We start from the raw sequence: 53,871 nt of genomic DNA, 5'->3' as shown, positions 1-53,871 counted from the left end.
CCGGTGACGACCGCGGCCAGGCAGAGCGCGTTGACGGCGATGGTGCGCACGTACCAGCCGGTGCGCCGCTCGAGCAGGCCCTGGCCCTTGATGTCGCGCAACAGCGGCGTGAACTCGCTTCCCCCTTCGGGTGGGGAGGGCCGTGCGACGGTTCCTGTGGCGTGTTCCGGCAGGGTTCCGACAGCCAGGGCCATGGCAGTTCTCCGGTCTGTGAAGGGTGAGGGCGATACGGCGGGCGACGCGTCGGCCCGGCCTCAAAAAACCTATGGACCAGGGGCCTTGGCGGGCCATGGCGCCACCACCCGGCTGCGGAAGGGGGCCAGCCCTCCTCGACAGGGGTGCTAGCCACACCCTTAAGGGTCGAGTGATCCGGATCACGACTCGATCGGGTCCGTTCGGCCTTCGCGGGGGTGTACCCTCGCCGACTCCAGGGCGAGTAGTCAAAATTGAGGAATACGAGGAAGCTGCCATCTCCGAACACATGCGTCCCGCACCCACCCCCGCAGAGACCTCCGAACTCGCCCGCTGCTGTGCGGTGTTCACACCCGGCGACCCGGCGCGCACCTCGGCCGTCGCCTTCTGGTGTGCCGACGGCAGCGAGCCGCCCCTCGTGGCAGCGGGCACGCGTATCGAGCTGCCTCTGGCACTGCCCGGCGACGACGGCGTCGAGGTGGTGACGGTCACCGCCGTGGCGCTGCCCGTGCGGGCCGCCCTGCCGGTGCTCACGCGCGCGCGGGCGGCCGCTCGGGCCGACGCGACAGCCGCCTTCTGGGGCGCGGCCTCGCTGCTGGCCCTCCAACTGGCCGCGCGGGGGCTGCTGTTGCCCGGCCTGAGCGTCGACGAGTACGACGCGTGGCGCGCCGGGCCGCTGCGGCCCGAGGACGTGGAGCGGATCCGGGAGCTGGCCGCCGCGATGCCGCCCGAGGCACACGCGGTCCCGCTGGACGGTCACGAACCTCCCCGGCTGCACGCACCCGAGCGGCTGCTGCGCGTCTTTCTCGACGCGGTGGCCGACACCCTGCCGCGCTCCCCCGGCGCCGAACTCGCCGCTTCGGGACCGGCGTTCGCGGCCCGGGAGCCGCGGCAGGCGCCCGGGCTGCGCGCGTGGGCGGCCGACGTCGCGTCCGGGCACGACGCCGGGGTGCGGATCTCCCTGCGCGTGGAGATCCCCGGGCTCGCACAGGTCACGGACGGCGAGACCCGTCTCCCGTTCCGCGCCGTGCTGCAGATGCACAGCGTCAGCGACCCCGCGCTGGTCGCGGACGCGGCCGAGGTCTGGGCGGGCACGGGGCCGTCCGGCACGGCGTTCGGGGCGCCGGCCAGGATGGACGCGCTCCTGGCGCTGCGCCGCGCGGCACGCGCGTGGTCACCCCTCACCCCGCTGCTCTCGGCCTCCGTCCCGGACGCGGTGGAGCTGGCCGACGACGAGGTCACCGACCTGCTCGGACCGGGCATGCGCGCGTTGTCCGCAGCAGGCGTCGAGGTGCACTGGCCGCGGGAGATGGCCCGCAAGCTGACGGCCCGGGCGGTGATCGGCCCGCCCGAGGGCGACGGCCCCGACGCCTTCTCCTCGGACGCTCCGTCATTCCTGTCCGCCGACGCGCTGCTGGCCTTCGACTGGTCGTTCGCCCTGGGCGACCAGGAGTTGAGCCGCGCGGAACTGGACCGGCTCGCCGAGGCGAACCGCCCCGTGGTGCGGCTGCGCGACCAATGGGTGCTCGTCGACCCGGAGCAGGCCCGCCACGCCCGCACCCATCAGGACCGCAAGGTCACGCCGGTCGACGCGCTGAGCGCCGTTCTCACGGGCTCCACCGAGATCGACGGCCGCCAGGTCGAGGTGCGGCCCACCGGCTGGCTGACGGGCCTCAGGGACCGTCTCGCGGACCCCGAGGGGATGGACCCGGTCGGGCAGCCCGCCGCGCTCGCCGCCGAGCTGCGCGACTACCAGCTGCGCGGTCTGAACTGGCTGGCCCGCATGACGTCGCTCGGCCTGGGCGCCTGCCTCGCCGACGACATGGGCCTCGGCAAGACGATCACGCTGATCGCCCTGCACCTGCACCGGCAGACCGCCTCCGAGACATCCGGCCCCACCCTCGTGGTGTGTCCCACGTCCCTCATGGGCAACTGGCAGCGCGAGATCGAGAGGTTCGCACCAGGCACTGCCGTACGCCGCTTCCACGGCGGACGCCGCTCCCTGGATGGCCTGGCCGACGGGGAGTTCGTCCTCACGACGTACGGGACCATGCGCCTGGATGCCGCCCAACTGGCCGGTACCGCCTGGGGGATGGTGGTCACCGACGAGGCCCAGCATGTGAAGAACCCGTACTCGGCGACAGCCAAGGAACTGCGCACCATCGGCGCCCGCGCGCGCGTGGCGCTCACCGGCACCCCGGTCGAGAACAACCTCTCCGAGCTGTGGGCGATCCTCGACTGGACCACCCCCGGCCTGCTCGGTCGGCTCGGCACCTTCCGCACGCGCTATGCGCAGGCCGTCGAGTCGGGCAAGGACCCGGCCGCGGCGGAACGCCTGGCGAAGCTCGTGCGCCCTTTCCTGTTGCGGCGCCGCAAGTCGGATCCCGGCATCGCCCCCGAACTCCCGCCCAAGACCGAGACCGACCGGGCCGTGTCGCTGACCAAGGAGCAGACGGGGCTCTACGAGGCGGTGGTGCGCGAGACGCTCGCGGAGATCTCCGGGGCGGACGGTTTCGAACGGCGCGGCCTGATCGTGAAGCTGCTGACGGCCCTCAAGCAGATCTGCAACCACCCGGCGCAGTACCTGAAGGAGGACGCCCCCCGGATCGTCGGCCGCTCGGGCAAGCTCGAGCTGCTCGACGAACTGCTGGACACCATTCTGGCCGAGGGCGCGAGCGTCCTGGTCTTCACCCAGTACGTGCAGATGGCGCGCCTCGTGGAGCGCCATCTCGCGGACCGGGGTGTCGGCAGGCAGTTCTTGCACGGAGGTACTCCGGTCGCCCAGCGCGAGACGATGGTGGAGCGCTTCCAGAACGGTGACGTCCCCGTGTTCCTGCTCTCCTTGAAGGCGGCGGGCACCGGTCTCAACCTCACGCGCGCGGAGCACGTGGTGCACTACGACCGCTGGTGGAACCCGGCCGTGGAGGCACAGGCCACCGACCGCGCGTACCGCATCGGGCAGACCCGGCCGGTGCAGGTGCACCGGCTCATCGCCGAAGGCACCATCGAGGACCGCATCGCCGACATGCTGCTGCGCAAGCGGGAGTTGGCGGACGCGGTGCTCGGCTCGGGCGAGGCGGCACTGACCGAACTGAGCGATGCCGATCTGGCCGATCTGGTCGAGCTGCGAGGGGGCGCCCGATGAGTGACCTGTATGACGAGTACGACGACGCGCCCATGGGCGAGGACTCCGAAGAGCGCACGTTCGCGGCGCTGCCGCCCGCGGCAGGCCGGGGCTTCGCGCAGACGTGGTGGGGGCAGGCCTGGCTGAAGGCCCTGGAGGACACTGCTCTCGAACTGCGGCAGCTCAAGGCGGGCCGCGCGCTGGCCCGCGCGGGAGCGGTCGGCGCCATCTCGGTCCGCCCGGGGCGCATCACCGCGCTGGTGCAGGACCGCCGCGGCGTCCGGCACCGGGCGGACGTGGTGCTGCAGCGGCTCGACGAGGACGACTGGGACCGCTTCCTCGGGATGGCCGTCGAGCGGGCGGGACACATCGCGGCCCTTCTGGACCGCGACATGCCGCCGCACCTGGTGGAGGACGCCGCGGCCGCAGGCGTGGAACTCCTGCCGGGAATCGGCGACTTGGAGCCGCACTGCGACTGCGAGGCCTGGGACCACTGCGCGCACACGACCGCCCTGAGCTATCAGCTGGCCCGGCTGCTCGACCAGGATCCGTTCGTACTGCTCCTGCTGCGCGGCCGCGGTGAGCGGGCGCTGCTCGACGAGCTTCAGGTGCGCAGTGCCGCACGCGCCGAGCCGGTGGCCGCGCCGCCCGAGGAGGCCGAGGGCGTGGACGCCACGGAGGCGTACGCGTCCGCCCTGGTGCTGCCGCCCCTGCCGCAACCACCCGCGCTTCCCGACGGGCCCGGCCTGCCGCCGTCGCTCGACACGGAGACGCCACCACCGGCGGACACGGACGTCGCGGCGCTGGAGTTCCTGGCCGCGCAGGCCGCGGTGGAGGCACACCGGCTGCTCGCGGACGCCCTGGCCGCCGGACACGAACTGCGTCCCGCCCGGCCGGAGCCCACCCCGTCGCAGGACGCCGTACGCCTGGCCGCGGCTTCTCCCGAGCCACACATCGCCGCCCGGCTCGCCCAGGGGTCGGGGCGGGACCGAGAGGGCCTGGCACTGGCCGCGCGCGCCTGGGAGCAGGGTGGTGCGCCCGCCCTCGCCGTCCTGGAGGAGGAGTGGACGCCGGACGCGGAAGCAGCGGCACGCGCGCGTGCCGCGCTCGAAGCGGCCTGGGAGCCCGACGAACAGCCCGCTCTCAAGTCCTCCCGTGACCGCTGGACGGTCGTGGGCCGGGACGCCCAGCTGCGCCTCGGCCGCGACGGCCGCTGGTGGCCCTACCGCAAGGAGAGGGGCCGCTGGTCCCCCGCGGGACCGGCCGCGTCCGATCCGGCGGCAGCCCTGGCCACGGCCCTGGGAACCGACGAGGAGTAGCGCCCGCGAGCCCGCCGCGCGACCGGCATGGAGTAGTCCGACGGGACGAACGGCGCGCGGCGGGTGATCGTAGGTGAACCTCCCTTCATCAAGGGAGGCACCCTTCAATCGGGGGGCGACCAGAAGGCGCAGGCTCATGGCGACTTTGTGCAGACCCGCTGTCTCCGTACCGGAACATGTCATCACCATGGAGGAGACACTCGCTCTGGCCCGCTCCCACCACGCCGATCACCCCCAACTCCCGCTGGCACTGCGCCTCATCGAGAACACGGGGGTACGCACACGGCACATCGTGCAGCCCATCGAGGAGACGCTGAAGCACCCGGGCTTCGAGGACCGCAACAGCCTCTACGAGGCGGAGGCCAAGGCCCGGGTGCCGGCCGTGGTCCGCCGCGCGCTGGACGACGCGGGCCTGCGCGCCAAGGACATCGGCGTGATCATCTACGTCTCGTGCACCGGCTTCATGATGCCGTCGCTGACCGCGTGGCTGATCAACGAGATGGACTTCTCCAGCGACACCCGCCAGATACCCATAGCCCAGCTGGGCTGTGCGGCGGGCGGCGCGGCGGTGAACCGGGCGCACGACTTCTGTACCGCCTACCCGGAGGCGAACGCGCTGATCGTGGCCTGCGAGTTCTGCTCGCTGTGCTACCAGCCCACCGACCTGGGCATCGGCTCGCTCCTGTCGAACGGGCTGTTCGGGGACGGCGTGGCCGCCGCCGTGGTGCGCGGCCGCGGTGGCACGGGCATCACGCTCGAGCGCAACGGCTCGTATCTCATCCCCAAGACCGAGGACTGGATCGCGTACGACGTGCGCGCCACGGGCTTCCACTTCATGCTCGACAAGCGCGTGCCGACCACGATGGAGCCGCTCGCCCCGGCGCTCAAGCAGCTGGCGGGACTGCACGGCTGGAACGCCTCGGAGCTGGACTTCTACATCATTCACGCCGGTGGTCCGCGCATCCTTGACGACCTCAGCAAGTTCCTTCAAGTACCGCCGGACGCCTTCCGGTTCAGCAGGGCCACGCTCACGGAGTACGGCAACATCGCGAGCGCCGTGGTGCTCGACGCGCTGCGCCGGATGTTCGACGAGGGCGGCGCGCACCACACGGCACGCGGCCTGCTCGCCGGTTTCGGTCCCGGGATCACCGCGGAGATGTCGCTGGGCCGCTGGAGCCGCCAGGACGACCCCTCACAGCTCGCGGAGACCCCCGTATGACCGAGGACACCACCACACGCCCGCCGGTCCGCCAGTGGCCCGCTCTGGACCTCCACGGCGTCGACTTCGACCCGGTCCTGGCCCGGCTGATGGACGAGGGCCCGGTGACACGCATCCAGCTGCCCAACGGCGAGGGCTGGGCGTGGCTGGTGACGCGGTACGAGGACGTGCGCACGGTGACCAACGACTCGCGGTTCAGCCGCGAGGCCGTGGTCGGCCGTCAAGTCACGCGTCTGGCACCGCACTTCATCCCCCAGGCGGGCGCCGTCGGCTTCGCGGACCCTCCTGACCACACCCGGCTGCGCCGCTCGGTGGCGGCGGCGTTCACGGCGCGCGGTGTCGAGCGGCTGCGCACGCGCGCGCAGGAGATGCTCGACGAGCTGGTGGCGGGCGTCCTGCGCGACGGCCCGCCCGCGGACCTCACCGAGCGGCTCCTTGTGCCCTTCCCGATCGCCGTGATCTGCGAGCTGATGGGCGTACCCGCGGCCGACCGGCACCTGATGCACACCTGGACGCAGCTGATCCTGTCGTCCGCGCACGGCGCCGAGGTCAGCGAGCGCGCCAAGAACGAGATGTCCGCCTACTTCGGGCGCATGATCCGCGCACGCGACGACGGGACGGGCGAGGACGTGACGTCCTTGCTGGGCACGGCGGTCGGCGCGGGCGAGCTCACCGAGGACGAGGCGGTCGGTCTCGCGGTGCTCGTCCAGATCGGCGGCGAGGCCGTGACCAACAACAGCGGCAACATGACGTACATCCTGCTCACCCGCCCCGACCTCATGGCACGGCTGCGCGCGGAGCCGGCGTTGCGCCCGCAGGCCATCGACGAACTGCTGCGCTACATCCCGCACCGCAGTGCCGTCGGCCTGTCGCGCATCGCCCTGGAGGACGTCGACATCGCGGGCGTGCGCATCAGCGAGGGGGATCCCGTCTACGTGTCGTACCTCGCCGCCAATCGCGACCCCGACGTGTTCCCCGACCCCGACCTCATCGACTTCGACCGGGCGCCGAATCCGCACGTCTCCTTCGGCTTCGGACCGCACTATTGCGTCGGCGGCATGCTCGCGCGCCTGGAGTCCGAACTGCTGGTGGGTGCTCTCCTCGACCGCTTCCCCGGCCTGCGACTCGCCGTGCCCGCCGAACAAGTCCCCTTCCGCAAGGGAGCGTTGATCCGCGGGCCGGAGGCGATGCCGGTGACCTGGTCGGCGGACGGATGACGGCGCTGACACCGGCGGAGGGACTCCTGGTGCCGCCCGGCCACGGCCGCACCGTGCAGACCGCCGCGCAGGAGGTCACCTTCAAGGTCACCGGCGATCACTCACGGATCGCTTCGAGCTTCGAGGTCGTGGTCCCTCCCGGCTTCGACGTCGGCGCTCATGTGCACACAAGGAGCGAGGAGTTGTTCTACGTCCTTGAGGGCGAGCTCGACGTGCTCGCCTTCGAGCCGCGCGTACGTACGGCGGACAACTGGCAGCGCTGGCAGTCCCCTTCGGGGAACACGGTCGTACGGGCAACCCCGGGCACCGTGATCGTCGTGCCGCCGGGCTGCCCGCACGCGTTCGCCAACCCCACGGACGTCCCGGCGAAGATGTTCTTCCAGGCCTCTCCCCCGCCGGACCACGAGCGGTACTTCGAGGAGCTGCTGGAGATCCTCTCCGCGGACGGGCCGCCGGACCACGCGGCGATCGCGCGACTCCGCGCCCGGTACGACATCGAGCAGCTCACCCCGCTGCGCCACGGCGCGACGTGAGCACGGCGCAGGCAGAGAGCAGGCCCTGGAGGACGAACCGGCCCGGGGCTTCGCCCAGGAAGGCGCGCCTCCGTGTTTCTCGCGGGACGCTCGCTGGAGCCGTCGAGCGGGTCGCTGCCGCGATCAGGGACACCGGCGGGAGCCGCGGGGCCTTCCAGATCGGCGCGCTCGACGAGACGGCCGTACGCGGGTTCGTGGACGCGGAGAGCGTCCCTCAGGACTTCGCCGGCCGTGCCGAGCCGGTCGAGATGCTGACCGAGTCGACGCTGCTCGGCCGTACGGCGACGCTGTCCGACGTGGGCGAGGGCGCCGCGTTCGTGGCCGGCGACCGGGCCCGCACGATGACGTCCGCGACCGTGAACGTCTCCTGCGGGGCCCTGGTCGACTACTGAGCTCCTACGAAGGCGGCTGCTGAGTCCACGCGGCCGCGCCCTAGCGGATCGGCATCCCGGACAGGGTGCGGGCGATCACCAGGCGCTGGATCTCGCTCGTGCCCTCGAAGATCGTGTAGATCGCGGCGTCACGGTGCATGCGCTCGACGGGGTACTCGCGTGTGAAGCCGTTGCCGCCGAGGATCTGGATCGCCTGGGCGGTGACCTTCTTGGCGGTCTCGCTCGCGAACAGCTTCGACATGGAGCCCTCGGCGTTCTCGAACTTCTTGCCCGTGGTCCCCATCCAGGAGGCACGCCACACCAAAAGACGCGCGGCGTCGATCTGGGTGCGCATGTCGGCCAGTTGGAAGGCCACACCCTGGTTGTCGATGATCGGGCGGCCGAACTGCTCGCGGGTCTTGGCGTACTCCAGCGCCTCTTCGTACGCGGCACGCGCGGTGCCCACGGCCATGGCGCCGACGGCCGGACGCGAGGCCTCGAAGGTGGCCATCGCGGCGTTCTTCACGCGCTCGCCGCCCTTTGCGGCCTTCTCACGCGCGCGGGCGATGCGCTCGTCGAGCTTGTCCTTGCCGCCGAGCAGGCAGGAGCCGGGGACGCGGACGTTCTCCAGGACGACCTCGGCGGTGTGCGAGGCGCGGATGCCGTGCTTCTTGAACTTCTGCCCTTGGGACAGGCCCGGCGTGTTCGGCGGAACGATGAAGGAGGCGTGCCCCTTGGAGCCGAGCTCGGGGTCGATGGAAGCGACCACTACGTGGACGTTGGCGATGCCGCCGTTCGTCGCCCACGTCTTGGTGCCGTTGAGGACCCACTCGTCCTTGGCCTCGTCGTAGACGGCGCGGGTACGCATGGAGGCGACGTCGGACCCCGCGTCCGGCTCCGAGGAACAGAAGGCAGCCACCTTCACGTCGTTCACGTCGCCGTACATCTGCGGGATCCAGGTGCCGATCTGCTCCTCGGTGCCGTTGGCGAGGACGCCGACGGCGGCAAGACCCGTGCCCACGATCGACAGCGCGATGCCCGCGTCGCCCCAGAACAGCTCCTCCATCGCCATCGGGATGCCGAGCCCGGTCGGGTCGAAGAATTGCTGCGCGTAGAAGTCGAGGGAGTAGATTCCGAGCTTGGCCGCTTCCTGGATGACGGGCCAGGGGGTCTCCTCGCGCTCGTCCCACTCGGCGGCCGCGGGGCGGATCACATCGGCGGCGAAGCCGTGCAGCCAGTCACGGACTTCCTTCTGCTCGTCGTTGAGATCCATCGTGAACTCGGCCATGACCCCTCCAGGGCTGCGTGCACTGCATATGTTACTTGCGGTAACGAGAGTCTGTTACTGGCCAGTAGCCCGTGTCAACCTCCGAGTACGCGTTCGATACCGCGGAGACGCCGAGTGTTACCTTTCGCGTGCGTCAAGCAATCGCACGGGCGGGGAGAAACCTCATGGTGACCACACAGCGGACCGATCAGCGCGCGGAGCAGCAGTCCGCCGCCGAGCGTCGACGGCGCGAGCTGCTCGAGGCCGCGGACCGTGTGGTGCTCCGCGACGGCCCCGGTGCGTCGATGAACGCGATCGCGGCCGAGGCCGGGATCACCAAGCCGATCCTGTACCGGCACTTCGGCGACAAGGGCGGCCTGTACGCGGCCCTCGCCACGCGCCACACGGACGCCCTGCTCGCCTCGCTGCGGGCGGCGCTGGACGCCCCCGCGGAGCGCCGTGAGCGCGTGGAGTCGACGCTGGACACCTACCTGGCGGCGATCGAGGCCAGGCCTCAGGTCTACCGCTTCCTGATGCATCCGGCGGAGGGCTCCCCCGGCGACACCGGATTCGACGTGGGCCGGCACTCCGCCCCGCTGCTGCGGCGGATGGGCGAGGACCTCGCCGAGGTGATCGAGGAGCGGGTGGACCTCGGACCCGGCAGCCAGCAGCTCGCCCGCGTCTGGGGCCACGGCATCGTCGGCATGATGCACGCCGCAGGTGACTGGTGGCTCGGCGAACGGCCGTGCACCCGGGCCGAGTTGGTGCAGAGCCTCGCCGATCTGCTCTGGGGCCGGCTCGCCGCCGCGGGCGACAAGGTCGGCGGCCCCGGGTTCTGAGACCGGCGCGCTCACGGGGCGTACCGCGCCCTACAGTGCCGCCGTCCGCGCCCAGGAGGCCCGCGCCGCCTGGCGCAGCACCCGGCGCCGCCGCCAGCCGGTGACCCGGTCCGTGTACGTGCGGCCCTCCAGGTGGTCGCACTCGTGCTGCAGGCAGCGGGCGAACCACCCTGTGCCATGAATCACCACCGGGTCGCCCGCCACGTCGAAGCCCTCCACGCGCGCGTGGTCGAAGCGCGGCGTGCCCGCTTCCAGGCCGGGCAGCGACAGACAGCCCTCGGGGCCGCGGATCACGACGCCGTCGGCCTCCACCAGGCGCGGGTTGACGACGTGGCCGACGTGCCGCACATCGTCGTCGTCCTCGCAGTCGTAGACGAAGACCCGCAGGGACTCCCCGACCTGGTTCGCCGCGAGGCCCACGCCCTGGGCCGCGTACATGGTGGCGAACATGTCCTCCACCAGGCGCGCGAGCACGGGACCGAAGTCCGTGACGTCCGCGCACGGTTGGTGCAGCACGGGATCACCGAGCAGGGTCAGGGGTCGTACGCGCCCGGAGGCGCCCGGGATCGAGCCGTGTCGCATGGCCGTAAGGGTACGGTCCGATGAGCACCCCGATCCGCTGGTGGTGCCGCAGTTCGGGCTTGTCGGAGTCTCTCGATAGGCTGAGGCCGGAAAGCGATGCCCGGGCAGGCGCGGCGCCGTACGCAAGGAGGACCCAGGAAGATGGCAGGCAACTCGGAGTCGATGACTCCGCGGGCCAAGCTGGCCGTGACGGCGGGCAAGGCCGCGGCCGCGGTGTCGCGGGCGGCGGGCCGCGGCAGCGGATCGGTGATCGGCGGCAAGGTCGCGCTCAAGCTCGACCCCGAGCTGCTCGGACGGCTCGCCACGCACCTGGACGTGGTGCTCGTCTCGGCCACGAACGGCAAGACGACGACCACGCGACTGATCGCCGAGGCGCTGCGCGCCGCGGGCCCGGTCGTCTCGAACGCGCTGGGCGCGAACATGCCGGCGGGCATCACCTCGGCCCTGGCCGGCGGCTCGGAGTCGAAGTTCGGCGTCATCGAGGTCGACGAGAAGTACCTGGCCGGTGTCGCGCGCGACGTGGACCCGAAGGCGATCGCGCTGCTCAACCTCTCGCGCGACCAGCTCGACCGCGCGGCCGAGACCCGCATGCTCGCCGAGAAGTGGCGCGAGGGCCTGGCCGGTTCCAAGGCCGTCGTGATCGCCAACGCGGACGACCCGCTGGTCGTGTGGGCCGCCTCCTCCTCGCCGAACGTGGTGTGGGTCGCCGCGGGGCAGGAGTGGAAGGACGACGCCTGGTCGTGCCCCGCGTGCGGTGGCGTGATGCAGCGCCCCGGCGACGACTGGTTCTGCGGGGAGTGCGGATTCCGCCGGCCCACCGCGAGCTGGGCGCTGCAGGGTGACTACGTGCTGGATCCGCACGGCTCCGCCTGGCCGATCCACCTCCAGCTGCCGGGCCGTGCGAACAAGGCGAACGCGACGACGTCCGCCGCCGTCGCCGCCGTCTTCGGCGTGCCGCCGCAGGTCGCCCTGGAGCGCATGTACCAGGTGCAGGCCGTGGCCGGGCGCTACGACGTGGTGCAGTTCCAGAACAGGGACCTGCGCCTGCTGCTCGCGAAGAACCCCGCGGGCTGGCTCGAAACGTTCACTCTCATCGACCCGCCGCCGACCCCGGTGATCCTTTCGGTGAACGCGCGGGGCGCGGACGGCACCGACACCTCCTGGCTGTGGGACGTCGACTACACCCGGCTCGCCGGGCACCCGATCTGCGTCATCGGCGACCGCAAGCTCGACCTCGCGGTCCGCCTGGAGGTCGCGGGTCTGCAGTTCCGCGTCTGCGAGACGCTCGACGAGGCGGTGCAGATGTCGCCGCCCGGCCGGATCGAGCTGATCGCCAACTACACCGCGTTCCAGGACGTCCGCCGCCGCGTCGGCAACTGACCCGATCCCGACGAGAAACGCATAAGGATCATGAGCATGAGCGACAACAGCCTGCGTCTCGTGTGGGTCTACCCCGACCTGCTGAGCACCTACGGAGACCAGGGCAACGCCCTCGTGGTGGAGCGCCGCGCGCGCCAGCGCCGCCTCCAGGTCGAGCGTTACGACGTACGCAGCGACCAGCCGGTGCCCACCTCCGGCGACATCTATCTGATCGGCGGTGGCGAGGACCGGCCGCAGCGCCTCGCGGCCGAGCGGCTGCGCCGCGACGGCGGCCTGCAGCGCGCGGTCGGCAACGGCGCGATCGTGTTCTCCGTGTGCGCCGGGTACCAGATCCTCGGCCACGAGTTCATCAACGACCTCGGCGAGCGCGAGCCCGGCCTCGGCCTGCTCGACGTGGTCTCCACGCGTGGCGAGGGCGAGCGGTGCGTCGGTGACGTACTGGGCGACATCGACCCGCAGTTGGGGCTCCCGCCGCTGACCGGGTTCGAGAACCACCAGGGCATCACGCACCTCGGCCCGTCCGCGCGGCCCTTCGCCCGCACCCGCATCGGCAAGGGCAACGGCACGGGGGACGGCACCGAAGGTGCCTTCAACGACACCGTGTTCGGCACGTACATGCACGGGCCCGTCCTGGCGCGCAACCCGCTGATCGCCGATCTGCTGCTGAAGCTGGCGCTCGACGTGAACGCGCTGCCTCCGGTGGACGACCAGTGGTACGAGGCCCTGCGCAACGAGCGGATCGCTGCCGCGACCGCGCAGCCGGCCTAGCACCGACGCTGGTTCCACGCTGCTCGACCAGAGGTCCTTTTGCGGTGGTTCGGCGCCCCCTTCGGGGCGCCCCCGCGCCCATATGAGCGGGCATGTCCACCTGGCGGACGGCCCTTACGGACGGCCCCCGGGGCGCCGATAAGGTACGGGAAATCCAGCCGGACGATGCAGTCCGGCCATCGGCCCACGTTTGCAAAGGTATCTCGGGCTTATGCGTATTGGTGTCCTCACCTCAGGCGGTGACTGTCCCGGTCTGAACGCCGTGATCCGTTCGGTCGTGCACCGTGCCGTCGTCGACCACGGCGACGAGGTCATCGGCTTCCACGACGGGTGGAAGGGCCTGCTCGAGTGCGACTACCGCAAGCTGGACCTGGACGCGGTCGGCGGCATCCTCGCCCGTGGCGGCACCATCCTCGGCTCCTCCCGGGTGCAGCCCGCACATCTGCGGGACGGCGTCGAGCGGGCCAGGGGACACGTCGCGGACCTCGGCCTTGACGCGATCATCCCGATCGGCGGCGAGGGCACGCTCAAGGCGGCCCGCCTGCTGTCCGACAACGGGCTCCCGATCGTCGGCGTACCGAAGACGATCGACAACGACATCGCCGTGACCGACGTGACGTTCGGCTTCGACACCGCCGTCGGCGTCGCCACCGAGGCCCTCGACCGGCTGAAGACGACCGCCGAGTCGCACCAGCGCGTGCTGATCGTCGAGGTCATGGGGCGGCACACCGGCTGGATCGCGCTGCACTCCGGCATGGCCGCGGGCGCGCACGCGGTGGTCGTGCCGGAGCGGCCGTTCGACATCGACGAGCTGGCCAAGAAGGTCGGCGAACGGTTCGAGGCGGGCAAGAAGTTCGCGATCGTCGTCGCCGCCGAGGGCGCCAAGCCCCGCCCGGGGTCGATGGAGTTCGACGAGGGCGGCAAGGACGTCTACGGCCACGAGCGCTTCGCCGGGATCGCGCGCCAGCTCTCCCTGGAGCTGGAGCAGCGCCTGGGCAAGGAGGCGCGTCCCGTGATCCTCGGCCATGTGCAGCGCGGCGGCACCCCCACCGCGTACGACCGCGTACTGGCGACGCGGTTCGGCTGGCACGCCGTGGAAGCCGTGCATCGGGGCGAGTTCGGCAAGATGACCGCCCTGCGCGGCACCGACATCGTGATGGTGTCGCTCGCCGAGGCCGTCGAGACGCTGAAGACGGTGCCCGACGAGCGGTACGCGGAAGCGGAGTGCGTGCTCTGACTCCACTCCGATCGCCCGCTCGCCACTGCGCTTTAGTTGGTCTTTAAAGAGAGCTGCCCCCGGCCGAAGTCCCGGCCGGGGGCAGTTCTAGTCTGGTGGCGCACAATCCGTACGAAACGAGCAACAGGAGCCGGCGGATGGATCACAGCGGGCACGGCATGGACATGGACCTGCCGCCGTTCACGCTGGGGCGCGGCCTGGAATGGTCGGCCGACCCCTTCTTCCTCGTCGGCTGCCTCCTGGCACTGGCCCTCTACGGGTGGGGTGTCGTCCGGCTCGTGCGGCGCGGCGACTCCTGGCCGGTGGGGCGGACCGTCTCGTTCGTCGTGGGCGTGCTCACCATCGGCCTGGTGATGTGCACCAGGCTGAACGACTACGGCATGGTCATGTTCAGCGTGCACATGGTGCAGCACATGGTCATCAGCATGCTGTCGCCGATCCTGCTGCTCATGGGTGCGCCGATCACGCTGGCCCTGCGGGCGCTGCCGGTGTCCGCGCAGCGCGGCAAGAAGGGGCCGCGCGAGCTGCTCCTGATGCTGCTGCACAGCCGCTACATGCGGATCATCACGCACCCGGCGTTCACGATCCCGCTGTTCATCGCGAGCCTGTACGCGCTCTACTTCACGCCGCTGTTCGACTTCCTGATGGGGTCGAAGGTCGGCCACATCGGGATGATGGTGCACTTCCTCGCGGTGGGCGTGGTGTTCTTCTGGCCGATCATGGGCGTGGACCCGGGGCCGCACCGCCCCGGCTACGTGATGCGGATGCTGGAGCTGTTCGCGGGGATGCCGTTCCACGCGTTCTTCGGCATCGCGCTGATGATGGCGAGCACGACGATGGTCGGTACGTTCGACAACCCGCCGGCCTCGCTCGGGCTCGACCCGATGTCCGACCAGGTCGCGGCGGGCGGCATCGCGTGGGCGTTCAGCGAGGTGCCGTCGGTGCTCGTGCTGCTCGCCCTGCTCTTCCAGTGGAAGAAGTCGGAGGACCGGCAGGCGCGCCGCAAGGACCGCGCCGCGGACCGGGACGGCGACAAGGAGCTGGAGGCGTACAACGCCTACCTGGCTTCCTTGAACGCGCGCGGACGGTAGCGCCACCGCCCCTGTCTGGGTGACTATGGCCTTCCTGCGAGGAGGAGGGTGTGCGATGCCCGGATCCACGAAGACCATGGGCGTGTTCACCGTGGGCGGCCTGGTGGCCGTGACCGCCTACACGGTGGCGCTCGGCAGCAACGGCTGGCTGTGGTTCGGCTGGGTCGTGCTCGGCCTGATCACGGTCGCGATGGTGGCCTCGCGCAGCACCTGACCCGTCCCCCCGCAGCGCAATGCCGAGCGCAAAGCCCTCAGAAGCGGAAGACGTATCCCATCGCCGCGTCCATGGTGCAGGCGTTGGGATACGTCTTGTGCCAGGCGATCATCCGGCCCCGGTGGGTGCCGGTCGCGCTGACGGTGACCGGGTTGAACTCCTTGGTGCACACGCGCGGTCGGCCCGTGACCTCGTCGAGGTCGCCGTGCGCCGCGTCGAGTGCCGCGCAGGCCTCGGCCGCGTACGGATGGTGCCCCCACGGCTCGGGCGCGCAGCGCAGGAGCAGGCCGCGGATCCAGGTGTTCTCGTCGCCGGAGACCGTGAGGAACAGGCCGCGTTCCGGGGTCGGCGCGGTCGCGGCGTGGGCCGGTGCGGCCGCGGCGAGGGACAGGAGTGCGGCGGCGACGACGTAGGACGAACGCATACGGAAAGCCTCCGGGGGCTGGACGTCGGGGTGGCAACAGGGCACCTTTCGTGGCCGCCGGTGCCAAGGGGACGCGCCGCGCGGGCGGTGGACAAGGCCCGATCGGGCTCTCGCGCGCGGGCCGCCGATTGACTACTGTGCGCAACGATCGCATTCGTGCTGTTGATGCGGTTCACGGGCTCCACGCGCTTCAGGGGGGAAGGCGAACGGCATGTTCTACCGACTGCTCAAGTACGTGATCCTCGGGCCGCTGCTGCGTCTGATGTTCCGGCCACGGATCGAGGGTCTGGAGCACATCCCGGAATCCGGTGCGGCGATCGTCGCGGGCAACCACTTGTCGTTCTCCGACCACTTCCTGATGCCGGCGATCATCAAGCGGCGGATCACGTTCCTGGCGAAGGCCGAGTACTTCACGGGGCCCGGCATCCGGGGGCGGCTGACCGCGACGTTCTTCCGCAGTGCGGGGCAGATCCCGGTGGACCGCTCGGGCAAGGAGGCGGGGCAGGCCGCGATCCGTGAGGGGCTCGGGGTGCTGCGCCGCGGTGAGCTGCTCGGCATCTATCCGGAGGGCACGCGTTCGCACGACGGGCGGCTCTACAAGGGCAAGGTCGGGGTCGCCGCGATGGCGCTGAAGGCGCAGGTGCCGGTGGTCCCGTGCGCGATGATCGGCACGTTCGAGGCGCAGCCGCCCGGCCAGAAGATCCCGAACATGCGGCGGGTGACGATCCGGTTCGGCCCGCCGATGGAGTTCTCGCGGTACGCGGGGATGGACGGCGAGAAGGCGATCCTGCGGGCGGTCACCGACGAGATCATGTACGCGATCCTCGAGCTGTCCGGTCAGGAGTACGTGGACAAGTACGCGGCGCTCGTGAAGGCAGAGGCCGAGGAGGCAAAGGCGCGGAAGTTCCCGCGGATGCCGCTGAGCTGAGCCGCTCTGCGCTGGGCAGAATCCGCTGGTCGGCGCGGAGCCGACCGGCTTACGGTCCCCGCATGAAGACAGCTCTGGTGATCGGTGCGGCAGGACAGATCGGACGACCCGCGGTGCGGGCCCTCGCGGACGACGGCTGGTCGGTGACGGCCGCCTCGCGCGGCGGTGGCCGGGACGGGACCTGGCCGGACGAGGTGCGGTCGGTGCGGCTCGACCGGGACGACGACGCGGCGCTCGCGGAGCTGGTCGGCGACGGTGTCGACGTGGTCGTGGACCTGGTGGCGTTCGAGCGGCGCCACGGGCAGCAGCTGGCGGACCTGGCCGATCGCATCGGCGCGGCGGTCGTCCTCAGCAGCGGTGCCGTCTACGAGGACGGGCAGGGGCGCGGGTTCGCCACGCAGGGCGAACCCGACGGGATGCCGCTCTATCCCGTCCCGATCCCGGAGACGCAGCGGTTGGTGGCGCCGGGCGACACGGGGTACGGGGCACGGAAGGTTCAGCTGGAGCAGGACCTGCTGGGGCTCGGCGAGCGGCTGCCGACGACCGTGATCAGGGCGGCGGCGGTGTACGGGCCGCACTGCCGCACCCCCCGTGAGCTGTACTTCGTGAAGCGGAACCTGGACGGGCGGCGTACGCGCGTACTGGCGTACAACGGGGAGACCCGCTTCCATCCGGTGAGCACCCGCAATCTCGCGGAGCTGGTGCGGCTCGCCGCGGCACGGCCCGGCTCGCGGATCTTGAACGGGGCGGACCCGAGTGCGCCCACCGTTGCCGACATCGGCGCGATGATCGACGACCTGATGGGCGTCGAGACCGAGACGGTGCGCGTCGACGGTCCCCCGCCGGCGCCGAACGTCGGCGACACCCCGTGGTCGATGCCGAACCCGGTCGTCCTGGACATGACCGCGGCGGAGCGGGATCTCGGGTACAAGCCGGTGACCACGTACGCCGAGGCGCTCCCGGAGACCGTGGCGTGGCTCACGCGGCGGCTGCGTGAGCAGGACTGGGTGGACGACTTCCCGAAGATGGTGCAGTCGTACACCCTCGGCCTGTTCGACTACGCGGGCGAGGACGCCTGGCTGGCGAGCCGGCGCTGAACAGCAGAGGTCCGGCCCTCGCATCGGCGGCGGGGGCCGGACCGGCTGTCCGTGCTCAGGCAGTTGCTACGGCTTGGGGGTGGCGTGCGGGGTGCACGTCACGTCCTTGCTGTCGGTCTTGCCGGTGAGCAGGTAGGTGTCGACACGGTCGTTGATGCAGGGGTTGGTCAGACCGGTGACACCGTGGGAGCCCGCGTCCTTCTCGGTGATCAGGCGGGAGCCCTTGAAGCGCTTGTGCAGCTCGACGGCGCCCTCGTACGGGGTGGCGGCGTCCCGGGTCGACTGGACGATGAGGACCGACGGCAGGCCCTTGCCGGTCTTCACGTCGATCGGGTTCTGCTGCTTGGTCTTCCACGTGGCGCACGGCAGGTTCATCCACGCGTTGGCCCACGTCATGAACGGGTACTGCTTGTTGAGCTCGGTGTTGTCGCGGTCCCACTTCTTCCAGCTGGTGGGCCACTTGGCGTCGGCGCACTCGACCGCGGTGTACACCGCGTTGCCGTTCTCCGAGGACGCGTTGCCCGCGGTGTCCGACATGTCGGGGGCGGCGGCGTCGACGAGCGCCTGCGTGTCACCGGCGACGTACTTGCTGAACACCTGGGCGACCGGCACCCACGAGGAGTCGTAGTACGGCGCGCTCTGGAAGAAGGAGATCAGCTCGGCGGGACCGACGAGGCCGCCGATGGGGTTCTTCTTCGCGGTGGCCCGGAGCTTGAGCCACTGCTCCTGCACCTTGGCGCGCGTGTCGCCGAGGTGGAAGGTCGCGTCGTTCTTGGCGACCCAGTCCTCCCAGTCGTTCCAGCGGCCCTCGAAGGCGATGTCCTGGTTCAGGTTGGCCTGGTACCAGATGTTGTCCTTCGCCGGGTTGACGACACTGTCCACGATCATGCGGCGGACGTGGCCCGGGAAGAGCGTGCCGTAGACGGCGCCCAGGTAGGTGCCGTAGGAGACGCCCAGGTAGTTGAGCTTCTTCTCGCCGAGGGCGGCGCGGATGACGTCGAGGTCGCGCGCGGTGTTCGGCGTCGTCATCTGCGGCAGCATCTCGCCGCTGCGCTCGTAGCAGCCGTCCGCGTACTCCTTGGCGAGCTTGCGCTGGGCGAGCTTGTCCGCCTCGGTGTCGGGGACCGGGTCGGCCTTGGGCGCCTTGACGTACTCCTGCGGGTCGATGCAGGAGATCGGCGCGGAGTGGCCGACGCCGCGCGGGTCGAAGCCGACGAAGTCGTACGCCTTCGAAGTCTTCGTCCACAGCGGGTTCTTGTTGGTCACACGCGTCGGGAAACGCATGCCGGAGCCGCCGGGACCGCCCGGGTTGTAAACGAGCGCGCCCTGGCGCTCGTCGGCCGTACCGGTGCTGCCGATGCGGTCGACGGCGAGCTTGATCTGCTTGCCGTACGGCTTCGCGTAGTCGAGGGGCACGGTGACCCAGCCGCACTGGATGGGCTTGGCGAAGCCCCAGTCGGCGGGGCAGTCCTTCCAGTCGATGCCCTGCTTCGCCGCCTTGGCCGCGGCGATGGCGGCACCCTTCGCCTCACGGTCCTGGGTGCTGCTGCCGTGGTGGCGGGCGTCGGCGTTGGCGGACGGGGCGGCGACCGCTCCCGCTATCAGCGCCGCCGCGGCGAACGCGCCCGCGGAGCCGATCACCACCTTCCGGCTGCCACGACTCGTCTGTCGAGTCCGTCTCAAGTGGGGCCTCCCGCACGTCGATTCGAGCATTACGTCGATCGTGTAGTCGATCGGTACGCGGATCCTGTCGCGTGGGGGGTCCCTGACAACAGAGATGACAGACGTTCTTTACCAATCCGATAAACGGGATACTTCGTACCGGTGAGCGGTCAGGCCATTCGGCCCAGTGCCGCATCGAGGACACGGCGCAGTCGCAGGGCGTCGGGGGCGACGGCGGTGACCAGGACGGCGGGGCCCGCGAGAGGGGTGAGCGCGGCCGTCCCGTCCGCGTCGAGCACGGTGGCGGACGGCCGATCCGTCTCGAACTCCGGGCGTACTACCACGAGTTGGCCCAGAGCGCGGTGTCCGGCCAGGATCGCGGGACCGTCCCAGCCACCCGGCGCGCCCGGGCCGCAGGCGAGCTCCTGGTCGAGGAGCGGCCGGCCGGCGCGGTACACGGTCAGCCGGCTGGTGAGGCGGCCCGGCTCCTCGCCGACCCGGCCGAGGACCTGTTCCTCGCGCAGCACCAGGCGGGCGCCCGGGGCGAGGTCGGCCCGGGTGGTGACGCGCAGGTCGCTGCCGCCCGCCGAGATCAACTGCTCGGGAAGCCAGTCCAATTGCGCCCCGTCGGCGACGGTGAGGCGCACGTCGTAGCGGGCCTCGCCCTTGGCCTGTCCGGGCAGGGCGAGCGTGGCCGCGACGGAGCCCAGGTGCAGTTGGGCGCCCCGTTCGGCGTGGGCCTCGACGGTGAAGTGGTCACCGCCGAGGGGGCCGCTCATGGCGCCGACGAGCAGGACGCGCGCTTCGGCGGGGGTGGCGCCGCGGGTGCGGCGCAGGGCGAACGAACCCTCGCTCTCCAGGACGGGCAGGGCGGTCCCGCCGCGGCCGTCGTCGCGCGCGACGACCCTGGCGGTGGAACGAACGCCCGCTCGCGCTTCCCCGGCGGGCAGCGTCACGGTCACGCCGTCCATGCGGCGAGCTGGGCACGCACCCAGGTCGCGACCTCGGTGACGCCGGCCTCGGAGCGCAGCGACTGCAGGACGACGGGGAGTTCGGCCCGGGACTCCTTGGCGTCGGCGGCCATCCGGGCGAGGTCGGAGCCGACGTACGGCGCGAGGTCGGTCTTGTTGATCACGAGCAGGTCGGCGGTGGTGACGCCGGGGCCGCCCTTGCGCGGGATGTCGTCGCCGCCCGCCACGTCGATGACGAAGACCTGGGCGTCGACGAGGCCCTTGGAGAAGGTGGCGGTGAGGTTGTCGCCGCCGGACTCGACGAGGATCAGGTCGAGCGGGCCGACCTCGTCCTCCAGGTCCTCGACCGCCTCCAGGTTGGCGGAGATGTCGTCGCGGATCGCGGTGTGCGGGCAGGCGCCGGTCTCCACGGCGGTGATCCGCTCGGGCGGCAGGACGGCTTCGCGCAGCAGGAACTCGGCGTCCTCGCGGGTGTAGATGTCGTTGGTGACGACGGCGAGGGAGAGCTGGTCGCGCAGCGCGCGGCACAGTGCGGCGACGGTCGCGGTCTTCCCGGACCCGACGGGCCCGCCGAGCCCGATGCGCAGGGCGCGGCGCGTGCCGTCGGGCCGGTGGGCGTCGGCGGAGACGGCGGCGGGTCCGTCGTGGGAGTGGTCGAGGTGCATCTGCATGGTGATCACGGCTCCAAAATGAGATCGGCCCGAGGTTTGTCCTGGTTCTGCGTTCTGCGTTCTGCGTTCTGCTTTCGGCCCGTCCGGCGTGAGAGGACGAGACCGTTCAGGCTTCAGGCCGATGGGGGTCCGGGGGCACAGCCCCGGCTTCGGGGCGGGAAGGGGCGGCGGGGCGGGTCTCCGCTACGACGCGAACAGCCGCACGGGCCAGGCGGCGTGGACCTCCGCGCTGATTTCCAGCAGCGGCGCGGACCGGGCGGGCAGGGCGTCGACCCCGAGGTCGACGGCAGCTCGCGCGGCGTCGACCGCGTCCCGCACGACGAGATCGACCTCGGGCGCGAGGCGCGCCAGCACGCCGGTCGCGTCGAACGGGTCGAGGCTCAGCAGCCGCACGACCGCGGTCGCGGGCCCACTGACGCCTTCGTACGCGGAGCAGTACGCGGCGTCCTCGGGCCCGAGCCCGGCGGCGCGGGCGGCGAGGCCGAGCACCACCGGCTGATGCGCGCCCTTGGGGAACTCCCGCGCCAGTGCGTCGAGTTCGGGGTGCGGCCAGGTGGTGCGGGCGGCCCGCATCAGCTGTCTGCCGAGCTTGCGCGCGGCCACGCGCAGTGCGGCCGACGGCGTACGGGCATCGGCCGCCGCGTCCAGGGCGACGGGGTCGACACCGAGCGCCGCGGCGGCGGCCAGGGCGGCGGACACGAGGCCGCTGGTGTGCAGACGGCCGCGACAGAACTCCTCCAGGTCCGCGGCCGCGGTGATGCGGCCCGCCTTGACCGCGGCCTCCGCCCCGCCGGAGTGGGCGTGCCCTCCGGCGGGGAAGCGGCCGTCGGCCAGGACGAGCAGGGCTGCGCGCGTCATGACGTACTCACTCCGCGGCTCAGAACAGGAAGTACCGCTGGGCGAGCGGCAGTTCGGCGGCGGGTGCGGGTTCGACGAGTTCGCCGTCGATGGTCACGGCGAACGAATCCGGGGCGACCTCGACGCGTGGCAGCACGTCGTTGTTGACCATGTCGGACTTGCCGCGGCCTCGGGTCGAGCGGATCGGAACGAACGTTCGTCCAAGGCCGAGGCGCTCCGGGAGCCCGTCCTCGATGGCCCATTCGCTGGTGAAGTTGAAGGAGTTGGCCGCGGGCGCCTTGCCGTACGCGCCGAACATGGGGCGTGGCATCACGGGCTGCGGGGTCGGGATGGAGGCGTTCGCGTCGCCCATCTGCGCGTACGCGATCTGCCCGCCCTTGATGACGACCTGCGGCTTCACTCCGAAGAACTTCGGGTCCCACAGGACCAGGTCGGCGAGCTTGCCGGTCTCGACGGAGCCGACCTCGTGCTCGATGCCCTGGGCGATCGCCGGGTTGATCGTGTACTTGGCGACGTAGCGGCGGGCGCGCTGGTTGTCGGCGCGCAGGTCGCCGGACAGGAACCCGCGGCGGCGCTTCATCACGTGCGCGGTCTGCCACGTGCGCATGATGACCTCGCCGATGCGGCCCATGGCCTGCGAGTCCGACGACATGATCGAGATGGCGCCCATGTCGTGCAGGATGTCCTCGGCGGCGATGGTGGTGGGCCGGATGCGGGACTCGGCGAAGGCGAGGTCCTCGGGGACCGCGGCATTGAGGTGGTGGCAGACCATCAGCATGTCGAGGTGTTCCTCGACGGTGTTGACGGTGTGCGGCCGGGTCGGGTTGGTGGAGCTCGGCAGCATGTTGGGCAGCTGCACGGCGGTGATCATGTCGGGTGCGTGTCCGCCGCCCGCGCCCTCGACGTGGAAGGCGTGCAGGGTGCGGCCGCCGACGGCGTCGAAGGTGTCCTGGACGAAGCCGGCTTCGTTCAACGTGTCGGAGTGGACGGCCAGTTGGGCCCCCGACTCCTCGCACACGTCGAGGCAGGCGGAGATCACGGCCGGGGTCGCGCCCCAGTCCTCGTGGATCTTGAATCCGCAGACGCCCGCGCGCAGTTGGTCACGCATGGACTCCTTCGACATGGTGTTGCCCTTGCCGAGGAATCCGAGGTTGACGGGGCTGTTCTCCATCGCCGCGAACATCCGGGCGAGGTGCCAGGAGCCGGGGGTGATGGTGGTCGCCTTGGTGCCCTCCGCGGGTCCGGTGCCGCCGCCGACGAGGGTGGTGACGCCGGAGGCGAGGGCCTCGTCGACGATGGTCGGCGAGATGAAGTGGATGTGGGTGTCGATGCCGCCCGCGGTGAGGAACTTGCCGTTGCCCGCGAGGATCTCGGTCTCGGGGCCGATGACGAGGTCGGGGTGGACGCCGTCCATGGTGTCCGGGTTCCCGGACTTGCCGATGGCGGTGATCCGGCCGTCGCGGATGCCGATGTCGGCCTTGACGATGCCCCAGTGGTCGATGATCACGGCGCCGGTGATGACGGTGTCGGGGGTGCCTTCCGCGCGGGTGGCACGTGACTGGCCCATGGATTCGCGGATGACCTTGCCGCCGCCGAAGACGGACTCGTCGCCGGAGAGGCCGGGGCCGCCCGAGCGGTCCTCCTCGATCTCGACGAACAGATCGGTGTCGGCGAGGCGGATGCGGTCGCCGGTGGTGGGGCCGAACAGATCGGCGTAGGCGGCGCGGGACAGCTCAGGCATCGAGGGCACCTCCGGTCTCGCCGCGCAGGCCGGTGACGACACGGTCGCCCGCGAGGGGGACGAGTTCGACGTCGACGGGGATGCCGGGTTCAAAACGAACGGCCGTTCCGGCGGCGATGTTCAGCCGTCGGCCGCGGGCCGCGGCACGGTCGAGGTCGAGACCGGGGTTGGCCTCGGCGAAGTGGTAGTGGGAGCCGATCTGGATGGGACGGTCCGCGGCGTTCAGGACCGTCATGCGTATGACGTCGCGGCCGGCGTTGAACTCGACCGGCTCGTCGGCGAAGAGGATCTCTCCGGGAATCATGGCCCTCTCCCCCGTCAGACGATCGGCTCGTGGACGGTGACGAGCTTGGTGCCGTCCGGGAAGGTCGCCTCGACCTGGACGTCGTGGATCATCTCGGGGATGCCCTCCATGACGTCGTCACGGGTGAGCAACTTGCGCCCGGAGGACATGAGTTCGGCGACGGTGCGGCCGTCGCGCGCGCCTTCGAGGACGTGCGAGGTGATCAGGGCGATCGCCTCGGGGTGATTGAGCCTCAGACCCCGGGCACGCCGCTTCTCGGCCACGTCGGCGGCCACATGGATGAGCAGTCTCTCCTGCTCGTGCGGGGTCAGTTGCACGCGTCCCACCTCACAGTCCTTCGCTCCGGACCGTGCGGGGCCCGGCTGCCGCGGCCACCGCGACGGGTATAGATGTAACACACAAGAAATGCGCATGATCGTGCGCACCCCGGATACAAAAACCCCTGGTGACGTGCGCCGCAGGCTAGTTGGGCGGAGTTTCAACGAGGTTAACCGTGACTTGACCGCGCCATTGCCGTCAGCTGACCTCGCCCATACTCATCAGGCCACGCAGGCCGATCTGCAGCGTCTCGATCGGCATCTCCCCGAAGAGCGCCTGCTGCGCGGCGAACCCCTGGGCCGCGGCGATCATCGTGCGCGCGACGGCGTCCGGATCCGCGTCGGCGCGCATCATCCCCGCCTCCTGATACCCCTCGACGATCTTGACCCAGGCCGCCCTGACCTTCACGAAGCCCTCGCGGAGCACGGTGGCGAGCTCGGCGTTGCGCAGGGTCTCGGTCCACACCTGCACCATCAGGCGCGGGAAGTAGGACACGTCACCGACCTGGAGCCCGGGCCGCTCGCGCAGCACCTCGGCGAGCACCGTCCCGACGAGTTCGTACGGCGGCGGGGGCGGCGACTGCTGCCCGGCCGCCTCGAACGAGGACCGGATGTCGTCGAGGACCTCCGTGACGATGGCGTGGATCAGCTCGTCCTTGCCGCGGAAGTAGCGGTAGACCGCGCCGGCCGAGAGGTCCACCTCCTTCAGAACGTCCTGCATGGAGGTGGCGTGGAAACCGTTGCGGGCGAAGCAGAGCGCGGCGCCGTCCAGGATCTGGCGGCGGCGGGCGTCGAGGTGCTCTTGGGATACGCGGGCCATGCTTGCCAACGTAAAACGAACATTCATTCTTGACAAGAAGGCGCGCCACCACGATGGTGGGGTCTTCGCGTAAAACGAACGATCCTTCGCCATTGATCACGCCGCTGGAGATTCCCATGGACTCGCCCTCCCCCCGACCGGCGCACTTTCGCACCATGGTCGCCGTCATCCTGATCGTGCCGTTGCTCGCGACCCTTGCCCTGTGGGCGTTCGCATGGCCCGCGGCGCGGACGGCGCCGCGTGATCTGCCGGTCGGTGTCGCGGGTCCCGCCGCGGCCGCGGCTCCCGTCGCGCGTCAACTGGGCGCGAAGGAGGGAGCGTTCGACGTGCACCGGTACGCCGACGAGGCGGCGGCGCGTGCCGCGATCGAGGGACGGGTCGTATACGGGGCGGTGGTGGCGTCGCCGGGCGGGCCGAAGCTGTTGACGGCGTCGGCGGCGAGTCCGGTCGTGGCGCAATTGTTGCAGCAGGCCGTGACGGCGCAGGCGCCGGCGGGGGCGAAGGTGACGACGGTCGACGTGGTGCCGGCGCCGGCCGCGGATCCCCGTGGTTCCGTGCTGAGTTCGAGCATGCTGCCCCTGGCCATCGCGGGGGTCGCCGGCGGCGCGCTCGTGACGCTGCTGCGGCTGCGCGGCGTGCGGGCCGTGCTCGCCCTGCTGGCGGCGACGGCCGCGGTCGGCGCCGTGGCGGCCGCGCTGGCGCACAGCTGGCTCGGGGTGCTGACGGGCAACTGGTGGGCGGAGGCCGGGGTGTTGGGCCTGTCGTCGCTCGCGGTCGGGGCGACGGTGGCCGGGCTCGCGGCGCTGATCGGACCGGCGGGCATCGGGGTCGGGGCGTTGTTGATGGTGCTGCTCGGCAATCCGTTCTCCGGGGTGACGTCGGCGCCGCAGCTGCTGCCCGAACCGGTCGGATTCCTGGGCCAGTTGCTGCCTCCGGGCGCCGGGGGCTCGCTGCTGCGCTCGGTCTCCTACTTCGACGGGGCCCGGGCCTCGGGGCCCGCGCTGACGCTCGCCGTGTGGGCCGCGCTCGGGCTCACGGCCGTCCTGCTCGGGGCCCTGCGCGGGCGGCGGGCGGCGACGCCCGCGGTCCAGGAGGTCACTCCGGAGCGGGCACCGATACCCGCGGGCTGACCGGCCGCGCACACGGACCGACCGTGCACCCCCGCTGTAGCGGACGGGGGTGCACGGTCATTTTGCGCGTGGCGTGCGGGAGTTGAGCCAGGGGCTAGCGGACCTCGGGGCCGCGGTGTTCGGCGGCGATGCCGAACCGCTGGCGTTCGCCCGGAGCGGACGGCAGGGAGCCGACGCGGGAGACGGAGCTGATCACCGGCTCGTCCGCGGAGTCGCCGGCCGGGTCGCCGAGCGCCTGGAGTCGCTCCAGGTCAGCGGCGGAGACCAGGGCGACGAGCGGCTTGCCGTGGCGGGTGACGACGACGCGCTCCCCGCCGTACACCACACGGTTGATCAAGTCGGCGAGCTCAGCCCTGGCTTGCGTCACCGGAATCTCGTAGGCCATGCTCGCCATCGTACGTCATGTACGTCCTGTACATTTTTGGCAGAGGCGGCCTCCCGCAGCCGGAGCCGTCGGTCGCACGAGCACAGGAGGCGCGAGCACCATGACCCGTCCCTTCGGCCCGCCCTCGGGCCGCTACGTCCTGCCGGAGTTCACGGAGCGCACGGCTTCGGGGCAGCGCACGCTCGACCCGTACGCGAAGCTGCTCGAAGAACGAATCGTCTTTCTCGGCACCCCGATCGACGACACGTCCGCGAACGACGTGATGGCGCAGTTCATGTACCTCGAGCACGCCGCACCGGACCGGGACATCTCGCTGTACATCAACTCCCCCGGGGGCTCCTTCAGCGCGATGACGGCGATCTACGACACGCTGCAGTACGTCAGTTGCGACGTGTCGACGACCTGCCTGGGGCAGACCGCGTCGGTCGCCGCGGTGCTGCTCGCCGCGGGGGCGCCGGGGAAGCGGATGATGCTGCCGGGGTCGCGGGTGGTGCTGGATCAGCCTGCGCTGCCCGAGCCCGCGCAGGGGCAGCCCACCGATCTGGAGATCCGGGCCGGGGAGATGGTGCGCATGCGGGGGCAGTTGGAGGAGTTGCTCGCGCGGCACACCGGCAGGTCCCGAAGCCAGGTGGGCCGGGACATCGAGCGGGACACGGTGCTCGATGCGGCGCAGGCGCTGGAGTACGGCCTGGTGGACCACGTCGTGGCGAGCCGCAAGTCCTCGCTCGCCGGCCCGGGCGCGAGGTGAGGCGGCGGTGCTTCCCCCCGAACTTCCGCCGTTGCCCGCGCTGACCCGCGCCGAGGGCGAGTTGGTGGACAGCTATCTGGCGGTGGTCGATCTGCTCGCGCGGATCAATCCGGCGCGGGGCGATCTCACCTGTCGCGGGCTGCGGGCGGCGCAGGCCCTGGTGGCCCGGGCGACGGAGCTGCGGGATGCCCTGGCGCTGATGCACCGGCGCGGTGAGAGCGAGGTGCACGCGGAGACCCTGGCGCGGGCGTTGCGGGTCCTGGACGGCGAACGGCGAACACAGAGGGTCACTTTGCCGCCAGAATCGGTCAGTTGATGTCACGGGTCGCGCGGACCGTCTACAGCGGGGCCGAAACGGCCCAGATGGCGTACCCCCGTATGGCCTAGACGTTCGTACGCCAAGAAGTCCGTCAGAGTTGCGCATCGACAGTACGCGAAGGCCGGAATGAGGGGTTCCGGTGCTGGTGCGGGCATGGTCGGGCGTCGCGGGCCCGGCCCCGAAACGGCACTGTCCACCTGAACGGGTCAAGCGTGAGGAGCCTCACTTACCGCCGGTTCAACTCGGATTTCACGACACCTGTGCGTGAAGATCCCTTCCGACGACAAGCCCCCGCCGCCGCGGCGGGGCGGTCCGTGCGGACGCCGAGTCCTGCCGCCGTACGGATGCCAGGTCGACAGAAGTGGATCGGCAGGAGTGGAGGACCCAGGTACGACGGGTCGCCGGAACGAACGTCCGTTCCGAGCAGCCCTTGGGGTGAAGCCGCAGCAGCGGCCGGGCATCTTCGCCAGCCCGAACCCGACAGGTCATCCTTCGCAGGCGGCTGACGAAGGGTTGCGCATGACTGCGCTCAATCGTGTCCCCTCGCTGCTGACCCGGGCCGGTACGGCATCGGCCCTGACGCTCGCCGTCGCCGGAGCCTCCGTGATGGTTCCCGGCGGCGCGTCCGAGGCATCGGCAGCGGCGGTGTCGACGAAGGCACTGCAGGTCGCGGCGTCCAAGAAGGGAGCGCCCTACAAGTGGGGCGCCGCGGGGCCGAAACGTTTCGACTGCTCGGGCCTGACGCTGTACTCGTTCAAGCGGGCGGGCAAGAAGCTGCCCCGTACCGCCGCGCAGCAGTACAACAAGACCCGCCATGTCTCCGCGTCCCACCGCAAGAAGGGGGACCTGGTGTTCTTCCACTCGGGCCGGAGCGTCTACCACGTCGGGATCTACGCCGGGAAGGGGCGCATCTGGCACTCCCCCAAGACCGGGGACGTGGTGAGGCTGCAGAAGATCTGGACGAAGAGCGTCTGGTACGGCCGGGTGCGCTGACCCCGCCGCACGGCCCCACGGGGGAGGGCCGGCGCCGGCCCTCCCCCGTGGGGCCTCTCAGGCGAGCAGCGGTTCCAGCAGGAGGACCAGGGCCAGGACCACCAGTGCGCTGCCGGTGACGGCCTCCACGGCGCGGGCGGTACGCGGCCTGCGCAGCCAGCGGCCGAGCCGGTCCACGAGCAGCGCGACGGCCGGGAACCAGAGCAGTGCCAGGACGACGACGATGGCCGAAAGAACGGCCGTTCGCGGAAGGGCCGGGCTGCCCGCGGGCACGAACTGCGGCAGCACGCTCAGGAAGGTGATCGGCGCCTTCGGGTTGAGGGTGTTGGTCAGGAAGCCCTGCCGGAGCGCTCCGCCCGTCGGGCCCCGGCCGCCCTCCCCCGCCCCCTCCGCGTCCGTTGCGGACACCGCTGTGTGCCCCAGGGGGCGCAGAGCCGACTGCAGCGTCCTCGCTCCGAGGTACAACACATAGGCGCCGCCCGCGAGTTGGAGGGCGCGGAACAGGGCGGGTACGGCCGTGAGGACGGCGGCGACGCCGGCGACGGCGAGCGCGGTGTGGACGAGGAGGCCGCCGGCCACGCCGAGGGCGCAGGCGACTCCGGCGCGGCGCGAGACGAGCGAGTTGCGCACGACGACGGTGAAGTCGGCCCCGGGCAGGGCGACCATTCCCGCCGCGACGCCGGTGAAGGCGACCAGTTGAGCATCCATGACCGTCAGCCTGCCCGAGCCGGGCCTTCAGCAGGTATGTGCAATATCCTGGGTCTGCCTAAAGCATTGCTTAACCCCAGCGCATCGCCTCGGAGGCCGCCGATGTACGACCCGACGCGGCTGGCCGCGCTGGTGGCGGTCTCCGAGGCCGGTTCGATCACGCGGGCGGCGCAGCGGCTCGGTTACACGGTGCCCGCGCTGTCGCAGCAGCTCGCGAAGCTGGAGCGCGAGGCGGGCACGGCGCTGCTGGTGCGGCATCACCGGGGCGCGCGGCTGACCGGTGCGGGCGAGGTGCTGGTGGAAACGGCGCGGCGGGTGCTCGACGAGCTGGAGCGCGCCCGGCACGAGCTGGCGCGGCTCGCGGGCCTGTCGGGCGGGCGGCTCAGGCTCGGTACGTTCACGACGGCGGGCATGCATCTGCTGCCGCCGGCGCTGACCGCGTCCCGCCGGGCGCATCCGGATGTGGAGCTGTCGGTGACGGACTACGAGCCGCCGCTGGGGGTCGCCGCGGTGGCCGCGGGCGACGTCGATCTGGCGCTCACCCACACGTATGCCCCGGCCGAGCCGGTGGCGGCGCCGTCGTCGGTGGTCCTGGAGCCCGTGCTCGTAGAGGAGTTGGTGCTTGTCACGGCGCCGGGGCAGGCGCTGACGGCGGGGGCCGGCGGGTCGTCGCGGTTGCCGTTGTCCGAGCTGGCGGGGCAGCCGCTGATCAGCATGGCGCCGACGCATCCGCCGCGGCAGGGTGTGGAGTCGGCGCTCGCGCGGGCCGGGGCGACGCCGTCGGTGCTGGTGGACGCGCCGAGTTACGCGCTGGTGTGTGCGCTGGTCAGTGCGGGGCTCGGGGTCGCGGTGGTGCCGGAGATGGTGGCGCGTATGTCGGCGGCGCCGCTGGGGTGGCGGCTGCTCGAGCCGGGGGATCTGCGGCGGACCATCTCGCTGGTGCACCGGGCGGACGAGTCGAATCCGGCGGTGGACAGCTTCCGGGCGCTGCTGCGCGGGGCGTTCGGCCGGTCCGGGAGCTGAGGCGCGTCCCCGCGACGTACGGGCAACTTGGTCAACAGGCGGGTGCGGGGCGGCCGTTGGCGCCGTTCAGCGTCGTGATCCAGGGCAGGGCGATCCATACGGTCTTGCCGCCCTCGGGGGTGGGTGAGACCGAGAGTCTGCCGCCGCACTCCGCGGTGAGGCAGCGGATGATGACCAGGCCGCGCCCGTTGTCCTGCTGGACGGCGGCGGGCAGTCGCTTGGGGTAGCGGGGGTGGCTGTCGGTGACGCCGATGCGCAGGTGCTCGTCGCGGTCGAGCTCCACGTCGACGGTGAAGGTGGGTGACTGGCCGAGGGTGTGCTGCACCGCGTTCGTCGCGAGTTCGGAGACGATGAGGCGGACCGCTTCGGCCGCGTCGGTGTCTGTCGGCATGCCCCACTCCGCCAGCACGGTGCTGACGTACCTGCGGGCGGCCGAGACCGAGGCGGGATCGCTCGGCAGCGTGACGGATGCTTCCTGGTGGTCTGCCATGGCGACGTCGTCCCTTTCCCGCCGGGGTCGCGCGTCCGACTCTGGCGGATCGCTTGCGCGCGGCCCCCCGACTGCTGCTTCGCGCCAGAGTGCCACTTCGATGTCCTTCCGTGGTGGCGATCCCCCAAGATATGCATATATCTGTCGCTCGAAGCGGTGAACTCTGCGACGACAGACCGTATTTGGGCGAGCGCACGCCGGTTCCTCTACCGTCTGCTCAGAAGCCACCGCACAGGGGCCGGGAAGGGGCCTGGCTCGAAATTCGATGCGCCCGAGGAGTGAGGATGAAGTACGGTCCCGCGGTCCGCCGTCGCAAGCTCGGTGCCGAATTGCGTGCGCTGCGCGTGCAGGCGGGGCTGACGAGCGGTGAGGCGGCCCGTCTGGTCGGCTGGCACCAGTCGAAGGTGAGCCGCATCGAGACGGGGCGCAGCGGCGTGAAGCCGTCGGACGTCCTGCTGCTGCTCGACGCGTTCGACACGAAGGATCCCCAACTGCGGGAACTGGTCGTCGCCTTGGCCGGGGCGGAGGACGCGGCCGCGGATCACTGGTGGCACGCGTACCGGGGGCTGTTGCCGCCGTCGTACCGGGACTTCATCAGTCTGGAGTCGCAGGCGTCGCGGATCCGCACGCTGGAGACGAGTGTGGTGCCGGGGCTGCTGCAGACGCCCGAGTACGCGCGTGCGGTGACGCGTGCGGTGCTGCCGGGGGCGCCGGAGCGGCACATCGAGGCGCTGGTGGAGGTCCGTCTGGCGCGGCAGGACGTGCTACGGGCGCAGGCGCCGCTGGAGTTGAGCGCGGTGCTCGACGAAGGGGTGTTGCGGCGCGAGGTGGGCGGTCCTGGTGTGCTGCGCAGGCAGGTGGCGCACCTGGCCGGGATGGCGCGGATGCCGCATGTCCGGATCCAGGTGCTGCCGTTTGTGGCGGGTGGCCATATCGGGCTCACTGGGCCTTTCGTTGTGTTCTCATTTCCGAACACTTCTGATCTGGATGTGGTTGTTCTCGACCATTTGACGAGTAGCCTCTACCTCGAGCGGAAAGAAGACCTCAAGGCCTACACGGAAGCATTCGACGGTCTTCTGCTCCGCGCTCTACCGCCCGAGGAATCGTTGGAACTGATCGCACAGATCGCCGGGTGACCGGACGGCGAGGACGCCGACACCTCGTCACGGGCCGGCACCGCGTAAGGGGGCACCATGACTGCACTGCCTCGGTACGTACCCTCCGTTCCCTCCAGCTCGTCGCTGAGCGGCGCGCGGTGGCGGCGCAGCAGCCGCAGCACCGGCGCCAACAACTGCGTCGAGACGGCCGAGTTGACCGCGGGGCCGGCAGCAGGACTGCTGGCCGTCCGTGACTCGAAGGACACGGCGGGACCCGCTCTGTTGTTCACCCGCAGCACCTGGAAGGGGTTCGTCAACTCCCTGCGGTGAACGCGCCGTCGGGAGCCGTGCGGCTGATCACCCCTACCGCCTCGCCGAGTTGGGCATCGGTGAGGTCGGCGCGGGCGGTCAGCCGCAGCCGTGAGATGCCGTCGGGCACCGACGGCGGACGGAAGCAGCCCACCGAGAGTCCCGCGGCACGGCAGTTGGCGGCCCAGCGCACCGCCGTCTCGGGCGAGGGGGCGCGCACGGACACCACCGCCGCGTCCGGCCGTACGGCCAACAGGCCTTCTTTGGTGAGGAGTTGATGCAGGGTCGCGGCCACCTCGCGGGCCCGGTCCGCGCGCTCGGGTTCGCGGCGCAGCAGCCGTAGCGCGGCGAGTGCGGCCCCGGCCGCCGCCGGGGCGAGTCCGGTGTCAAAGATGAACGTGCGGGCCGCGTTGATCAGATGCTCGATGACCGGGGCCGGGCCGAGGACCGCACCGCCCTGGCTGCCCAGGGACTTGGACAGGGTGACGGTGGTGACGGTGTCGGGTGCGCCCGCCAGGCCCGCCGCGTACGGGGCGCCGCGGCCTCCGGCGCCGAGCACGCCGAGTCCGTGGGCGTCGTCCACGAGCAGCCCGGCGCCGAACTCCCGGCAGGCTGCGGCCAGTTCGGCGAGCGGCGCCCGGTCGCCGTCGACGGAGAACACGGTGTCGGAGACGACGACGGCCGGCCCGTCATGGGTGCCGAGCGCCTTGCGCACCGCCTCCGGATCGGTGTGCGGGGCGACCTGCGTGGTCCCGCGGGCGAGGCGGCAGCCGTCGATCAGGGAGGCGTGGTTGCCCGCGTCGGAGACGATGAGCGAGCCGTGCGGGGCGAGCGCGGTGACGGCGGCGAGGTTCGCGGCGTATCCGGACGACAGCACGAGCGCGGCCTCGACGCCGCAGAACTCGGCGAGCTCGCGCTCCAGGTGCGCATGAAGTTCGGTAGTGCCGGTCACCAGGCGGGAGCCAGTGGCACCGCCGCCCCAGCGGTGCGCGGCCTCGGCGGCGCCCGCGATCACCTCGGGGTGGCGGGACAGCCCCAGGTAGTCGTTGCTCGCGAGATCCAGCAGCGGGGAGTCGGCCGGGCGGGGGCGCAGCGTGCGGACGAGACCTGCGGCTTCGCGGGCGCGGTGCTGTTCGTCGAGCCAGCCGAACGCACGGTTGGAGACTGTGGCCATGACTCCCTCGTTTTGTAGGTAACGCACAGACCCTAGCCGTGCCGCCACCCGGGCCGAATGTGGCAATACCCACACGTCACAGGGCGTGCTTTGTTCAAAGCCTCCTTTCCCCGGAGCGCCTCGATGGTCCAGGATCAGACGCCATGGACCTGCTGAACACGCTGGTGGACAAGGGGCTTCGGCGCGAGACGCCGACCCGTGAAGAGGCGCTCGCCGTACTGGCGACGTCGGACGACGAGCTGCTCGATGTGGTGGCGGCGGCCGGCAAGGTGCGCCGTACGTGGTTCGGGCGGCGGGTGAAGCTCAACTATCTGGTGAACCTGAAGTCGGGTCTGTGCCCCGAGGACTGCTCGTACTGCTCGCAACGCCTCGGTTCGAAGGCGGAGATCCTCAAGTACACCTGGCTCAAGCCGGACGAGGCGTCGAAGGCGGCCGCCGCCGGTGTCGCGGGCGGGGCGAAGCGGGTCTGTCTGGTGGCGAGCGGACGCGGTCCCACGGACAAGGACGTCGACCGTGTTGCGCGAACGATCGATGCGATCAAGTCGGAGAACGAGGGCGTCGAGGTGTGTGCCTGTCTCGGGCTGCTCTCCGACGGGCAGGCGGAGCGACTGCGCGGGGCGGGCGCGGACGCGTACAACCACAACCTGAACACGTCCGAGGCCACGTACGGCGACATCACGACGACGCACACGTACGCGGACCGGGTCGACACCGTGCAGAAGGCGCACGCGGCCGGTCTTTCGGCCTGTTCCGGGCTGATCGCGGGCATGGGCGAGAGCGACGAGGACCTGGTCGACGTGGTGTTCGGGCTGCGCGAGCTGGACCCGGACTCGGTGCCGGTCAACTTCCTCATCCCCTTCGAGGGGACGCCGCTGGCCAAGGAGTGGAGCCTCACGCCGCAGCGCTGCCTGCGGATTCTGGCCATGGTCCGCTTCGTGTGCCCGGACGTGGAGGTGCGGATCGCGGGCGGGCGCGAGGTGCACCTGCGCACCATGCAGCCGCTGGCCCTGCACATCGCCAACTCGATCTTCCTGGGCGACTACCTGACCAGTGAGGGCCAGGCGGGCAAGACGGACCTGGAGATGATCGCGGACGCCGGGTTCGAGGTGGAGGGCACCGACCAGGTGACGCTGCCGGAGCACCGGGGCGGCGGCTGCGGTTCGGTGTGCGCCTCCGAGCCCTCGGAGGCAGGGGCGGTGGCAGAGGTGCCCGAGGCGCGGACGGATCTCGTGGCGGTACGTCGCCGGGGTGCGGGGACGGATCTCGCGCCCAATGCCTGACACGCCCGACGCGCGCATCGAGGAGCTGCTGGACCTGGACCGGCGACACGTCTGGCATCCGTACGGTCCCATGCCCGGGCGGCAGCAGCCGCTGGTCGTCGAGTCGGCGGCCGGGGTGCGGCTGCGGGTGGCCGGGCACGGCGAGCTCGTGGACGGGATGTCGTCGTGGTGGTCGGCGATCCACGGCTACAACCACCCCGTGCTCAACGAGGCGGCGCGCGGCCAGTTGGAGCGGATGAGCCACGTGATGTTCGGCGGGCTCACGCACGAGCCCGCCGTGCGGCTCGCCGAGCGGCTGGTCGACATCTCGCCGGACGGCCTCGAGCACGTCTTCCTGGCCGACTCCGGTTCGGTGTCGGTCGAGGTCGCGCTCAAGATGTGCCTGCAGTACTGGCGCTCGCTGGGCCGGCCCGGGAAGCGGCGGATGCTGACGTGGCGCGGCGGCTACCACGGGGACACGTGGCAGCCGATGTCCGTGTGCGATCCCGAGGGCGGGATGCACGGGCTGTGGTCGGGGGTGCTGAGCGAACAGATCTTCACCGATGCGCCGCCCACGGAGTACGAGGATTCGTTCGCCGAGCACCTTCGGGAGACGATCGAGCGGCACGCGCACGAGCTGGCCGCCGTCATCGTCGAGCCGGTGGTGCAGGGTGCGGGCGGGATGCGGTTCCACTCCCCCGGCTATCTGCGGGTGCTGCGGGAGGCGTGCGACGCGCACGACGTGCTGCTCGTGTTCGACGAGATCGCGACGGGGTTCGGGCGGACCGGTGCGTTGTTCGCCGCGGAGCATGCGGCGGTGACGCCCGATGTGATGTGTGTCGGCAAGGCGTTGACCGGTGGCTATCTGACGCTGGCGGCGACGCTGTGCACGGCGCGGGTCGCCGACGGGATCTCGCGGGGCGAGGTGCCGGTGCTCGCGCACGGGCCGACGTTCATGGGCAATCCGCTGGCCGCGGCGGTGGCCGGTGCGTCGATCGACCTGCTGCTCGGCCAGGACTGGCAGACGGAGGTCAAGCGGATCGAGACCGGGCTGCGTGACGCACTGTCAGAGGCGGCTGCCGTACCGGGAGTTCGGGACGTACGTGTCCTCGGGGCGATCGGTGTCGTCCAGCTCGACCACGAGGTGGACATGGCGGCGGCGACGCGGGCGGCGGTCGCGGAGGGGGTCTGGCTGCGGCCGTTCAGGGACCTCGTGTACACGATGCCGCCGTACATCACGGGCGACGACGACCTGGCACGGATCGGGCGCGCGGTGTGCGCGGCCGCGCGGGAGGGATGAGGGCATGACGGTACTGGTGGTCACGGGGACCGGGACCGAGATCGGCAAGACGGTGACCACGGCCGCGGTCGCGGCGCTCGCAGTGCGGGCCGGCCGTTCGGTGGCCGTGCTCAAGCCCGCGCAGACCGGGGTCGCGCCGGGTGAGCCCGGGGACGTCGACGAGGTGCTGCGGCTGGCCGGGGACGCGGTGACGCCCCTCGAACTGGCCCGGTTCCCCGAGCCGTTGGCGCCCGGGACCGCCGCGGCGCGGGCCGGGCTCGAGCCGGTACGGCCCGCTCAGGTCGCCGAGGCGGCCGAGAAGCTGGCGGCGTCGCACGACCTGGTGCTCGTCGAGGGGGCGGGCGGGTTGCTCGTGCACTTCGACGGGCAGGGCGCGACGCTGGCGGACGCGGCGCGGCTCCTCGGGGCGCCGGTGCTCGTGGTGGCGCAGGCGGGGCTGGGCACGCTGAACTCCGTCCAGCTGACGGCCGAGGCGCTGCGGGCGCGGGGGCTCGACCAGGCCGGTGTCGTCATCGGCAGCTGGCCGCACGAGCCGGGCCTCGCCGAGCGGTGCAACGTCGCGGATCTGCCGTGCGTGGCCGGGGCGCCGCTCGTGGGGGCGGTGCCGCAAGGGGCCGGCGGGCTGGATCCGGCCGCGTTCCGGGCGCGCGCCGGGGGCTGGCTCGGGCCGGGGCTCGGGGGCACGTGGGACGGCGCGGAGTTCGCGGGGGCGGTGCGGCCACCGGAGTACGGCGGCGCGGCGCGCCCGTAGGGATCCGTGCCGAAGGCCGTTCGTCGGCGCCCGGCCGGGGAACAATCGGCGTAAGCAGTCGGCCCGGCCTAGGAGGTCCCATGGTGGACCAGGATCCGTCCCCCGGCAGGAAGCCCGGGGGCAAGCCCGACAGGACGCGCGACGCGGTCGGTCATCCGTGGTTCGCGCGGTACTACGCCCGGCTGAGCGAGCGGGCCGAGCCCGTGATGGCGCCGGTGCGCAGCGAGTTGCTCGGCGGTCTGTCGGGGCGGGTCATCGAGGTCGGCGCGGGCAACGGGCTGAACTTCCGGTACTACCCGCACACCGTCTCCGAGGTCGTCGCCATCGAACCGGAGCGTCTGCTGCGGCAGTTGGCCGTCGAGGCGGCGCAGCGCGCGGAGGTCCCGGTCGACGTGGTGCCGGGGTCGGCGGAGGCGCTGCCGGTGAAGAGCGAGGGGTACGACGCGGCCGTGCTGTCGATCGTGCTGTGCAGCGTGCGTGACGTGTCGCGGGCGCTCGCCGAGGTGCGCCGGGTGGTGCGGCCGGGTGGCGAGGTGCGGTTCTTCGAGCACGTACGGGCGCCGAAGCGCGGGATGCGCGGCGTGCAGTCGGCGCTCGACCGGATGGTGTGGCCGCGGCTGTTCGGCGGGTGTCACGTGGGGCGCGACGCGTTGGGTGCGCTGCGCGAGGCGGGGTTCGAACTGGGCGCGTACCGCGAGCTGGTGATGCCGGAGCGCGGGCCGCGCCTGCCCACGTCGTACTGCGTGCTCGGTACGGCGCGGCGGCCCGAGCTCGACCGCGCCTGAGTACGGGCGGGTGACCGGGCCCGGGCAGCGCGCGGGTCACTGGCTCCACTTGCGCAGTTCCTTCTCGATGTCGAGGACGCTCGCGCCGCCGTCCTTGACGAGGCGGGCCAACTCCCGTACCTGCTCGGGCGAGATGGCGATCTTGAGGCCGCTGGCGACGAGGTAGGCGTAGGCGACCGCGGAGGCGAACATCGCGTTCGAGCGCTCCAACGCCGGTACGTGGATGAGGAGTTGGATCAGCGAGGCGGCGCGGGCGTGCGGACTGTCGTAGACGGGCACGTCGAATATCCGGGCGTCGTGCCGGGCGACGGCCGCGACGAGGGCGCCCCAGTCGGTGACCTGCGGGTCGCCGGGGGTCTTCTGCTCGGCGATCATGAGCAGCCAGGCGAGGTCGATGCCGAGGGGCGCGGGGTTCGGGGAGCGGCTCGGGTCACTCAACGGGGCGGCGCCGGCCTTCGCGGTCCGGGCCGAACTCCTCGGCGAACACGGTTTCGTACTGCCGCATGAAGTCGGCCGCGGCGTCGACGAAGGTCCGGCCGAGCTCGCCGGCGTCCCGCCTGACCAGCTCCTCGATGTACCGGTTGACGCTCATGCCGCGGGCGAGCGCGCGCTCCCTGGCGGCGCGGGCGGTGTCCTCGTCCACGCGCACGTTCAGCTGGGTCTTCGCCATGCCCTCACGCTAGCGTCGATGTGCTAGCACCGGCAAGACGGGCGCGCGCACCGGCAGGACGGGCGGGTCCGGGCTATCCTCGAAGCCGACCTGATGCGCAACTGACTTACGATGTAAGGGAGTTGGGGTGGGGGATGCGGATGGGGCCACGGATGTGGTCGCCGCGCGGGCCCGGAGTCTGACGAAGGCGTACGGTTCCGGCGAGACGCAGGTGCTCGCGCTGGACGCGGTGGACGTGGACATCGCCCGCGGCCGGTTCACGGCGGTGATGGGCCCCTCGGGCTCCGGCAAGTCCACGCTGATGCACTGCCTGGCCGGGCTCGACACGGTGTCGGCGGGGCAGGTGTGGCTGGGCGGCACGGAGATCACCGGCCTCAAGGAGAAGGAGCTGACGCGGCTGCGGCGCGACCGCATCGGGTTCATGTTCCAGTCCTTCAACCTCATCCCGACGCTGAACGCGGCGGAGAACATCACGCTGCCGATGGACATCGCGGGCAAGGCCCCCGACGAGAAGTGGCTGGAGCAGGTCATCGACACGCTGGGGCTGCGGGACCGCCTGAGGCACCGGCCCGCGCAGTTGTCCGGCGGGCAGCAGCAACGGGTCGCGTGCGCACGGGCGTTGGCAGCGCGCCCCGAGCTGATCTTCGCGGACGAGCCGACGGGGAACCTGGACTCGCGGGCGGGCCTGGAGGTCCTCGGCTTTCTGCGCGAGGCCGTCGACAGCCTCGGGCAGACCATGGTGATGGTGACGCACGATCCGGGCGCCGCCGCCCACGCCGACCTGGTGCTCTTCCTCGGGGACGGACGGCTCGTGGACGAGATGCGGGGGCCGACGGCGGAGGCCGTTCTGGAGCGGATGAAGCGGTTCGACGTCGGCCGCGGCGCCGTGCCCGAGCCCCGCCCGTCCGACCGGCAGACGCCCGACCAGCAGGCGCCCGACCACCAGACGCCCGACCGGCAGACGCCTGATCAGCACGCTCCCGACCAGCACGCTCCGGGGCAGTAGCCATGCTGAAGGCGACCCTGCGGAGTTTCCTCGCGCACAAGGGGCGGCTGATCCTGTCGGCGCTCGCCGTGGTCCTTTCGGTGGCGTTCGTCGCGGGCAGCCTGATCTTCTCGGACACGGTGGCCCGCACGTTCGACCGGCTCTTCGCCTCGACGTCCGCGGACGTACGGGTGAGCCCGAAGGAGGACGACCTCAGCGAGGCGCTGCCCTCCGGCGAGGTGCGCACGCTGCCCGCGTCGCTCGCCGACCGGATCGGTTCCGTCTCCGGGGTCGCGGCCACGCACATCGACGCCCAGATCGAGAACATCACGGTCGTCGACCGCAAGGGCGACTCGGTCGGGCCGACGACGGGCGCGCCCACCATCGCCACCAACTGGGAGCCCACGGAGCGCAGTCCGGTCCGCCTCACGTCGGGGCACGCGCCGCGCGGCGACCGCGAGGCGCTGCTCGACGCGGACACCGCCGACAAGAAGCACGTACGCATCGGGGACACGCTCACCGTGATGGCGCGCGACTCGTTCAAGGTCGAGGTCGTCGGCATCGCGACGTTCCGCACCACGAACCCGGGCGCCGCCCTCGTCTTCCTCGACACGCCCACCGCGCAGCGCAAGCTGCTCGGCGGGGCCGGACGGGCGACGAGCATCTCGGTCGACGCGGCGCAGGGCGTCAGCGACGTACAGCTCAAGCGGAACGTCGCCCAACAGGTGGGCTCCGGCTACGAGTTGAAGACGGCCGACGAGGATGCGAAGTCGGCGGCGGAGGACCTGGGCGGGTTCCTCGACATCATCAAGTACGTGATGCTGGGCTTCGCGGGGATCGCCGTGCTCGTCGGCATCTTCCTGATCGTGAACACCTTCTCCATGCTGATCGCCCAGCGGACGAGGGAGTTGGGGCTGCTGCGGGCGCTGGGCGCCGACCGGCGGCAGGTGCGGCGCTCGGTGCTGACGGAGGCGGTGCTGCTCGGTCTCGTCAGCTCCGCCGTGGGCCTCGGGCTCGGTGTCGGGCTCGCCGCGGGCCTCATCAAGCTGATGGGCGTCTTCGGGATGAACCTCAAGTCCACGGAGATGGTGGTGGGTTGGGGCACGCCGGTCGCCGCGTTCGCGGTGGGGGTCGGGGTCACGTTCGTGGCCGCGTACCTGCCGTCCCGGCGGGCCGCCCGCGTCTCCCCCATGGCGGCCCTCGCGGATGCCGAAATCGCCGGTGTGGGGCGGCCGTTGACGGTGCGGGCGCTCGTCGGCGGCCTGGTCGCGGCGGCGGGTGCGGCCGCGCTCGTGGGCTGTGCGGCCGCCACGAAGACCGGCACGGCCGGCTCGCTCCTCGGCCTCGGCATTGTCCTGACGCTGATCGCGACGGTGATCGCGGGCCCGCTGCTGGTGCGTCCCGTGATCCGGGTCCTCGGCGCCGCGTTCCCGGCCGTGTTCGGCTCGATCGGCCGGATGAGCCAGCGCAACGCACTGCGCAACCCGCGCCGCACCGGGGCCACCGCCAGCGCCCTCATGGTGGGGCTCGCGCTGGTCGCGGGCATGTCCGTGGCGAGCGCCTCGATGAGCCGGTCGTTCGACGAGCAGATCGACAAGACGCTCGGCGCCGACTTCACCGTGCAGAACGCGAACTTCATGCCGTTCCCCAAGGAGGTCACCGACCGGATCGGGGCCACCGAGGGCGTCGGCCTCGTCGTGCGGCAGCGCTTCACGCCGCTCGCGGTGCACATGCCCGACGGCAAGCGGGTCAAGACGAGCGCGGCCGGGTACGAGCCGCGGCTCGACGACGTCGCGCACGTGACGTACGAGCAGGGGAACACAGCGGGGGCGCTCGCGCCCGGACACCTGGGGATGCAGAAGCAGTTCGCGGACGACCACAAGGCCAAGGTGGGCAGCGTGCTGCAGGTCGAACTGCCCGGCGGGCAGCGCGCGGAGTTCACGGTGGGCGCGCTCACCGACCAGGAGGGCGGCGGCTTCGGCCTCGAGGGCGGCCTGTTCATGGGGCTCGCCACGCTCGAGAAGTACGTGCCGGGCGGGCAGGACTCGGCGGTCTACGTGAACGCGGCCTCCGGCGTCTCCGCCGACACGCTGCGCGCCCGCCTCGACAAGACGCTCGACGCGTACCCGCAGGTGCAGGTCCGCGACCTGGCCGACTACAAGAAGCTCATCCACGACCAGATCGCCGTGCTGCTGTACCTGGTGTACGCCCTGCTCGGCCTGGCGATCGTCATCGCCGTCCTCGGCGTGGTCAACACGCTTGCCCTGTCGGTCGTCGAGCGCACCCGGGAGATCGGGCTGCTGCGGGCGATCGGGCTCGCCCGGCGACAGCTGCGGCGCATGATCCGTCTGGAGTCGGTGGTGATCGCGGTGTTCGGCGCGGTCCTCGGCCTCGCGCTCGGCCTCGTGTGGGGCGTGGCCGCGCATCAGGTGCTCGCGCTGGAGGGCATGGACGCGTTGGCGATCCCCTGGACGACGATCGCCGCGGTGGTGATCGGCTCGGTGGTGGTGGGTCTCGCGGCGGCCCTGCTGCCGGCGCTGCGGGCGTCGCGGATGAACGTACTGGCGGCGATCGCCCACGAATGACTGGGCGTGACCCGGCGCGTGGCCGACGGCGGTCCGGCATGTGAAACGTGCGGCACGGCGGGCGTCGGCGGTGGTGGGATCGGGCCATGAGTGAACTGCGTATACGGTCCGCCGCTCCCGCCGATCTCGACGCCGTGCTGGGTTTCTGGAAGAGCGCGGCCGAGGGGACGAGCATCAGTGACGACCGTGCGGGCGTGGAGCGCCTGGTCGCGCGGGATCCCGAGGCGCTGATTCTCGCGGAGCGCGACGGGGAGCTGGTGGGCACGGTCATCGCCGGGTTCGACGGCTGGCGGTGCCATCTGTACCGGCTCGCGGTGCGGCCCGACGCGCGGCGGCAGGGCATCGGCTCGGCGCTGCTGGCCGCCGCGGAGGAGCGGTTCGTGGCGCTCGGCGGGCGACGCGGCGACGCGATGGTCCTGGACCGCAACGAGCGGGCGCACCAGGCCTGGAAGGCGGCCGGTTACGCGCCGGAGCCGCAGTGGTCGCGCTGGGTGAAGCCGCTCGTCCGGGACTGAACGGACCGGATGAAGCCGGCAGCCCCTCAACCGCGGGCCGCTTTGCCGATCCTTTACCATGGGTGCGTCAGGTGCGTTGCCCGACACGTCTCCGTCCGTTCTGCGAAAGGTGTGAGCGTCCGCCCATGGGCGAGCCTCCCAGTACCCGGTCCCTACCCCTGCGCGGTCCACGCGAGCGCGCGACCCTCCCGGCCCTGTCCGATCATGGGACGGAGGTGACGACCCGATGACCGAAGTACTCCTGCTCGCCGTCGCAGTACTGCTCTCGCTTGCCTGCGGCGCCTTCGTCGCGGCGGAGTTCTCGCTCACCACCGTCGAGCGCAGCGATCTCGAAGACGCCGTGGAGCGGGGCGAGCGCGGCGCGGCCGGCGCCCTGAAGGCCGTACGGAACCTCACGTTCCAGCTGTCGGGCGCACAGCTCGGCATCACCGTCACCAACCTGGTCGTCGGCATGCTCGCCGAGCCGTCCATCGCCAAGCTCATCGCGGGCCCGCTGGAGTCCCTCGGCATCCCGAAGTCCGCGTCGTCGTCGGTCGCGCTCGTGCTCGGCACCGCCCTGTCGACCGTCTTCCTGATGGTCGTCGGCGAGCTGGTGCCGAAGAACTGGGCGATCTCGTCGCCGCTGGCCGTGGCCAAGCGGGTGGCGACGGCGCAGCGGATCTTCAGTGCGGCGTTCCGCCCGTTCATCACGCATCTGAACAACACGGCGAACCGGCTCGTGCGCCGCTTCGGCATCGAGCCGACCGAGGAGCTGGCCTCCGCGCGCGGGCCGCAGGAGCTGATGGCCCTCGCGCGGCACTCCGCGAAGGAGGGCGCGCTCGAGGCGGACACCGCCGAGCTGTTCGTGCGGACCCTGAACCTCGCCGATCTGACCGCCGAGAACGTGATGACGCCGCGCGTCCAGGTCGTCGCCCTGGACGTGCTGGCCACCTGCGAGGACGTGGCGAACGCGACGCGGGCCACCGGCCTGTCCCGGTTCCCCGTCTACCGCGGCAACCTGGACTCCGTCGTCGGCGTCGTGCACATCAAGGACGTGCTCGCCGTGCCCGACGAGCAGCGCTCCCGCAAGCGCGTGTCCGAGCTGCTGCGCGAGCCGCTGCTCGTGCCCGAGTCGCTGACCGTGGACCGGCTGCTCGACCGGCTGTCCGGCAAGCGCACGATGGCCGTCGTCATCGACGAGTACGGCGGCACCGCCGGTGTCGCCACCCTGGAGGACATCGTCGAGGAGGTCGTCGGCGAGGTCCGCGACGAGCACGACCCGCACGAGACGCCCGACATCGCGGCCGCGGGCACCGACGACGACGGTCGCCCCCTGTACTCGGCGGACGGCGCCGCCCGCACCGACCAGCTCGCGCGCGTCGGGCTGCGGGTGCCGGACGGTCCTTACGAGACGCTGGCCGGTCTGGTCGCGACCAAGCTGGGCCGCATCCCGGACGTCGGCGACAGCGTCGAGATCGCCGGGTGGCGGCTCGACGTCGTGGACGCGCACGGCCACCGTGCCGCCCGCGTCCTGCTGCACGCCCCGTCGCCCACCGATGTCGAGGAGGAAGCCCGATGACCGCGATCCAGTTGCTGATCGGCCTGGCGACGCTGGTCGTCAACGCCTTCTTCGTCGGCGCCGAGTTCGCGCTGATCTCCGTGCGGCGCAGCCAGATCGAGCCGCACGCCGAGGAGGGCGACCGGCGGGCGCGCAGCGTCCTGTGGGGCCTGCAGCACGTGTCCGCGCTGCTCGCCGCGGCGCAGCTCGGCATCACGCTGTGCACGCTGGTGCTCGGCATCGTCGCCGAGCCGGCCATCGCGCACCTGCTGGAGCCGGTGTTCGACGCGGTCGGGATGCCGCACGGTCTGATCCACCCGATCTCGTTCGTGATCGCGCTGACCGTGGCGACGTATCTGCACATGCTGCTGGGTGAGATGGTGCCGAAGAACATCGCGCTGGCCGAGCCGGTGCGCTCGGCGCTGCTGCTCGGCCCGCCGCTGGTGGCCCTGGCGCGCGCCCTGCGCCCGGTGATCTTCACCATCAACGCCTTCGCGAACACGTTGCTCAAGCTGATGCGCGTTGAGGTCAAGGACGAGGTCGCGGCGACGTTCTCGGACGACGAGCTGGCGCGCATGGTCAAGGACTCCTCCGACGCGGGTCTGATCGACGACCGGGCGCAGGAGCGGCTGCACGACGCGCTGGAACTGGGCCGCAGGCCCATCAAGGACGTCGTGCTGCCGTTGGAGAAGGTGGTCTACGCGCGCGTGGGCGTCACGCCCGAGCAGTTGGAGCGGCTGTCCGCCGAGTCCGGCTTCTCGCGGTTCCCCGTCGTGGACGAGGGGCGGCGCATCGTCGGCTATCTGCACGTGAAGGACGCGCTGGACGCGACGCCGCGCGATCTGCCGTTCCGGGTGCCGGAGATGCGGTCCATCGCGCGCGTGCGGGAGACGACGCCGCTGGACGACGTCCTCACGGCGATGCGGGGCAGTCGTACGCACGTGGCGGCGGTGCTCGGCGCGGACGGCCGGCTCGCCGGAATGGTGACCATGGAGGACGTGCTGAGGGAGCTGTTCGGGCAGACGGTCTGAACCGTCTGCACCGTCTGAACCGTCCGGTCTTCCTGGTGGTCCGAGGTGAACGGGGGTGTGATGAGTCAGCTCGTCCTCAGGGACGTCTCGTACGGGTATCCGGACCGGCCGGTGCTCGAGCGGGTGTCCCTGTCGGTGCGGCCCGGGGAACGGGTCTGCGTGATCGGTGAGAACGGGTCGGGGAAGTCGACGCTGCTGCGGATCGTCGCGGGCGAACTGGTGCCGGCGGACGGCGGGGTGACGGTCGTCGCCGACGGCGGCACGGGACATCTCGCGCAGACGTCGGCGCTGCCGCCCGAGGCCACCGTGCAGGACGCGGTCGATGCGGCCCTCGCCGAAGTGCGCGACCTGGAGCGGCGGATCGGCGCGGCCGAGGCGGAGCTCGGTTCGGCGGATGCGGCGGGGCTTGCCGCGTACGGGGAGCTGGTGGCCGCGTTCGAGGCGCGGGACGGGTATCGCGCCGACGCCCGCGTGGACGCCGCGCTGCACGGGCTCGGCGCGGCGCACCTGGGGCGCTCGCGGACCCTCGGCTCGCTGTCGGGCGGCGAGGCGGCCCGGCTCTCGCTGGCCTGCGTCCTCGCGCCACAGCCCGAGCTGCTGCTCCTGGACGAGCCGACGAACCACCTCGACGACCAGGCCCTGGCCTGGGTGGAGGACCGGCTGCGCGCGCACCGCGGGACCGTCGTCGCCGTCACCCACGACCGGGTCTTCCTCGACCGGGTGGCCACGGCCGTCGTCGAGGTGGACGGCGACCGCCGCCGCGTCGCCCGCTACGGCACCGGCTGGCACGGCTATCTGGAACAGCGCACGGCGCTGCGCCGCCGCTGGGAGGAGCGCTACCGGGAGTGGAGCGCCGAGGTCGAGCGGCAGGAGACGATCGCGCAGGGCGCGTCGGCGAGTCTGCAGGGCGGCTGGCGGATGCGGGACAGCAGTACGTTCGCGAAGTTCTCCAAGCACCAGCGGTCGGTGGAGGGCCAGGTCTCCGGTGTCGTGCGCAACGCGCGCGAGCGGCTGCGGCGGCTGCGCGCGGACCCGGTGCCGAGGCCGCCCGACCCGCTGCGCTTCACGGCCGGCGAGGGCGCTCTGGAGGGCGGCGGCCATCCCTTCGTCCGTCCCGTCGAGGTGCGGGACGTGGTGGTCGGGCACCGGCTCACGGTCGACCGGCTCGACCTCGCTCCCGGCTCCCGGACCCTGGTCACCGGGCCGAACGGGGCGGGCAAGTCGACGCTGCTCGCGCTCCTCGCGGGAAGCGTCGCCCCGGACCGGGGCACGGTGCAACTCCCGCCCCGCATCGGCTACTTGCCGCAGGAGGTCGCGCACCACGGCTCGGCGCTCCCGCTGCTCGACGCGTTCGCGGCGGGGCTCGGCGGGCTCCCCGGGGAGCACGCGCAGACGCTGCTCGCGCTCGGCCTGTTCCGCGAGGAGGACCTCGCCGTGCCGGTGCGGGGCCTGTCGGTGGGCCAGCGGCGCCGGCTCGATCTGGCCCGGCTCGTCACCCGCCCCGTCGATCTGCTCCTGCTGGACGAGCCGACGAACCACGTCTCGCCCGCGCTCGTGGAGGACCTCGACCGCGCGCTCGCCGGGTACGCGGGCACCCTCGTCGTGGTCTCGCACGACCGCAGGCTGCGCGAGCGGTTCACGGGGGACGCGGTGCGCGTGGACAGCGGCACGGTCGTACGCGGCTAGGGCGTCGCCTGCGCCTCGGTGGTGTGCGGGGTCTCCGCCGTCGGGGTCTCGAGGATTCCGGGGCCGTGCGGGCCGATGCCCGCGGTGCCGACCGCGGTGAGCACCGCGAGCAGCGTGGCGAGTCCCGCGGTGCCGAGCGCGGCGGCCCAGTCGACGTCGAGCAGGTTCGTCGCGCCCGCGACGAGCACGGCGGCCAGGGCCTGTGCGAAGGTCCTGATCGCACGCTCGGCGGTGGCCTGCCAGAAGGCGACGGTCCAGATGCTTCCTGCCATGGGTGATCTCCCCCGTTCGTCCTGCTGAGGTACGTGTTTCCGGCATACCGCCGCTTCGGCCCGCTGCCCAGACCTGCGGCGTACGCGCCGGTAGCCGGCCGGGATACGATCTGGGGCGCCATGCAGACGAATGCCAACTACACCAGCCTTGTCGCGGTCGGCGACTCCTTCACCGAGGGCATGTCGGACCTGTTGCCCGACGGCTCCTACCGCGGATGGGCCGACCTGCTGGCCGCGCGGATGGCGGCGCGCGGCCCCGGTTTCCAGTACGCGAACCTCGCCGTGCGCGGCAAGCTCATCGGGCAGATCGTCGACGAGCAGGTCGATGTCGCCGCCGCGATGAACGCCGACGTGGTGACGCTGGTCGGCGGGCTCAACGACACCCTGCGGCCCAAGTGCGACATGGGCCGGGTCACCGGTCTGCTGACGGAGGCGGTCGAGAAGCTGGCCCCGTCGTGCGGACAGCTCGTCCTGATGCGCAGCCCGGGGCGCAACGGCCCGGTCCTGGACAAGTTCCGGCCCCGCATGGAGGAGCTGTTCGCCTGTATCGACGACCTGGCCGCGCGGCACGGCGCCGTCGTCGTGGATCTGTACGGTGCCACGGCCCTGGCCGACCAGCGGATGTGGGACGTGGACCGGCTGCACCTGACGGCGGAGGGCCACCGCCGGGTCGCCGAGGCCGTCTGGCAGACCCTCGGGTACGAGGCCGAGGAGGACTGGCGCGCGCCGCTGCCCGCGTCGGCACGGCCGGGCTGGACGGCGCGCCGCGTGGCCGACGCCCGCTTCGCCAAGCAGCACCTGGTGCCGTGGATCGGCCGGCGGCTCACGGGGCGCTCGTCCGGTGACGGGCGCCCGCCGAAGCGTGCGGAGCTGGCGCCGTATCCCGACGAGCGGCCGGCGTAGCGGTCACGACGGCCTCCCGCCGGGTCGAGCGTTCGGCTCAGCCGGTGAGCGACACGGTGTCGATGTCGAACAGCGACCCTGCTCCCCCGGTGAACCGCAGGAACAGCGGGCCCGATCCGGTGCCGTTCAGTGCCGTGGCCACCGTCGTGAAGGTCTCCCAGCCGCCGGTCACGGGCACCGCGACCGAGCCGAGCAGCGGGCCGTCCGCGGCGCCCGAGCGGATCTCGATCGTGCCGCCCGCGCCCGCGGACGACACCTTCGCCGTGAAGCCCTTCGCGCCCGCCGTGCTCACGGACGCGTATCCGGCCCAGTCGCCGTTGTCGATGTAGCCGAGGGTCCGACCGCCACTGGCGGCGGCGTGGTCGGCGCTCTGCACCCCGGAGCCCGAGGTGTACGCCTCGCCCTCCACCGTGTGCGCGCCGCCCGACGGCGGCGCGCAGTCCGCGGCCGCCTGCCCGGCCGCGTAACGGACCGCGCCGAGCAGCAGCGCGCGGAAGGCGGGATCGGCGTACGACTCGGCGGTGTGGCCGAGGCCGGTGTAGAAGGAGCGGCCCTGCCCCTGGGGGTGGCACCACGTGATGGGGTGGTCGCCCGCCATCTCCCCGCCGCTGTACGACGATTCGTCCAGGCTCTGCAGGACGTGCACGGTTGCGCGGGGGTCGGTGCGGTAGTTGTACCACTCGTCGGTACGGGACCAGGTGGCGGCCAGGTGCGCGGTCGCCGGGTGCGTACGGTCCTCGGTGACGACGGTGGCCTGCTGGATCGCCGGGTGGCTCTTGAACCAGGCGCCGACGAGTTGCCCGTAGTACGGCCAGTCGTACTCGGTGTCGGCGGCCGCGTGCACTCCTATGTAGCCGCCTCCCGAGTCGACGTACGCCTGCAGGGCGTTCTGCCGGCTGTCGTCGAGGACGTCGCCCGTGGTGCTGAGGAAGACGACGGCCTCGTACGCGGAGAGGTTGGCCGTCGTGAAGGCGGCGGGGTCCTCGGTGGCCGTGACGGTGAAGTCGTTGCCCGCGCCGATGGTGCGCAGGGCGTCGATGCCGGCCGGGATCGAGTCGTGGCGGAAGCCCGCCGTCCGGGAGAACACGAGGACGTCGAAGGACGCGGCGTCATCGGCTCCCGCCGGGGCGGTCGGCACGGCGAATACCAAGGCCACGGCGCAGGCGAGCACGGCGCAGGCCCGGTTCAGGCGGTTCCAGGGATGCTTCATGGTCGTCAACTCCCCTCCTGCACATGGCCCTTGGCGGCCGTGGATGCCGGGGACGTCGTACCGAGCGTGAAGGCGTCGACGTCGAAGAGATTGCCCTGGCCCGTCGGGCCCTTGAAGACGAGCACGAGGCCGGTGGAGGACGAGGGCGCGCCCGTCAGGTTCGTCGTGACGTCCTGGAAGTTCTCCCAGCCGCCCGTCGTCGGGACGGCCACCGAGCCGAGCAGGGTGCCGGTGGGTGAGCCCGCGCGGATCTCGATCGTGCCGCCGGGGCCGCCGGAGGAGATCCGGGCGGTGAGGCGGTTGGCGTTGCCGAGCGCGTACGGCTTGAAGGAGATCCAGTCGCCATCGTCGGTGAAGCCGACGGTGTTGGCTCCCTCGGCGGGGCCGTGTCCGGCGATCTGGATGCCGGACTGCGCGGTGAAGTGCTCGGCCTGCCGGTGTCGCGGCTGCAGGGTGTGCCGGGTGTGGGTGGTCAGCCCTGCCTGGTCGGTGTACTCGGCGTCGAAGACCCCGTACAGGTTGGCGGCGCTGTCGTGTTCGCCGTCGACGGGCACGGCGATGCTGCCGCTGCAGCCGTTCCGGGAGGTGATGGAGTGCGCGTGGCTGTCGTGCCCGAGGAGATAGGTGACCTTGACCTTGGCGCAGTCGACGGCGCCGTCCTCCGGGTCGGTCACGGCCGCCTTGAAGGGCACGGTGTCACCGAAGGCGAAGAGCTGTCCGTCTGCGGGCAGTTGGAGGTCGACGGCAGGGGCGGTGTTGCCCGCTGTCACGACGAGGCTCGCGGTGCCGGTCAGGCCTGCGGGGTCCTTGACGGTGAGGGTGGGCCGATAGGTGCCCTTGGTGGTGTACGTGTGCGAGGGGTTGGCCTGCGTCGAGGTGGTCCCGTCGCCGAAGTCCCAGCTGTAGGTGAGGGGTTGGCCCTCCGGGTCGGAGCTGCCCGCGGAGGAGAACTGCACGGTCAGCGGCAGTGCACCGGAGGTCTTGTCCGCGGCGGCCTGCGCGACCGGGTTGCGGTTGCTGCCGCCGAGGTACTCGACGCGGTACAGGGCCTGGTTGTCGCTGCCGGTGCCGTAGTCGAGGACGTACAGCGCCCCGTCCGGGCCGAAGTCGCTGTCGATGATCTGCGTCCCGGTCCACGGGAAGTCCTCGATCACGCCGCGCGATCCGTCGCCCCTCACCTCGATGGCCTTGATCCACTTGCGGCCGTACTCGGTGGCGAAGAAGCGGCCGTCGAGGGACTGGGGGAACTTCACGGAGGAGTTGAGGTTCGGGTCGTAGCGGTAGACGTCACCGGCCATCGGCGACTCGGAGCCGCTGCCCAGTTCGGGCGGTGAGTCGGTCCAGCCGTACTTGATCCAACTGGACTGCGCGGCGGGCAGCCTGCCCTGACCGGTGTTGCGGAAGGAGTTGTTCGTGGGGCCGCCCGCGCAGTCGTACTTGGCCGCGGAAGGGCCGCTGGGGAAGGTGTACTCGTTGTAGGTCTCGGCGGTGGTGTTGGTGCCGGTGCAGTACGGCCAGCCGAAGTTGCCGGGGCCGGTGACGCGGTCGAACTCGACCTGGCCGCCCGGGCCCCGGTCGGCCGCGCCGTCGCCCGCGTCGGGCCCGTAGTCGCCGACGTAGACGACGCCGGTCTCCTTGTCGACGCTCATCCGGAACGGGTTGCGGAAGCCCATGGCGTAGATCTCGGGCCGGGTGTTCGCGGTGCCGGGGGTGAAGAGGTTGCCGGCGGGGACGGTGTAGCCGCCGGCCGCGGTGGGCTTGATGCGCAGGACCTTGCCGCGCAGGTCGTTGGTGTTGCCCGAGGAGCGCTGGGCGTCGAACTGCGGGTTGCGGTCCGTGCGTTCGTCGAGCGGGGCGTAGCCCGCGGAGTCGAACGGGTTGGTGTCGTCGCCGGTGGTCAGGTACAGGTTTCCGGCGGCGTCGAAGTCGATGTCGCCGCCGACGTGGCAGCACTGGCCCCGGTCGTTGGCGACTTCGAGGACGACCTTCTCGCTGCCGAGGTCGAGGGTGTGGTCGGCCTTGAGCGTGAAGCGGGAGAGGTTGAGGTGCCCCTTCCACCGGTCGAAGTCGGCGGCGGTCCCGGTGGCCGGGGCGTCCCCGTCGGGGGTGCTCAGCCGTGGCGAGTAGTACACGTACACCTGGCGGCTCGTGGCGAAGTCGGGGGCCGCGGCGATGCCTTGCAGGCCCTCCTCGTCGTGGGTGTACACGTTGAGCTTGGCGGCCGTCGTGGTGTTCCCGGCCGGGTCGGTGTATCTGACCGTGCCGTCGCGGGCGGTGTGCAGGACCGACCGGTCGGGGAGCACGGTGAGCGACATGGCCTCGCCCAGTTCGGCCGCGCCGGAGGCGAGTGGGACCTGCTGGTAGTCGCCCGGCGGAATGGCCTGGGGCGCCGGGGCTGCCGGTGCGGCCTGCGCGGTGGCTCCGGCCAGGACGAGTGCGAGCACGGTGAGCAGCTTCAGCCCTGTACGAGGGCGTGGGGACATGGGGCTTCCTCCTGACGCTCGGGGGCGTGTCAGGCAGGGCGCGCGCCGGCCGCGCTTGCTGCGCTGCGACATCAAGACGTATGTGAATTGCGTGCTTGGTGCAGAGGATTACGCAGAATTGCGAGCGTCTTGCACGATGGTGGCCTCGCCTTCATTTGTCAAGGACGTGTCAAAATGCACCGTGCGGCCCCTCCGGGCACGGACCGTGACAAGCGCACCCCGACCCCCTGTGACCTGTAGGTTCCTCCATCCCCCCGATGGTTCGGAGCCTGTAGGGACGCCCGGTAAACTCCGTACACGTGACTGCGCCTGCTAAGCCCCGTATCCCGAACGTTCTCGCCGGACGCTATGCCTCCACCGAGCTCGCCACCCTCTGGTCGCCGGAGGAGAAGGTGAAGCTGGAGCGCAGGCTCTGGCTCGCCGTACTGAAGGCCCAGAAGGACCTCGGGATCGAGGTGCCGGACGCCGCGATCGCCGACTACGAGCGCGTCCTGGACCAGGTCGACCTGGTGTCCATCGCCGAGCGCGAGAAGGTCACGCGCCACGACGTGAAGGCGCGGATCGAGGAGTTCAACGCGCTCGCCGGGCACGAGCAGGTCCACAAGGGCATGACCTCGCGCGACCTGACGGAGAACGTCGAGCAGCTGCAGATCCGGCTCTCACTGGAGCTGATCCGCGACCGCTCCGTCGCCGTCCTGGCACGCCTGGGCAAGCTCTCCGGCGAGTACGCCGAGCTGGTCATGGCGGGCCGCTCGCACAACGTCGCGGCCCAGGCCACCACGCTGGGCAAGCGCTTCGCGACCGCCGCCGACGAGCTGCTCGTCGCGTACGGCCGCGTCGAGGAGCTGCTCACCCGCTACCCGCTGCGCGGCATCAAGGGGCCGGTCGGCACCGCGCAGGACATGCTCGACCTGCTCGGCGGCGACGACGCGAAGCTCGCGGACCTGGAGGACCGGATCGCCGGTCACCTGGGCTTCTCGCAGGCGTTCACCTCGGTCGGCCAGGTCTACCCGCGCTCGCTCGACTACGAGGTCGTGACCGCGCTGGTGCAGCTCGCCGCGGCCCCCTCCTCGCTGGCCAAGACGATCCGTCTGATGGCCGGGCACGAGCTGGTCACCGAGGGCTTCAAGCCGGGTCAGGTCGGCTCGTCCGCGATGCCGCACAAGATGAACACCCGCTCCTGCGAGCGCGTCAACGGCCTCATGGTGATCCTGCGCGGCTACGCGTCGATGACCGGCGAGCTGGCGGGCGACCAGTGGAACGAGGGCGACGTGTCCTGCTCGGTGGTGCGCCGCGTCGCGCTGCCGGACGCGTTCTTCGCGCTGGACGGTCTCCTGGAGACGTTCTTGACGGTGCTCGACGAGTTCGGCGCGTTCCCCGCCGTCGTCGCCCGCGAGCTGGACCGCTACCTGCCGTTCCTCGCCACGACGAAGGTGCTCATGGCGTCGGTGCGGGCCGGCGTGGGCCGCGAGGAGGCCCACGAGGCGATCAAGGAGAACGCGGTGGCCTCCGCCCTCGCCATGCGCGAGCAGGGCGCCGAGCGCAACGAACTGCTCGACAAGCTGGCCGCCGACTCCCGCATCCCGCTGGACCGGACGCAGCTCGACGGGCTGATGGCGGACAAGCTGTCGTTCACGGGCGCCGCCGCCGGTCAGGTGGGTCAGGTCGTGGCCCGGATCGAGGAGATCGTGAAGCAGCACCCTGAGGCTGCGGGTTACGCGCCGGGGGCGATCCTCTGACCTCCCGCCTCACGCAGGCGGACCTGGAGGCCGCTCGTGACCGTCTGGTTCCGGACGTCGTCGCGAGCGGCCTTCGGGTTCTGTTCTGCGGGATCAATCCGGGGTTGATGACGGCCGCGACCGGGCACCACTTCGCACGGCCCGGCAACCGCTTCTGGCCGGTGCTGCACCTGTCCGGCTTCACGCCGCGGCAACTGCTGCCCGCCGAGCAGGAGGAGCTGCTGTCGTACGGCCTCGGCATCACGAACGTCGTCGCGCGGGCCACTGCGCGGGCGGACGAGCTGAGCGCCGATGAGTACCGCGAGGGCGGCCGCGTCCTGGAGGAGAAGGTCGCGCGGCTGCGGCCGGCCTGGCTCGCCGTGGTGGGCGTGACCGCGTACCGATCGGCTTTCGGGGACCCGAAGGCGAAGATCGGGCCGCAGGAGCGGACGATCGGGGGCGCCCGGGTGTGGGCGCTGCCCAACCCCAGTGGCCTGAACGCGCATTGGACGGCGGCGACGATGGCCGACGAGTACGCCCGCCTGCGCGCCGCCGCCGAGGCGTCCTAGGGCGTGTCTTCAAAGTGGGTTAGCGAGATGATGGGTCCGTGAGTCGTCGCTATGAACTGACGGATGAGGAGTGGGAGTTGTTGTGCCCGC

At 71.6% G+C, this 53,871-nt stretch carries 54 protein-coding genes, 1 pseudogene and 1 riboswitch (1 of these 56 only partly in view); of the genes and pseudogenes, 34 read left to right on the top strand and 21 right to left on the bottom strand.

Annotation, left to right across the window (positions count from 1 at the left end):
* Positions 1 to 194 carry the 5' end (the start) of a fatty acid desaturase family protein gene (locus ACIBUY_RS33035; protein ID WP_399154559.1) on the bottom strand. The gene continues 874 nt to the left of window position 1, outside the view, so only the first 194 of its 1,068 coding nucleotides appear in the window; its start codon is at positions 192 to 194; its stop codon lies beyond the left edge, outside the window.
* Positions 195 to 481: 287 nt separating this feature from the next.
* Here ACIBUY_RS33035 and ACIBUY_RS33030 point away from each other — a divergent pair, with 287 nt between their 5' ends.
* From ACIBUY_RS33030 to ACIBUY_RS33005, 6 genes are all read left to right on the top strand, one after another.
* Positions 482 to 3,337, top strand: coding sequence for a DEAD/DEAH box helicase (locus ACIBUY_RS33030; protein WP_399154558.1), 2,856 nt, complete (start codon positions 482 to 484; stop codon positions 3,335 to 3,337).
* Positions 3,334 to 4,635, top strand: coding sequence for an SWF or SNF family helicase (locus ACIBUY_RS33025; protein ID WP_399154557.1), 1,302 nt, complete (start codon positions 3,334 to 3,336; stop codon positions 4,633 to 4,635). The genes ACIBUY_RS33030 and ACIBUY_RS33025 overlap by 4 nt, the downstream gene beginning before the upstream one ends.
* Positions 4,636 to 4,771: 136 nt before the next feature.
* Positions 4,772 to 5,854, top strand: a complete 1,083-nt coding sequence (locus tag ACIBUY_RS33020; RefSeq protein WP_365572586.1) for a type III polyketide synthase — start codon at positions 4,772 to 4,774, stop codon at positions 5,852 to 5,854.
* On the top strand, positions 5,851 to 7,071 hold the full coding sequence (locus tag ACIBUY_RS33015) for a cytochrome P450 (RefSeq protein ID WP_399154556.1): 1,221 nt from the start codon (positions 5,851 to 5,853) through the stop codon (positions 7,069 to 7,071). Before ACIBUY_RS33020 ends, ACIBUY_RS33015 begins: the two co-directional genes overlap by 4 nt.
* Entirely contained in the window at positions 7,068 to 7,604 is a 537-nt protein-coding gene (locus ACIBUY_RS33010; RefSeq protein ID WP_365572592.1) for a cupin domain-containing protein, read from the top strand. Before ACIBUY_RS33015 ends, ACIBUY_RS33010 begins: the two co-directional genes overlap by 4 nt.
* Positions 7,601 to 7,996 carry a hypothetical protein gene (locus ACIBUY_RS33005; protein WP_399154555.1) on the top strand — a complete coding sequence of 132 codons (396 nt, stop codon included), beginning with the start codon at positions 7,601 to 7,603 and terminating at the stop codon, positions 7,994 to 7,996. Before ACIBUY_RS33010 ends, ACIBUY_RS33005 begins: the two co-directional genes overlap by 4 nt.
* A 40-nt stretch (positions 7,997 to 8,036) precedes the next feature.
* On the opposite strand, the gene ACIBUY_RS33000 is transcribed toward ACIBUY_RS33005, so the two are convergent.
* Positions 8,037 to 9,263 (bottom strand): acyl-CoA dehydrogenase family protein, encoded by a 1,227-nt coding sequence (locus ACIBUY_RS33000; RefSeq protein WP_365572598.1) that lies wholly within the window; start codon positions 9,261 to 9,263, stop codon positions 8,037 to 8,039.
* Between the two features lie 164 nt (positions 9,264 to 9,427).
* Here ACIBUY_RS33000 and ACIBUY_RS32995 point away from each other — a divergent pair, with 164 nt between their 5' ends.
* The gene (locus ACIBUY_RS32995) at positions 9,428 to 10,081 is read left to right on the top strand and encodes a TetR family transcriptional regulator (protein ID WP_365572601.1); all 654 of its coding nucleotides are present in this window, start codon (positions 9,428 to 9,430) and stop codon (positions 10,079 to 10,081) included.
* Positions 10,082 to 10,111: 30 nt separating this feature from the next.
* On the opposite strand, the gene def is transcribed toward ACIBUY_RS32995, so the two are convergent.
* The gene (gene def, locus ACIBUY_RS32990; protein WP_365572604.1) at positions 10,112 to 10,663 is read right to left on the bottom strand and encodes a peptide deformylase; all 552 of its coding nucleotides are present in this window, start codon (positions 10,661 to 10,663) and stop codon (positions 10,112 to 10,114) included.
* A 141-nt stretch (positions 10,664 to 10,804) separates the two neighbouring features.
* Between def and ACIBUY_RS32985 the strand changes: the two genes are divergently transcribed.
* The 5 genes from ACIBUY_RS32985 (at position 10,805) to ACIBUY_RS32965 (ending at position 15,353) form a co-directional block, all read left to right on the top strand.
* The gene (locus ACIBUY_RS32985; protein WP_365572607.1) at positions 10,805 to 12,043 is read left to right on the top strand and encodes a MurT ligase domain-containing protein; all 1,239 of its coding nucleotides are present in this window, start codon (positions 10,805 to 10,807) and stop codon (positions 12,041 to 12,043) included.
* A 36-nt stretch (positions 12,044 to 12,079) separates the two neighbouring features.
* Entirely contained in the window at positions 12,080 to 12,811 is a 732-nt protein-coding gene (locus ACIBUY_RS32980) for a glutamine amidotransferase (RefSeq protein WP_365572610.1), read from the top strand.
* Positions 12,812 to 13,022: 211 nt separating this feature from the next.
* The gene (locus ACIBUY_RS32975) at positions 13,023 to 14,048 is read left to right on the top strand and encodes a 6-phosphofructokinase (protein WP_365572613.1); all 1,026 of its coding nucleotides are present in this window, start codon (positions 13,023 to 13,025) and stop codon (positions 14,046 to 14,048) included.
* Between the two features lie 137 nt (positions 14,049 to 14,185).
* Positions 14,186 to 15,139, top strand: a complete 954-nt coding sequence (locus tag ACIBUY_RS32970) for a cytochrome c oxidase assembly protein (protein ID WP_399154554.1) — start codon at positions 14,186 to 14,188, stop codon at positions 15,137 to 15,139.
* A 55-nt stretch (positions 15,140 to 15,194) separates the two neighbouring features.
* Positions 15,195 to 15,353, top strand: a complete 159-nt coding sequence (locus ACIBUY_RS32965; protein ID WP_365572619.1) for a hypothetical protein — start codon at positions 15,195 to 15,197, stop codon at positions 15,351 to 15,353.
* A 37-nt stretch (positions 15,354 to 15,390) separates the two neighbouring features.
* Here the strand turns inward: ACIBUY_RS32965 and ACIBUY_RS32960 are convergent, their stop codons facing one another.
* Complete coding sequence (locus tag ACIBUY_RS32960) at positions 15,391 to 15,777, bottom strand: SSI family serine proteinase inhibitor (RefSeq protein ID WP_365572622.1); 387 nt, start codon at positions 15,775 to 15,777, stop codon at positions 15,391 to 15,393.
* Positions 15,778 to 15,988: 211 nt separating this feature from the next.
* Here ACIBUY_RS32960 and ACIBUY_RS32955 point away from each other — a divergent pair, with 211 nt between their 5' ends.
* Together ACIBUY_RS32955 and ACIBUY_RS32950 are read left to right on the top strand one after the other, a co-directional pair.
* Complete coding sequence (locus ACIBUY_RS32955; RefSeq protein ID WP_365572625.1) at positions 15,989 to 16,705, top strand: lysophospholipid acyltransferase family protein; 717 nt, start codon at positions 15,989 to 15,991, stop codon at positions 16,703 to 16,705.
* A 62-nt stretch (positions 16,706 to 16,767) separates the two neighbouring features.
* The gene (locus tag ACIBUY_RS32950) at positions 16,768 to 17,802 is read left to right on the top strand and encodes an NAD-dependent epimerase/dehydratase family protein (RefSeq protein ID WP_399154553.1); all 1,035 of its coding nucleotides are present in this window, start codon (positions 16,768 to 16,770) and stop codon (positions 17,800 to 17,802) included.
* 66 nt (positions 17,803 to 17,868) lie between these two features.
* Here the strand turns inward: ACIBUY_RS32950 and ACIBUY_RS32945 are convergent, their stop codons facing one another.
* The 8 genes from ACIBUY_RS32945 to ACIBUY_RS32910 form a co-directional block, all read right to left on the bottom strand.
* Entirely contained in the window at positions 17,869 to 19,485 is a 1,617-nt protein-coding gene (locus ACIBUY_RS32945; protein ID WP_399154552.1) for an alpha/beta hydrolase, read from the bottom strand.
* Positions 19,486 to 19,634: 149 nt separating this feature from the next.
* Positions 19,635 to 20,435, bottom strand: a complete 801-nt coding sequence (locus ACIBUY_RS32940) for an urease accessory protein UreD (protein ID WP_365572631.1) — start codon at positions 20,433 to 20,435, stop codon at positions 19,635 to 19,637.
* A complete protein-coding gene (ureG, locus tag ACIBUY_RS32935) occupies positions 20,423 to 21,100 on the bottom strand; it encodes an urease accessory protein UreG (protein WP_365572668.1) in 678 nt (225 codons plus the stop codon). Before ureG ends, ACIBUY_RS32940 begins: the two co-directional genes overlap by 13 nt.
* A 189-nt stretch (positions 21,101 to 21,289) precedes the next feature.
* Entirely contained in the window at positions 21,290 to 21,964 is a 675-nt protein-coding gene (locus ACIBUY_RS32930; RefSeq protein ID WP_365572634.1) for an urease accessory UreF family protein, read from the bottom strand.
* Between the two features lie 19 nt (positions 21,965 to 21,983).
* Positions 21,984 to 23,705, bottom strand: a complete 1,722-nt coding sequence (locus tag ACIBUY_RS32925; protein ID WP_365572636.1) for an urease subunit alpha — start codon at positions 23,703 to 23,705, stop codon at positions 21,984 to 21,986.
* A complete protein-coding gene (locus ACIBUY_RS32920) occupies positions 23,698 to 24,009 on the bottom strand; it encodes an urease subunit beta (RefSeq protein WP_365572639.1) in 312 nt (103 codons plus the stop codon). The genes ACIBUY_RS32925 and ACIBUY_RS32920 overlap by 8 nt, the downstream gene beginning before the upstream one ends.
* Before the next feature lie 14 nt (positions 24,010 to 24,023).
* On the bottom strand, positions 24,024 to 24,326 hold the full coding sequence (locus ACIBUY_RS32915; protein ID WP_365572671.1) for an urease subunit gamma: 303 nt from the start codon (positions 24,324 to 24,326) through the stop codon (positions 24,024 to 24,026).
* Positions 24,327 to 24,525: 199 nt separating this feature from the next.
* Positions 24,526 to 25,146: a TetR/AcrR family transcriptional regulator gene (locus tag ACIBUY_RS32910; RefSeq protein ID WP_365572642.1), complete on the bottom strand. Its 621-nt coding sequence runs from the start codon at positions 25,144 to 25,146 to the stop codon at positions 24,526 to 24,528.
* Between the two features lie 155 nt (positions 25,147 to 25,301).
* Between ACIBUY_RS32910 and ACIBUY_RS32905 the strand changes: the two genes are divergently transcribed.
* Positions 25,302 to 26,276 (top strand): ABC transporter permease, encoded by a 975-nt coding sequence (locus tag ACIBUY_RS32905; protein ID WP_399154551.1) that lies wholly within the window; start codon positions 25,302 to 25,304, stop codon positions 26,274 to 26,276.
* 94 nt (positions 26,277 to 26,370) lie between these two features.
* Here ACIBUY_RS32905 and ACIBUY_RS32900 read toward each other — a convergent pair whose 3' ends face one another.
* Entirely contained in the window at positions 26,371 to 26,661 is a 291-nt protein-coding gene (locus tag ACIBUY_RS32900) for a type II toxin-antitoxin system Phd/YefM family antitoxin (protein WP_365572648.1), read from the bottom strand.
* Positions 26,662 to 26,761: 100 nt separating this feature from the next.
* On the opposite strand from ACIBUY_RS32900, the gene ACIBUY_RS32895 reads away from it, so the two are divergent.
* The 3 genes from ACIBUY_RS32895 (at position 26,762) to ACIBUY_RS32885 (ending at position 28,721) form a co-directional block, all read left to right on the top strand.
* A complete protein-coding gene (locus ACIBUY_RS32895) occupies positions 26,762 to 27,409 on the top strand; it encodes an ATP-dependent Clp protease proteolytic subunit (protein WP_399154550.1) in 648 nt (215 codons plus the stop codon).
* A 7-nt stretch (positions 27,410 to 27,416) separates the two neighbouring features.
* Positions 27,417 to 27,725 carry a hypothetical protein gene (locus ACIBUY_RS32890; protein WP_365572654.1) on the top strand — a complete coding sequence of 103 codons (309 nt, stop codon included), beginning with the start codon at positions 27,417 to 27,419 and terminating at the stop codon, positions 27,723 to 27,725.
* A 314-nt stretch (positions 27,726 to 28,039) separates the two neighbouring features.
* A riboswitch (cyclic di-AMP (ydaO/yuaA leader) is annotated at positions 28,040 to 28,244 on the top strand.
* A 3-nt stretch (positions 28,245 to 28,247) separates the two neighbouring features.
* The gene (locus tag ACIBUY_RS32885; RefSeq protein WP_365572657.1) at positions 28,248 to 28,721 is read left to right on the top strand and encodes a C40 family peptidase; all 474 of its coding nucleotides are present in this window, start codon (positions 28,248 to 28,250) and stop codon (positions 28,719 to 28,721) included.
* A 57-nt stretch (positions 28,722 to 28,778) separates the two neighbouring features.
* On the opposite strand, the gene ACIBUY_RS32880 is transcribed toward ACIBUY_RS32885, so the two are convergent.
* The gene (locus ACIBUY_RS32880; protein WP_365579705.1) at positions 28,779 to 29,429 is read right to left on the bottom strand and encodes a LysE family translocator; all 651 of its coding nucleotides are present in this window, start codon (positions 29,427 to 29,429) and stop codon (positions 28,779 to 28,781) included.
* A gap of 102 nt (positions 29,430 to 29,531) precedes the next feature.
* Here ACIBUY_RS32880 and ACIBUY_RS32875 point away from each other — a divergent pair, with 102 nt between their 5' ends.
* Positions 29,532 to 30,452, top strand: coding sequence for a LysR family transcriptional regulator (locus tag ACIBUY_RS32875; RefSeq protein WP_399154549.1), 921 nt, complete (start codon positions 29,532 to 29,534; stop codon positions 30,450 to 30,452).
* A gap of 31 nt (positions 30,453 to 30,483) precedes the next feature.
* Here the strand turns inward: ACIBUY_RS32875 and ACIBUY_RS32870 are convergent, their stop codons facing one another.
* Positions 30,484 to 30,942: an ATP-binding protein gene (locus ACIBUY_RS32870; RefSeq protein ID WP_365579710.1), complete on the bottom strand. Its 459-nt coding sequence runs from the start codon at positions 30,940 to 30,942 to the stop codon at positions 30,484 to 30,486.
* Positions 30,943 to 31,226: 284 nt separating this feature from the next.
* On the opposite strand from ACIBUY_RS32870, the gene ACIBUY_RS32865 reads away from it, so the two are divergent.
* Together ACIBUY_RS32865 and ACIBUY_RS32860 are read left to right on the top strand one after the other, a co-directional pair.
* Positions 31,227 to 32,078, top strand: a complete 852-nt coding sequence (locus tag ACIBUY_RS32865; protein WP_365579713.1) for a helix-turn-helix transcriptional regulator — start codon at positions 31,227 to 31,229, stop codon at positions 32,076 to 32,078.
* A gap of 57 nt (positions 32,079 to 32,135) precedes the next feature.
* Complete coding sequence (locus ACIBUY_RS32860) at positions 32,136 to 32,369, top strand: DUF397 domain-containing protein (protein WP_365579716.1); 234 nt, start codon at positions 32,136 to 32,138, stop codon at positions 32,367 to 32,369.
* Here ACIBUY_RS32860 and ACIBUY_RS32855 read toward each other — a convergent pair.
* On the bottom strand, positions 32,353 to 33,522 hold the full coding sequence (locus ACIBUY_RS32855) for an 8-amino-7-oxononanoate synthase (RefSeq protein WP_365579718.1): 1,170 nt from the start codon (positions 33,520 to 33,522) through the stop codon (positions 32,353 to 32,355). The two genes, ACIBUY_RS32860 and ACIBUY_RS32855, sit on opposite strands and share 17 nt — an antisense overlap.
* Positions 33,523 to 33,665: 143 nt before the next feature.
* Between ACIBUY_RS32855 and bioB the strand changes: the two genes are divergently transcribed.
* The 4 genes from bioB (at position 33,666) to ACIBUY_RS32835 (ending at position 37,617) form a co-directional block, all read left to right on the top strand.
* Entirely contained in the window at positions 33,666 to 34,802 is a 1,137-nt protein-coding gene (bioB, locus tag ACIBUY_RS32850; RefSeq protein WP_399154548.1) for a biotin synthase BioB, read from the top strand.
* Positions 34,795 to 36,081, top strand: a complete 1,287-nt coding sequence (locus tag ACIBUY_RS32845; RefSeq protein ID WP_365579723.1) for an adenosylmethionine--8-amino-7-oxononanoate transaminase — start codon at positions 34,795 to 34,797, stop codon at positions 36,079 to 36,081. The genes bioB and ACIBUY_RS32845 overlap by 8 nt, the downstream gene beginning before the upstream one ends.
* A gap of 4 nt (positions 36,082 to 36,085) precedes the next feature.
* Positions 36,086 to 36,832, top strand: coding sequence for a dethiobiotin synthase (gene bioD, locus ACIBUY_RS32840; RefSeq protein WP_365579725.1), 747 nt, complete (start codon positions 36,086 to 36,088; stop codon positions 36,830 to 36,832).
* Between the two features lie 80 nt (positions 36,833 to 36,912).
* On the top strand, positions 36,913 to 37,617 hold the full coding sequence (locus ACIBUY_RS32835; RefSeq protein ID WP_399154547.1) for a class I SAM-dependent methyltransferase: 705 nt from the start codon (positions 36,913 to 36,915) through the stop codon (positions 37,615 to 37,617).
* A 36-nt stretch (positions 37,618 to 37,653) separates the two neighbouring features.
* Here ACIBUY_RS32835 and ACIBUY_RS32830 read toward each other — a convergent pair whose 3' ends face one another.
* Positions 37,654 to 37,992 carry a fic family toxin-antitoxin system, toxin component gene (locus tag ACIBUY_RS32830; RefSeq protein ID WP_365579756.1) on the bottom strand — a complete coding sequence of 113 codons (339 nt, stop codon included), beginning with the start codon at positions 37,990 to 37,992 and terminating at the stop codon, positions 37,654 to 37,656.
* A 55-nt stretch (positions 37,993 to 38,047) separates the two neighbouring features.
* Positions 38,048 to 38,287: a toxin-antitoxin system HicB family antitoxin gene (locus ACIBUY_RS32825; RefSeq protein ID WP_365579731.1), complete on the bottom strand. Its 240-nt coding sequence runs from the start codon at positions 38,285 to 38,287 to the stop codon at positions 38,048 to 38,050.
* A gap of 127 nt (positions 38,288 to 38,414) precedes the next feature.
* Here ACIBUY_RS32825 and ACIBUY_RS32820 point away from each other — a divergent pair, with 127 nt between their 5' ends.
* The 6 genes from ACIBUY_RS32820 to abc-f all read left to right on the top strand — a co-directional run bounded on the left by ACIBUY_RS32820 (position 38,415) and on the right by abc-f (position 46,626).
* Complete coding sequence (locus ACIBUY_RS32820; protein WP_399154546.1) at positions 38,415 to 39,293, top strand: ABC transporter ATP-binding protein; 879 nt, start codon at positions 38,415 to 38,417, stop codon at positions 39,291 to 39,293.
* A gap of 2 nt (positions 39,294 to 39,295) precedes the next feature.
* The gene (locus ACIBUY_RS32815; RefSeq protein ID WP_399154545.1) at positions 39,296 to 41,857 is read left to right on the top strand and encodes an ABC transporter permease; all 2,562 of its coding nucleotides are present in this window, start codon (positions 39,296 to 39,298) and stop codon (positions 41,855 to 41,857) included.
* 47 nt (positions 41,858 to 41,904) lie between these two features.
* Positions 41,905 to 42,372: a GNAT family N-acetyltransferase gene (locus ACIBUY_RS32810; protein ID WP_365579738.1), complete on the top strand. Its 468-nt coding sequence runs from the start codon at positions 41,905 to 41,907 to the stop codon at positions 42,370 to 42,372.
* Positions 42,373 to 42,598: 226 nt separating this feature from the next.
* Positions 42,599 to 43,930 carry a hemolysin family protein gene (locus tag ACIBUY_RS32805; RefSeq protein ID WP_399154544.1) on the top strand — a complete coding sequence of 444 codons (1,332 nt, stop codon included), beginning with the start codon at positions 42,599 to 42,601 and terminating at the stop codon, positions 43,928 to 43,930.
* Entirely contained in the window at positions 43,927 to 44,940 is a 1,014-nt protein-coding gene (locus ACIBUY_RS32800; RefSeq protein ID WP_365579742.1) for a hemolysin family protein, read from the top strand. Before ACIBUY_RS32805 ends, ACIBUY_RS32800 begins: the two co-directional genes overlap by 4 nt.
* A gap of 60 nt (positions 44,941 to 45,000) precedes the next feature.
* Positions 45,001 to 46,626: a ribosomal protection-like ABC-F family protein gene (gene abc-f / locus ACIBUY_RS32795; RefSeq protein ID WP_399154543.1), complete on the top strand. Its 1,626-nt coding sequence runs from the start codon at positions 45,001 to 45,003 to the stop codon at positions 46,624 to 46,626.
* On the opposite strand, the gene ACIBUY_RS32790 is transcribed toward abc-f, so the two are convergent.
* Positions 46,623 to 46,898, bottom strand: a complete 276-nt coding sequence (locus ACIBUY_RS32790) for a holin (RefSeq protein WP_365579747.1) — start codon at positions 46,896 to 46,898, stop codon at positions 46,623 to 46,625. The two genes, abc-f and ACIBUY_RS32790, sit on opposite strands and share 4 nt — an antisense overlap.
* 120 nt (positions 46,899 to 47,018) lie before the next feature.
* Between ACIBUY_RS32790 and ACIBUY_RS32785 the strand changes: the two genes are divergently transcribed.
* Positions 47,019 to 47,801: an SGNH/GDSL hydrolase family protein gene (locus ACIBUY_RS32785; RefSeq protein ID WP_399154542.1), complete on the top strand. Its 783-nt coding sequence runs from the start codon at positions 47,019 to 47,021 to the stop codon at positions 47,799 to 47,801.
* A gap of 43 nt (positions 47,802 to 47,844) precedes the next feature.
* Here the strand turns inward: ACIBUY_RS32785 and ACIBUY_RS32780 are convergent.
* A pseudogene (locus ACIBUY_RS32780) lies at positions 47,845 to 49,011 on the bottom strand (ThuA domain-containing protein); the annotation flags it as partial.
* Positions 49,012 to 49,016: 5 nt separating this feature from the next.
* The gene (locus ACIBUY_RS32775; protein ID WP_399154541.1) at positions 49,017 to 51,494 is read right to left on the bottom strand and encodes a PQQ-dependent sugar dehydrogenase; all 2,478 of its coding nucleotides are present in this window, start codon (positions 51,492 to 51,494) and stop codon (positions 49,017 to 49,019) included.
* A 299-nt stretch (positions 51,495 to 51,793) separates the two neighbouring features.
* On the opposite strand from ACIBUY_RS32775, the gene purB reads away from it, so the two are divergent.
* Together purB and mug are read left to right on the top strand one after the other, a co-directional pair.
* The gene (gene purB / locus ACIBUY_RS32770; RefSeq protein ID WP_365579754.1) at positions 51,794 to 53,233 is read left to right on the top strand and encodes an adenylosuccinate lyase; all 1,440 of its coding nucleotides are present in this window, start codon (positions 51,794 to 51,796) and stop codon (positions 53,231 to 53,233) included.
* Entirely contained in the window at positions 53,230 to 53,781 is a 552-nt protein-coding gene (gene mug / locus ACIBUY_RS32765; protein ID WP_399154651.1) for a G/U mismatch-specific DNA glycosylase, read from the top strand. Before purB ends, mug begins: the two co-directional genes overlap by 4 nt.
* Positions 53,782 to 53,871: the final 90 nt, after the last annotated feature.

This window comes from Streptomyces sp. NPDC050085, from assembly GCF_044460595.1.
GTDB lineage: Bacteria > Actinomycetota > Actinomycetes > Streptomycetales > Streptomycetaceae > Streptomyces.
Note: the sequence above shows the minus strand (reverse complement) of the source record. Positions and strands in the feature narration are given on the sequence as shown.

Bases quoted from the DNA above. Each gene is read 5' to 3' on its own strand.
- ACIBUY_RS32955 (WP_365572625.1), top strand. From the start codon at position 15,989: ATGTTCTACCGACTGCTCAAGTACGTGATCCTCGGGCCGCTGCTGCGT.
- ACIBUY_RS32800 (WP_365579742.1), top strand. From the start codon at position 43,927: ATGACCGCGATCCAGTTGCTGATCGGCCTGGCGACGCTGGTCGTCAAC.
- ACIBUY_RS33010 (WP_365572592.1), top strand. From the start codon at position 7,068: ATGACGGCGCTGACACCGGCGGAGGGACTCCTGGTGCCGCCCGGCCAC.
- ACIBUY_RS32980 (WP_365572610.1), top strand. From the start codon at position 12,080: ATGAGCGACAACAGCCTGCGTCTCGTGTGGGTCTACCCCGACCTGCTG.
- ACIBUY_RS32875 (WP_399154549.1), top strand. From the start codon at position 29,532: ATGTACGACCCGACGCGGCTGGCCGCGCTGGTGGCGGTCTCCGAGGCC.
- ACIBUY_RS32930 (WP_365572634.1), bottom strand. From the start codon at position 21,964: ATGACGCGCGCAGCCCTGCTCGTCCTGGCCGACGGCCGCTTCCCCGCC.
- ACIBUY_RS32975 (WP_365572613.1), top strand. From the start codon at position 13,023: ATGCGTATTGGTGTCCTCACCTCAGGCGGTGACTGTCCCGGTCTGAAC.
- bioD (WP_365579725.1), top strand. From the start codon at position 36,086: ATGACGGTACTGGTGGTCACGGGGACCGGGACCGAGATCGGCAAGACG.
- ACIBUY_RS33015 (WP_399154556.1), top strand. From the start codon at position 5,851: ATGACCGAGGACACCACCACACGCCCGCCGGTCCGCCAGTGGCCCGCT.
- ACIBUY_RS33020 (WP_365572586.1), top strand. From the start codon at position 4,772: ATGGCGACTTTGTGCAGACCCGCTGTCTCCGTACCGGAACATGTCATC.
- ACIBUY_RS32905 (WP_399154551.1), top strand. From the start codon at position 25,302: ATGGTCGCCGTCATCCTGATCGTGCCGTTGCTCGCGACCCTTGCCCTG.
- ACIBUY_RS32825 (WP_365579731.1), bottom strand. From the start codon at position 38,287: ATGGCGAAGACCCAGCTGAACGTGCGCGTGGACGAGGACACCGCCCGC.
- ACIBUY_RS32865 (WP_365579713.1), top strand. From the start codon at position 31,227: ATGAAGTACGGTCCCGCGGTCCGCCGTCGCAAGCTCGGTGCCGAATTG.
- ACIBUY_RS33030 (WP_399154558.1), top strand. From the start codon at position 482: ATGCGTCCCGCACCCACCCCCGCAGAGACCTCCGAACTCGCCCGCTGC.
- ureG (WP_365572668.1), bottom strand. From the start codon at position 21,100: ATGCACCTCGACCACTCCCACGACGGACCCGCCGCCGTCTCCGCCGAC.
- ACIBUY_RS32900 (WP_365572648.1), bottom strand. From the start codon at position 26,661: ATGGCCTACGAGATTCCGGTGACGCAAGCCAGGGCTGAGCTCGCCGAC.
- ACIBUY_RS32790 (WP_365579747.1), bottom strand. From the start codon at position 46,898: ATGGCAGGAAGCATCTGGACCGTCGCCTTCTGGCAGGCCACCGCCGAG.
- ACIBUY_RS32960 (WP_365572622.1), bottom strand. From the start codon at position 15,777: ATGCGTTCGTCCTACGTCGTCGCCGCCGCACTCCTGTCCCTCGCCGCG.
- ACIBUY_RS32815 (WP_399154545.1), top strand. From the start codon at position 39,296: ATGCTGAAGGCGACCCTGCGGAGTTTCCTCGCGCACAAGGGGCGGCTG.
- ACIBUY_RS32860 (WP_365579716.1), top strand. From the start codon at position 32,136: ATGACTGCACTGCCTCGGTACGTACCCTCCGTTCCCTCCAGCTCGTCG.
- ACIBUY_RS32950 (WP_399154553.1), top strand. From the start codon at position 16,768: ATGAAGACAGCTCTGGTGATCGGTGCGGCAGGACAGATCGGACGACCC.
- ACIBUY_RS32895 (WP_399154550.1), top strand. From the start codon at position 26,762: ATGACCCGTCCCTTCGGCCCGCCCTCGGGCCGCTACGTCCTGCCGGAG.
- def (WP_365572604.1), bottom strand. From the start codon at position 10,663: ATGCGACACGGCTCGATCCCGGGCGCCTCCGGGCGCGTACGACCCCTG.
- ACIBUY_RS32845 (WP_365579723.1), top strand. From the start codon at position 34,795: ATGCCTGACACGCCCGACGCGCGCATCGAGGAGCTGCTGGACCTGGAC.
- abc-f (WP_399154543.1), top strand. From the start codon at position 45,001: ATGAGTCAGCTCGTCCTCAGGGACGTCTCGTACGGGTATCCGGACCGG.
- ACIBUY_RS32910 (WP_365572642.1), bottom strand. From the start codon at position 25,146: ATGGCCCGCGTATCCCAAGAGCACCTCGACGCCCGCCGCCGCCAGATC.
- ACIBUY_RS32965 (WP_365572619.1), top strand. From the start codon at position 15,195: ATGCCCGGATCCACGAAGACCATGGGCGTGTTCACCGTGGGCGGCCTG.
- ACIBUY_RS32925 (WP_365572636.1), bottom strand. From the start codon at position 23,705: ATGCCTGAGCTGTCCCGCGCCGCCTACGCCGATCTGTTCGGCCCCACC.
- ACIBUY_RS32785 (WP_399154542.1), top strand. From the start codon at position 47,019: ATGCAGACGAATGCCAACTACACCAGCCTTGTCGCGGTCGGCGACTCC.
- ACIBUY_RS32805 (WP_399154544.1), top strand. From the start codon at position 42,599: ATGACCGAAGTACTCCTGCTCGCCGTCGCAGTACTGCTCTCGCTTGCC.
- ACIBUY_RS32920 (WP_365572639.1), bottom strand. From the start codon at position 24,009: ATGATTCCCGGAGAGATCCTCTTCGCCGACGAGCCGGTCGAGTTCAAC.
- ACIBUY_RS32855 (WP_365579718.1), bottom strand. From the start codon at position 33,522: ATGGCCACAGTCTCCAACCGTGCGTTCGGCTGGCTCGACGAACAGCAC.
- ACIBUY_RS32970 (WP_399154554.1), top strand. From the start codon at position 14,186: ATGGATCACAGCGGGCACGGCATGGACATGGACCTGCCGCCGTTCACG.
- ACIBUY_RS32870 (WP_365579710.1), bottom strand. From the start codon at position 30,942: ATGGCAGACCACCAGGAAGCATCCGTCACGCTGCCGAGCGATCCCGCC.
- ACIBUY_RS32775 (WP_399154541.1), bottom strand. From the start codon at position 51,494: ATGTCCCCACGCCCTCGTACAGGGCTGAAGCTGCTCACCGTGCTCGCA.
- ACIBUY_RS32985 (WP_365572607.1), top strand. From the start codon at position 10,805: ATGGCAGGCAACTCGGAGTCGATGACTCCGCGGGCCAAGCTGGCCGTG.
- ACIBUY_RS32940 (WP_365572631.1), bottom strand. From the start codon at position 20,435: ATGGACGGCGTGACCGTGACGCTGCCCGCCGGGGAAGCGCGAGCGGGC.
- bioB (WP_399154548.1), top strand. From the start codon at position 33,666: ATGGACCTGCTGAACACGCTGGTGGACAAGGGGCTTCGGCGCGAGACG.
- ACIBUY_RS32830 (WP_365579756.1), bottom strand. From the start codon at position 37,992: ATGATCGCCGAGCAGAAGACCCCCGGCGACCCGCAGGTCACCGACTGG.
- ACIBUY_RS33000 (WP_365572598.1), bottom strand. From the start codon at position 9,263: ATGGCCGAGTTCACGATGGATCTCAACGACGAGCAGAAGGAAGTCCGT.
- ACIBUY_RS32995 (WP_365572601.1), top strand. From the start codon at position 9,428: ATGGTGACCACACAGCGGACCGATCAGCGCGCGGAGCAGCAGTCCGCC.
- ACIBUY_RS32880 (WP_365579705.1), bottom strand. From the start codon at position 29,429: ATGGATGCTCAACTGGTCGCCTTCACCGGCGTCGCGGCGGGAATGGTC.
- ACIBUY_RS32835 (WP_399154547.1), top strand. From the start codon at position 36,913: ATGGTGGACCAGGATCCGTCCCCCGGCAGGAAGCCCGGGGGCAAGCCC.
- ACIBUY_RS32885 (WP_365572657.1), top strand. From the start codon at position 28,248: ATGACTGCGCTCAATCGTGTCCCCTCGCTGCTGACCCGGGCCGGTACG.
- ACIBUY_RS33025 (WP_399154557.1), top strand. From the start codon at position 3,334: ATGAGTGACCTGTATGACGAGTACGACGACGCGCCCATGGGCGAGGAC.